This is a genomic window from Paenibacillus sp. Lou8.1, assembly GCF_024213565.1.
Taxonomy (GTDB): Bacteria; Bacillota; Bacilli; order Paenibacillales; family Paenibacillaceae; genus Paenibacillus; species Paenibacillus polymyxa_B.
The window spans coordinates 1-57,671 of the sequence record NZ_JANAVN010000010.1 but is presented as its reverse complement, the minus strand read 5'-3'; the positions used below and the strand labels follow the sequence as shown (position 1 = coordinate 57,671).

At 49.8% G+C, this 57,671-nt stretch carries 42 protein-coding genes (1 of these 42 running past the window's edge); 5 read left to right on the top strand and 37 right to left on the bottom strand.

The window, feature by feature from the left end:
- The 33 genes from NLX78_RS15480 to NLX78_RS15320 form a co-directional block, all read right to left on the bottom strand.
- Window positions 1-831 carry the 5' portion of an MFS transporter gene (locus tag NLX78_RS15480; RefSeq protein ID WP_254350894.1) on the bottom strand. Its footprint begins 369 nt before the window's first position, so only the first 831 of its 1,200 coding nucleotides appear in the window; its start codon is at window positions 829-831; its stop codon lies beyond the left edge, outside the window.
- A 106-nt stretch (window positions 832-937) separates the two neighbouring features.
- Window positions 938-1,594 (bottom strand): DJ-1/PfpI family protein, encoded by a 657-nt coding sequence (locus NLX78_RS15475; protein ID WP_254350893.1) that lies wholly within the window; start codon window positions 1,592-1,594, stop codon window positions 938-940.
- Window positions 1,595-1,783: 189 nt separating this feature from the next.
- Window positions 1,784-3,622, bottom strand: a complete 1,839-nt coding sequence (locus tag NLX78_RS15470; RefSeq protein ID WP_254350892.1) for an ABC transporter ATP-binding protein — start codon at window positions 3,620-3,622, stop codon at window positions 1,784-1,786.
- Window positions 3,615-5,339 (bottom strand): ABC transporter ATP-binding protein, encoded by a 1,725-nt coding sequence (locus NLX78_RS15465; RefSeq protein ID WP_254350988.1) that lies wholly within the window; start codon window positions 5,337-5,339, stop codon window positions 3,615-3,617. The genes NLX78_RS15470 and NLX78_RS15465 overlap by 8 nt, the downstream gene beginning before the upstream one ends.
- 244 nt (window positions 5,340-5,583) lie before the next feature.
- Window positions 5,584-6,720 (bottom strand): homocitrate synthase/isopropylmalate synthase family protein, encoded by a 1,137-nt coding sequence (locus tag NLX78_RS15460; RefSeq protein WP_254350891.1) that lies wholly within the window; start codon window positions 6,718-6,720, stop codon window positions 5,584-5,586.
- Window positions 6,698-7,462 carry a HesA/MoeB/ThiF family protein gene (locus NLX78_RS15455; protein WP_069291238.1) on the bottom strand — a complete coding sequence of 255 codons (765 nt, stop codon included), beginning with the start codon at window positions 7,460-7,462 and terminating at the stop codon, window positions 6,698-6,700. Before NLX78_RS15455 ends, NLX78_RS15460 begins: the two co-directional genes overlap by 23 nt.
- Before the next feature lie 103 nt (window positions 7,463-7,565).
- Window positions 7,566-8,006: a NifB/NifX family molybdenum-iron cluster-binding protein gene (locus NLX78_RS15450; RefSeq protein WP_254350890.1), complete on the bottom strand. Its 441-nt coding sequence runs from the start codon at window positions 8,004-8,006 to the stop codon at window positions 7,566-7,568.
- A complete protein-coding gene (gene nifN / locus NLX78_RS15445; protein ID WP_254350889.1) occupies window positions 7,952-9,259 on the bottom strand; it encodes a nitrogenase iron-molybdenum cofactor biosynthesis protein NifN in 1,308 nt (435 codons plus the stop codon). The genes NLX78_RS15450 and nifN overlap by 55 nt, the downstream gene beginning before the upstream one ends.
- Window positions 9,249-10,610, bottom strand: a complete 1,362-nt coding sequence (gene nifE / locus NLX78_RS15440) for a nitrogenase iron-molybdenum cofactor biosynthesis protein NifE (RefSeq protein WP_254350888.1) — start codon at window positions 10,608-10,610, stop codon at window positions 9,249-9,251. Before nifE ends, nifN begins: the two co-directional genes overlap by 11 nt.
- Before the next feature lie 79 nt (window positions 10,611-10,689).
- On the bottom strand, window positions 10,690-12,219 hold the full coding sequence (gene nifK, locus NLX78_RS15435; RefSeq protein ID WP_254350887.1) for a nitrogenase molybdenum-iron protein subunit beta: 1,530 nt from the start codon (window positions 12,217-12,219) through the stop codon (window positions 10,690-10,692).
- Complete coding sequence (gene nifD, locus NLX78_RS15430) at window positions 12,216-13,664, bottom strand: nitrogenase molybdenum-iron protein alpha chain (protein WP_254350886.1); 1,449 nt, start codon at window positions 13,662-13,664, stop codon at window positions 12,216-12,218. The genes nifK and nifD overlap by 4 nt, the downstream gene beginning before the upstream one ends.
- Window positions 13,665-13,752: 88 nt before the next feature.
- Window positions 13,753-14,619, bottom strand: coding sequence for a nitrogenase iron protein (gene nifH, locus NLX78_RS15425; protein ID WP_061831012.1), 867 nt, complete (start codon window positions 14,617-14,619; stop codon window positions 13,753-13,755).
- Between the two features lie 6 nt (window positions 14,620-14,625).
- The gene (gene nifB, locus NLX78_RS15420; RefSeq protein WP_254350885.1) at window positions 14,626-16,125 is read right to left on the bottom strand and encodes a nitrogenase cofactor biosynthesis protein NifB; all 1,500 of its coding nucleotides are present in this window, start codon (window positions 16,123-16,125) and stop codon (window positions 14,626-14,628) included.
- Between the two features lie 302 nt (window positions 16,126-16,427).
- Window positions 16,428-18,902, bottom strand: a complete 2,475-nt coding sequence (locus NLX78_RS15415; protein WP_254350884.1) for a rhamnogalacturonan lyase — start codon at window positions 18,900-18,902, stop codon at window positions 16,428-16,430.
- 350 nt (window positions 18,903-19,252) lie between these two features.
- Window positions 19,253-22,534: a DUF5704 domain-containing protein gene (locus NLX78_RS15410; protein ID WP_254350883.1), complete on the bottom strand. Its 3,282-nt coding sequence runs from the start codon at window positions 22,532-22,534 to the stop codon at window positions 19,253-19,255.
- 4 nt (window positions 22,535-22,538) lie between these two features.
- A complete protein-coding gene (locus NLX78_RS15405; protein WP_254350882.1) occupies window positions 22,539-23,483 on the bottom strand; it encodes a copper amine oxidase N-terminal domain-containing protein in 945 nt (314 codons plus the stop codon).
- A gap of 438 nt (window positions 23,484-23,921) precedes the next feature.
- A complete protein-coding gene (locus NLX78_RS15400; RefSeq protein WP_254350987.1) occupies window positions 23,922-26,222 on the bottom strand; it encodes a glycoside hydrolase family 127 protein in 2,301 nt (766 codons plus the stop codon).
- 85 nt (window positions 26,223-26,307) lie between these two features.
- A complete protein-coding gene (locus NLX78_RS15395) occupies window positions 26,308-27,531 on the bottom strand; it encodes an NAD(P)/FAD-dependent oxidoreductase (protein ID WP_254350881.1) in 1,224 nt (407 codons plus the stop codon).
- The gene (locus NLX78_RS15390; protein WP_254350880.1) at window positions 27,528-27,863 is read right to left on the bottom strand and encodes a (2Fe-2S)-binding protein; all 336 of its coding nucleotides are present in this window, start codon (window positions 27,861-27,863) and stop codon (window positions 27,528-27,530) included. Before NLX78_RS15390 ends, NLX78_RS15395 begins: the two co-directional genes overlap by 4 nt.
- Entirely contained in the window at window positions 27,860-28,174 is a 315-nt protein-coding gene (locus NLX78_RS15385) for a (2Fe-2S)-binding protein (RefSeq protein WP_254350879.1), read from the bottom strand. Before NLX78_RS15385 ends, NLX78_RS15390 begins: the two co-directional genes overlap by 4 nt.
- Entirely contained in the window at window positions 28,167-29,603 is a 1,437-nt protein-coding gene (locus tag NLX78_RS15380) for an aldehyde dehydrogenase family protein (RefSeq protein ID WP_254350878.1), read from the bottom strand. Before NLX78_RS15380 ends, NLX78_RS15385 begins: the two co-directional genes overlap by 8 nt.
- 15 nt (window positions 29,604-29,618) lie before the next feature.
- Entirely contained in the window at window positions 29,619-30,506 is an 888-nt protein-coding gene (locus NLX78_RS15375; RefSeq protein ID WP_254350877.1) for a dihydrodipicolinate synthase family protein, read from the bottom strand.
- Window positions 30,507-30,569: 63 nt separating this feature from the next.
- Window positions 30,570-31,571, bottom strand: coding sequence for a proline racemase family protein (locus tag NLX78_RS15370; RefSeq protein ID WP_254350876.1), 1,002 nt, complete (start codon window positions 31,569-31,571; stop codon window positions 30,570-30,572).
- Window positions 31,568-32,776 (bottom strand): NAD(P)/FAD-dependent oxidoreductase, encoded by a 1,209-nt coding sequence (locus NLX78_RS15365; RefSeq protein ID WP_254350875.1) that lies wholly within the window; start codon window positions 32,774-32,776, stop codon window positions 31,568-31,570. The genes NLX78_RS15370 and NLX78_RS15365 overlap by 4 nt, the downstream gene beginning before the upstream one ends.
- A gap of 47 nt (window positions 32,777-32,823) precedes the next feature.
- Complete coding sequence (locus NLX78_RS15360; RefSeq protein WP_254350874.1) at window positions 32,824-34,350, bottom strand: Ig domain-containing protein; 1,527 nt, start codon at window positions 34,348-34,350, stop codon at window positions 32,824-32,826.
- 68 nt (window positions 34,351-34,418) lie between these two features.
- Window positions 34,419-35,528 carry a M24 family metallopeptidase gene (locus NLX78_RS15355; protein WP_254350873.1) on the bottom strand — a complete coding sequence of 370 codons (1,110 nt, stop codon included), beginning with the start codon at window positions 35,526-35,528 and terminating at the stop codon, window positions 34,419-34,421.
- Window positions 35,529-35,695: 167 nt separating this feature from the next.
- A complete protein-coding gene (locus NLX78_RS15350) occupies window positions 35,696-36,622 on the bottom strand; it encodes a carbohydrate ABC transporter permease (RefSeq protein ID WP_254350872.1) in 927 nt (308 codons plus the stop codon).
- A complete protein-coding gene (locus NLX78_RS15345; protein WP_250267564.1) occupies window positions 36,619-37,524 on the bottom strand; it encodes a carbohydrate ABC transporter permease in 906 nt (301 codons plus the stop codon). The genes NLX78_RS15350 and NLX78_RS15345 overlap by 4 nt, the downstream gene beginning before the upstream one ends.
- A 33-nt stretch (window positions 37,525-37,557) precedes the next feature.
- Entirely contained in the window at window positions 37,558-38,913 is a 1,356-nt protein-coding gene (locus tag NLX78_RS15340; protein ID WP_254350871.1) for an ABC transporter substrate-binding protein, read from the bottom strand.
- Window positions 38,914-39,036: 123 nt separating this feature from the next.
- On the bottom strand, window positions 39,037-40,629 hold the full coding sequence (locus NLX78_RS15335; RefSeq protein ID WP_254350870.1) for a response regulator: 1,593 nt from the start codon (window positions 40,627-40,629) through the stop codon (window positions 39,037-39,039).
- A gap of 16 nt (window positions 40,630-40,645) precedes the next feature.
- Entirely contained in the window at window positions 40,646-42,472 is a 1,827-nt protein-coding gene (locus tag NLX78_RS15330) for a cache domain-containing sensor histidine kinase (protein WP_254350869.1), read from the bottom strand.
- Between the two features lie 13 nt (window positions 42,473-42,485).
- Entirely contained in the window at window positions 42,486-43,784 is a 1,299-nt protein-coding gene (gene melA, locus NLX78_RS15325; RefSeq protein WP_254350868.1) for an alpha-glucosidase/alpha-galactosidase, read from the bottom strand.
- Window positions 43,785-43,918: 134 nt separating this feature from the next.
- A complete protein-coding gene (locus NLX78_RS15320; protein WP_254350867.1) occupies window positions 43,919-47,947 on the bottom strand; it encodes a DUF5695 domain-containing protein in 4,029 nt (1,342 codons plus the stop codon).
- 723 nt (window positions 47,948-48,670) lie between these two features.
- Here NLX78_RS15320 and NLX78_RS15315 point away from each other — a divergent pair.
- Window positions 48,671-49,522: an aldo/keto reductase gene (locus tag NLX78_RS15315; protein WP_254350866.1), complete on the top strand. Its 852-nt coding sequence runs from the start codon at window positions 48,671-48,673 to the stop codon at window positions 49,520-49,522.
- A gap of 244 nt (window positions 49,523-49,766) precedes the next feature.
- On the opposite strand, the gene NLX78_RS15310 is transcribed toward NLX78_RS15315, so the two are convergent.
- Window positions 49,767-50,834, bottom strand: coding sequence for a collagen-like protein (locus NLX78_RS15310; RefSeq protein WP_254350865.1), 1,068 nt, complete (start codon window positions 50,832-50,834; stop codon window positions 49,767-49,769).
- 591 nt (window positions 50,835-51,425) lie between these two features.
- Entirely contained in the window at window positions 51,426-52,082 is a 657-nt protein-coding gene (locus NLX78_RS15305) for a TetR/AcrR family transcriptional regulator (protein ID WP_235307440.1), read from the bottom strand.
- Window positions 52,083-52,249: 167 nt separating this feature from the next.
- Here NLX78_RS15305 and NLX78_RS15300 point away from each other — a divergent pair, with 167 nt between their 5' ends.
- Window positions 52,250-53,002, top strand: coding sequence for an SDR family oxidoreductase (locus NLX78_RS15300; protein ID WP_254350864.1), 753 nt, complete (start codon window positions 52,250-52,252; stop codon window positions 53,000-53,002).
- A 46-nt stretch (window positions 53,003-53,048) separates the two neighbouring features.
- A complete protein-coding gene (locus tag NLX78_RS15295) occupies window positions 53,049-53,879 on the top strand; it encodes an SDR family oxidoreductase (protein ID WP_254350986.1) in 831 nt (276 codons plus the stop codon).
- Between the two features lie 454 nt (window positions 53,880-54,333).
- On the opposite strand, the gene NLX78_RS15290 is transcribed toward NLX78_RS15295, so the two are convergent.
- The gene (locus NLX78_RS15290; RefSeq protein ID WP_254350863.1) at window positions 54,334-54,798 is read right to left on the bottom strand and encodes a phage tail protein; all 465 of its coding nucleotides are present in this window, start codon (window positions 54,796-54,798) and stop codon (window positions 54,334-54,336) included.
- A 641-nt stretch (window positions 54,799-55,439) separates the two neighbouring features.
- Between NLX78_RS15290 and NLX78_RS15285 the strand changes: the two genes are divergently transcribed.
- On the top strand, window positions 55,440-55,691 hold the full coding sequence (locus NLX78_RS15285) for a hypothetical protein (protein ID WP_254350862.1): 252 nt from the start codon (window positions 55,440-55,442) through the stop codon (window positions 55,689-55,691).
- A gap of 560 nt (window positions 55,692-56,251) precedes the next feature.
- A complete protein-coding gene (locus NLX78_RS15275) occupies window positions 56,252-56,428 on the top strand; it encodes a hypothetical protein (RefSeq protein ID WP_196765492.1) in 177 nt (58 codons plus the stop codon).
- A 195-nt stretch (window positions 56,429-56,623) separates the two neighbouring features.
- Here the strand turns inward: NLX78_RS15275 and NLX78_RS15270 are convergent, their stop codons facing one another.
- Complete coding sequence (locus NLX78_RS15270) at window positions 56,624-56,887, bottom strand: hypothetical protein (protein ID WP_231109524.1); 264 nt, start codon at window positions 56,885-56,887, stop codon at window positions 56,624-56,626.
- Between the last annotated feature and the right edge of the window lie 784 nt (window positions 56,888-57,671).

The following is a 57,671-nucleotide window of genomic DNA, read 5'->3' as shown; positions in this document are numbered from 1 at the left end:
TCTCTTGATGAGATAATCGAGCAGCCATATCTGCACAACGATGCCTATAATTGCACCAACCGTAATGATCATTGAGATTTTAGTGGCATCAAAACCGTATTTTCGTTCTACAAAAAGAGCATACACTGTTTCGTAATTCATCAAACCTAATGTCATGATCAGAATGAGGAGGAGATAGCGAAAATAGGATGTCCGAAATGAATTTAGGATTTGGTTGCGAATTGGCTCCCGGCGGACCCATTGGCTAGCGGGTTTTCGTTTTTCCTTGGGTAGTGTCTCTGGCATATACAAGCTAAGCAACGTAGCTACAAGTCCAAGTCCACCAGCAAAAAAATAGGGCACCCTGATACCAAACTCAGCGATCATACCGCCTAACCCCGGACCAAGCACCATACCTAAATTCATGGAGGCACCCAAGTATCCCATTCCTTTAGCACGGGTTTCAGAAGTGGTAATGTCAGCGACGTAGGCCATATTGGAAGGAACCATTAGTCCAATACCTATCCCCCCGATAAATCGGGCGATATATAGAAGAGGCAATGTCGTAGAAACAGCAAACATGAGATCCGAGATGACGGTTAAAAACAGCCCCGTTATGATCATGGATTTTCGACCCCATCTATCCGAAAGCTGCCCACCTAGGGGCGAAAAAATAAACTGTGCTGCTCCAAAAGCGGCAATAAGATACCCCGCAGCAGCTCCTGCCGCATTAAATTGTTTCAAATATTCAGGCAGAATGGGAATCACCATACCTTGACCCAATAAAGCAATAAACAAATTCAGCATCAGAATGAAAAGTGGAAATGTAGCAGACTTAGGTAAGCTGCTCATGTTTGTAACCCCCTCCAACCATTTACACTATGTAACCCTTTACTATGTGTAAACTATACTAGTTGAAATAGGGGCCCTTGTAAATAAAAATACAAACCTATTAAGCCTAGCTATTGGGCTCCTGTTTTGCAAACTCCTGTAACATGCCTCTTATTTGTTCTACCAATTTAGCAGGAGCTTTCTTGGGTGAACCCGTGTCAAACGGAGGCTGAGGATCGTATTCCAAAATCAGCTGGACTCCTTTACTCATGTCTTCTCCCAATTCCCAAGCTATTAACTGGAGTGCCATATCAATACCAGAGGAGACACCGGCTGCTGTAACCATTTTGCCCTGACGAACCACTCTCTCATCTGTTGGAATGGCTCCAAGAGATTGGAGCAGGCCTAAGGAACCCCAATGACTGGTGGCTACGGTTCCATTTAACAAGCCTGCTGCGCTCAAAATCAAAGAGCCGTTACAAACCGACGTGGTCCATTTCGTAGTTTCATGTATTTGGCGAATCCAATTTAACGTTTCTTCGTCATTCATTGGGGTTTTATAATTTGGCGGACTGCATCCAGGAACAACAAGAATATCAGCTGAAATAACTTCAGAAAAACTGTAATCGGCATGCAAATAACCCATATTTGAGTCCAGCTTGATTAACCCTTTTTGCTTAGCGACAAACTTCACTTCACATTTCAGTGTAGCAGCAAACACATCGTATGGACCTATTGCATCTAACGCTGTAATTCCATCGAAAAGCATGATTGCGATTTGCATGATGCTCTCTCTCCTTTGAAGTGGGATTTTATTCTTGCACACCCATACTAACATACATATACGGGGTATAGGTATATTTGATGATGTAAACCTTTAATAGTACGTACCTGTAAAAAGGCATACTTAAAAAGGACCACCCCGGGGTAGTCCTTTTTAAGTATACCTGCAAAGCTGTTAATCGCGAGCCGCTTAAGAGCTTTGCTTTCTCAACTGACCATAATATAAATCACTGTAAAAGCCTTTGTGAGCCAGCAGTTCATCATGAGAACCCTGCTCCTCCAGACGGCCATCCTTCAAGACCAGAATCCGGTCAGCCTGACGAATGGTATTCAGCCGATGCGCGATGACGAAACTTGTTCGACCCTGCATAAGCCGCTCCAGTCCTTCTTGTATCTTCATCTCTGTAATGGTGTCAATGCTGCTGGTTGCCTCGTCGAGTACAAGGATAGAAGGGTTGGCCAAAATAGCACGGGCAATAGCCAGCAGCTGTTTTTGCCCTTGACTGATGCCGCTGCCGTTCACTTCCAGCACCTTGTCGTATCCGTCCTTCATCCGCATGATAAAGGAATGGGCGTTGGCCAGTTTCGATGCTTGTTCAACCTCCTCATCGGTGGCGTCCAGTCTGCCGAAGCGGATATTTTCACGAATCGTCCCCTGAAACAGGAAGGAGTCCTGTAGCACAAATGCCATGCGGGAACGCAAGCTTTCACGCCGGATGGTAATAATATCGCGCCCGTCCAGCGTAATCGTTCCCTTGTCGGGGCTATAGAATCTGGAAAGGAGCTGGATCAGTGTCGTTTTCCCTGCCCCGGTCGGGCCGACTAGTGCGATCATTTCACCAGGTTTGGCTTCAAAGGAAATACCTTCCAGCGTAGCGCTTCCCTCATCATAACCGAAGGAAACATTCGTAAACCGCACCGCCCCCTCTACATGCCCTACTTCCACTGCGCCGCGTTCATCCTTGGACTCTTCATCTTCATCCAATATTTCAAATACACGCTCAGCTCCGGCAATGGCAGACAGCAGGGTGTTCCACTGGTTAGCCAAATCGTTCAGCGGTCTGGTGAACTGGCGGGCATATTCTACGAATACAATAATTGTACCTATAGTAATGGAGCCGCGAATGGCCAAAATCCCACCGATCCCCGCTACAATAGCAAAGCTGAGATTATTCAGTCCGTTCATCAGCTTCGGTATGAAGCCTGAAATCGTTTGGGCCCAGAAGCCCGACAGCCGAATACGGTCATTACGCTCGCCAAAACCATGGATGACTCTCTTTTCCTGCGAAAATGCTTTAATAATCTGCTGCCCGGACAGCGTTTCTTCGATGTATCCGTTCAGTTCGCCCACATTCTTCTGGCGTTCCTTATATAAGGGCCCGGTACGACGTGTGATCCAGCGCATCCCGGCAGCCATTAACGGCACCACGATAAAGGTCAGCAGGGTCATCAGCGGGCTTAACCACAGCATCACCGTGAGTGTACCGATTAGCGTCAATATGCTCGAAAAAATCTGAATGGCGGAGCTGTTCAGCGTAGAACTGACATTTTCGATATCATTGGTCAAACGGCTCATGATCTCTCCCTGCTGACGTTTGCCGTAGAAAGGAATCGGTAGTCGATGCAAATGTGAAAACAGATCGAAACGCATGCGGTACACCGTCTCTTGGGCAATCTCGATCATCCAGATATTTTGCAGCCAGGAGGTCAGCGAGTTGAGCAGATATACAGTTCCTAATCCGATAAGAAAATAAATCCACGTGCGTCCACCTGGACCTTCGAGAAAATCATCCACCGCTACGCCGACCAGATATGGACCCAGCAGAGCTAGCCCGGAGCTGAGCAGGACCATGAACAGTACCAGCATCAGTTTGGCCTTACGGCGAGCCAGATAAGCCCATATCCGTCCTAAGGTGCCAAACCAGTTCTTCGCTTTGGCCTTGTGGCGTCCTTCAGCTCCCGCTGGATTTCGCAGCACACCGGACGGCGGTGTAGGCTGACGGAACGGTTCAATGAGTTCCTTAAACATGCGACTCCTCCTTTCCATATTGTGATTCATAGATGCGCCGATACAGATCCGAGCTACCCATGAGATGCTCATGGCTTCCACTTGCCATCAGGCGACCCTCATCCAGCAATAAAATCTGATTTGCCGATGCGGTCGAGCTGATCTTCTGCGTAATGAGAAATGTCGTGCAGGACAGACCATCGAGTGCATTCAGTAGTGCTGCTTCTGTCCCTACATCCAGCGCACTTGTGCTGTCGTCCAAAATCAGCACTGCCGGCTGGCGCACCAGTGCGCGGGCAATCGAAAGCCGCTGTTTCTGTCCGCCAGACAGATTGACGCCACGTTGCCCGAGCATCGTGTCATAGCCTTGCGGCAAGCGTTCAATCATATTATGGATTTGCGCCATGCGTGCGGCTTCCTGAATTTGCTCCAGGCTGGCATTCTCCAGCCCCCAAGCAATATTATCCCGAATCGAGCCGGTGAATAGCAGCACCTCCTGAGGGACATAGCCAATCGCCTCTCGTAATATGGACGCATCCAGTTCACGAGCGTCCTTTCCGTCAAAGCGCACATGACCTTCATCTTCTTCATACAGACGTGTAATCAACTGCACAAGTGAGGATTTTCCCGAGCCAGTGGCCCCCATAATAGCTATCCGCTCGCCCTGTCGCGCTCTAAAAGAGATATCCTTTAGTACAGCCAAATCACTGCCCGGATAATGAAAGCTCACCCGGTCCATTTCCACCTGTCCCTTAATCCGTGTATGATGTGTTGAAACAGACTCCATCTCTGACCCATCTTCATTAGATGTGTCCAATATCTCTCGAATCCGCCCGGTAGATGCAGTAGCTCGGGAAAATACAACAACGATACCTGATAAGGCAGACAAGGCTCCTATCGTCCGCAGTGAATAATTGACGACTGCGACCACCTGTCCTACACTGGCATCCCCAGTGGAAATTTGGCCGCGTCCAAACCAAAGTACTGCAATAATCCCTGCATTCATCGTAAACAAAATGAACGGCATCGTCGTTTCTGTCCAGCGTAGAGCGGACACCGTCCCTTTCATCAATTCGCCTCCGTAATGGGCAAAACGTTCGATTTCATGCCGCATCCGCACAAAAACCCGGATGAGTCGGATGCCTGTCAGATTCTCCTGAATCACTCCGTTAACGTCATCCAGGCGACGCTGGACACCCTTAAATAAAGTGACCGTTCGCCGCATCATCACCAGCACAAACACGAACAGCACCGGGGCCATAACCGCCAATAGCAGCCCAAGCCTGAAATGTACAACCAGTGCCATCACAATACTGCCGATGACTACAAGCGGAACCCGTGTCATAAACCGCAGGCTCATAAACACCGTATCCTGTACTTGCGTGACATCCCCAGTCAGACGCGTAATCAGCGACGAAGTGGCAAAACGTTTAAACACAGGATACGAAAAAGATTGCACTTTACGGTACAACTTTTCCCGCAAATCATAGCCGAAGCCTTGACTTGCATGTGAAGCAAAAAAAGAGCTGGATATCCCCGCCATAAAAGCGATAACGGCACTCCCCACCAGTACACTGCCCCATAACCAGACGACGGACAAATCCTGCTGTCGGATGCCCTCATCAATGATTTTAGAGATCAAATATGGCTGCGATAGCTCTACCGTCAATTCCAGCAACATCATCACGAGCGCTGCGATGGCTGGAACCCGATATTTTTTTAGAAAAGAAAACATCATTCCCACAAGCATTCCTCCAATTGCCCATAGCCGTCCTTCCAGATCAGCGTGTCATGGTTATAAGATTCGAACCTGTCTGCTGTAAAACCATATATACGCACTTTATACAGCACTATATTTTATTATACCCTTCTGAACGGCTTCGTTTAACCAGCAAATTGGAGACTCCGGTTGTGAAATTAAAAGATATACAAGAAAGCGTTCCAGTCACGGTCACACTTACCGGACGGGAACGCCTTTTCGGTTATTTCGGCAGCTCTGCCGGATAATACTGCAGCCAGCGCCTTAAATCCGCGCTATGGATGACACGCTTGGGATCTTCACCGACTAGGCGAAGTCGCTCCAGCACAAACTTGATTTCACCGGAGCCCGCCTCGATTCCTTCCTGCTCCAGCATATATTGAACTGCACTTCTGCCCGAATGCTTGCCGAGTACGAACGAATGGTCAGTGCCCAGCTCGGTTGGATCAAGGGTCTGATAGGCGGCACGCTCCTTTAGCAGACCGTTGATATGTATGCCGGATTCATGGGCGAATACCATGTCTCCCACAATTGGCTTGCCTTCAGGAATGATTCGGTTGGAGGCTTTGGACACCAGTGCAGCCAGCGGGTTCAGCAGTTCGGGACGGACGCCGCAGGTTCCTTGATATAGATCCCTCCACGACATCACCACCTCCTCCAGCGCCGTATTGCCTGCCCTTTCCCCAAGGCCCGACACTGTGGTACTGGCCCAGACAGCTCCCGCCTGCAAAGCTGCCAAAGTATTGGCAAGCGCCAGACCATAATCATTATGACAGTGAATCTCAAGCTCCACATCCTGCGGCACGCGCGATACAAGCCTGTCTATACGGGCAGCTATCGCAGCGGGATGATGAACAGACAGCGTATCGGCATATCTGAAGCGCCGGATGCCATCCCTGTAGAGCTGATTCGCCAACTGCTCAAGGAACAGGTCATCTGCCCTTGAAGCATCCTCAAAGCCTACGGAAACAATCAATCCTTTACACTGACCGTAATCGACAGACTTGCGGATCAGCTCTGTCACCTGCTCAGGATTCATACCCAGCTTGGACTTCATCTGCACCGTCGACACGGGAACCGAAATATGGGCCCAGCCGACGCCTGTCGATTCAGTTGCATCAATATCCGTGAACACCGCGCGATTCCAGGTCATTAGCTTCATCTGAAGTCCGAGAGCAGCAATCCTGGCAATAGACCTGCACTCCGCCTTTCCCATTGCCGGAATTCCGATCTCAGCCTGCTCCACCCCCGCCGAGTCCAGCATGATGGCAATTTCAGTTTTCTCCTCGGCCGAAAAGGCAACGCCCGGAGCCTGTTCTCCGTCACGAAGTGTCGTATCACAAATATGCAACTGACTCATCTATATCCCCTCCCGTTCCGCAGCAAGGACAACGCGGGTTGCGTTTGACCGCTATGGTGCAGCTGCTCATATCCAGCACATTCATACGGTACATACGGTCAGTGAACAAATTGCCCGCATCTGTAATCCATTTGACCGCTTCCAGTGCAGCCATACAGCCAATCAAACCCGATGTAGCTCCCAGAACCGGGAATCCCAGAGGCTCCCAAGGCTGTCCGCCTTCCGGGTAGAGACATTCCAGGCATGCCGTCCTACCGGGATCAATGGTCATCAATGATACTTCATAGGCGTACATGGCCGCTTCTATCATCGGTCTGCCATGTCGAACACATAGTCTGTTCAGCGCATATCTTTCCGGAAAGTCATACCGTGCATCAATCACGATATCCGCCGCTTCTACCCATGGTCCAGAGGATTCTTCCGTGATTCTGTGGGCGTGGCCCTCAAGCTCGGTCTCCGGATTGATACGCTGTAAATGCTGCAATGCCGTCTCCATCCGTTCCTCCCCGATTCGTCTGCTGTCCATCAGCACCTGACGGTTCATATCGGGCAGATGGATTACGCCCTCATGGGCCAATATCAGCTTCCCCACTCCAGCAGCGGCCAGGTACATGGCCGCTGTCCCTCCCAATCCTCCGATGCCTGCGACCATAACAGTAGCTTGCTTTAGCCTGTTCTGACCTCCCACTCCCAGCAGCTTCAACTGGCGTCCGTATCTACCGTCTTCCAGCAGCTGTACCATTCGTCCACCCCTCCATGTGCGGCTCCCGCCTTTAAGATATTCGGTCCGCAGGATCTTGACACCATATCTGGTTGTTCTTCGGTTGCTCTTCCTTACTGAAGGCTCATGATTCGGCTTTGCCGCTGCCCTCCTCAGCGTGCAGGATTTTGGCAAGCCACATGGGCGGATTGCGAGCCAGCATATTCTGGAGACGCTGGATCTGCTCCTCAATGGTGCTGCCGAAGGCCACCTTCACAGGCATAATGGTCCGTTTGGTAACCTGTGCGGCGGCCGAAGCGCCGATCTGTACCAGAAAGATCAAGGCACAATCCTCGATCAGGCCAATTCGGCTGGCGATCTTGCCCGCCTCGTTCTCATCGCTCCCCAGGGCTATCCGCCGATGCTCCAGGAACTGGACGCCTGAGTGCCGGATTTCGAATACAGTGAACATGGGACTCTGTCCAAAATGAGCATTCACAAGCACACCGTCTTCCGTCGCAAATGCAACCTTCATCCTCCCCTCCCCCTCTCGGCAAGTAATACATTGCCCACCTTGTTCACCCATTCCATGGTTCCACGGTATCCGACGCTTACAGATGTGTGGGCGCCCAGCTCGTCATACACCGGCAAGCCTGCCGGCACGAATGAGGCGCCAGCCCGTGCCGCTCCCTTTCTTCCATGCGAATTGCTGATCCACAAATCAACGCCCTGCGCGCTCTCCTCTGCATCATCCAGATCACCGATCCAGACTTCCCGTTCTGTCTTTTGCAGTGCAGGCGTGCTGCAGGGTGTAATTAGCCGCTTCAGTTCCACTCCCATCTCCTCCAGCCAGGCTGCGGTCGACAGCATATGATCCGGTTCTAGCGCCACTACAGCCGAAGCCCCGGAATAATAGAAATGGGCATCCAGCATGCTGTCCAACAGATTTTCACGCTGCCAGCGGAAGCGAACAGGGGCTGGCTCGCGGCTGATTTTCTGCAGAAAATGTATGAACGCATCGCTCGCGGCCAAGCCAGACAGACCCGTGAACAAGTGGTAGGGAATGCCTGCGGCATGAGTCAGCCTGCGCGCCGGACGCTCCATGCTCGCGCCAATGGCAATGGTGCAGGAAGACTCCAGCATCTGGCAGGCTGAATCCAGCGGAGTCCCCCCTCTCGTCAAAGGGGAAAAACCTGTCAGCAGATGACCGGACAAGGAAGTGGAGATATCGGGGAGTGTAATAACCTCCAGGCCGAAGGAAGCAATAATATCCTTGATTTCCATGACATCTCCGGCAGTCAGATAAGAAGCCGGCAGCAGATTGACCTGCGTCCGGCGCTGTTTTTTGGGGGACTTGCCTCCGGCTAACCCGAGTACGGCATCCATTAGCGACTCTACTGTACTGCTGTAGCCCGTCTCCAGAGAACCGTGAAAATCAGGCAGCGATACAGAAAACAGCAGACTGTCCTTCAATGCCCATTCTCGCTTGAACGCCTTTACCCTAGACTGAAAATCAACGCCTGCCACCTCAGTGAGGGCCGTGCTGATAACGCCGATGACATCTGGATGGTGTTTGGACCAGATATGATCCAGCGCCTCCTCCAGATTCCGGTCTGCATCAAATATAACGTCCATCTCTTGCAGCGCAGAGGTCTGAACGGCAATCGGCTCTCGAAAATGGCGAGTCAGCAGCGCCTTGGAGAAGGCCGAGCAGCCCTGAGCGCCGTGCAGCAAAGGCATTGAGCGATACATCCCCTGCAGAGCCAGCACGCCACCCAAAGGCTGTCCTACCTTGAGCGGGTTGACACTGACAGGCTTCGTGGCGGATTTAATCGGCAAATTCCGTCTCCTCCTCCCATGGAGCCAATTTGGCGGTCAGTTCCCATACCGGATGCTGTAGCGTATGCACAAGCTGTTTCGCCAGAGATAACAGCCCGTCATAGCCCGCATAGGCTTTGTGCCGTTCTTGATTGATGTCCACAAAAGGAATTTGTTCCTTCAGCGCCATATACATGTTCCGGCCCCCGGCAATGACCATGTCTGCCTTGCGGCTCCGTACGGTCTTGAGAATCTGCCGGGCGCCGCCTTCCGGGATGTATTCCGCATCATCTCCGATACGGTCAGCAATCCGGGATACATCCTCGGCAGTGCTTTTGTTCGTGCCTACACCAACCACCTTAATGCCCAGCTCCTGCAAAGCCGTAATGACAGACCAGCTCTTTACACCCCCGGTATAGAGCACTGCCCGCTTTCCTTTCAGTTGCTTGCGGTAGGGCTCCAGCTCCAGCGATAGCCTCATTTCCTCCCGTGCGGTCAGCTTATCCACCCGTCGCTCCACATCACGATCTCCGGTCAGGTAAGCCATCTGTCGCAAGGAATAACTCGTCTCCTTTGCTCCATAAAATGAACCTTCAAAATAAGGAATGCCGTATTTACGCTCCATTTGGACTGCCAGACCCAGCAAAGCACGGCTGCATACGACCATATTGGCCTTGGCACGATGCGCCCATCCCACCTCACGGAACCGACCGTCTCCGGTAATTCGGGACAGGATACTCATTCCCGCCTGCTGCATCAGCCGCTCGATATGCCACATCTCGCCGGCAATATTGTATTCCCCAATGAGATTGATATCATGGGAGGTTGTCTGTTCCGGCTCGGTGCTGCCGATAATATGCTGGAACAGCACGTCTCCGGCCAGCCGGGTCCCGAGATTCTTGCTGCCCACAAATCCCGGGCTGTTCACCGGAATGATCGGCGTTCCCAGCTGCTCTGATTCAGCCTTGCAAACTCCCTCGATATCTTCACCCGTGAGGGCTGTGACGCATGTGGTATAGACGAATACAGCGGGAGGAGCAAAGCGGCTGACAATGTAGCGGATCGATTCATGCAGCTTTTGTTCACTACCAAAAATGATGTCCTGTTCTCCAAGATCAGTAGTGAAGCCATACGCCGACAGCTCCGGGCCGCTGGACAGGCTACCTCTGCTCTCCCAGCTATTGCCGAGACACGCAATCGGCCCGTGCACCAGATGAGCCGCATCTGCAATGGGGATCAGTGTAATCTGGGCCCCGTCAAAGGAGCAGCCACCCGAAGCCTCCCCCGGCACTGGCCGGGGACAGGGCGTGCTTTTGGGAATTTTGTTGCCGCAGGATACCTCCAGCCTTCCGTTAGACACAGCAGGCTCCATCCGAACCCCCCCTTATTTCAGATAGAATCCATTGAAATCACAAGCCAAGTTGTCAACTTCCATCTACGCGATACAGCAATTAGCGCACTAGATCAAAGCTATGATCTGGAGCCTGCTCCTCCATAACATCCAGTATGGTATTCACGAATTGGGTAAGCAGATTCAGTGCACCCTGGTAGCCGATAATCGGATAACGATGCAGATGATGCCTGTCGAAGATCGGAAAGCCCACACGGAGCAATGGAATTTTCGCTTCTTTCGCCGCGAACTTCAGGTGGGAGCTACCAATAGCCAGGTCTACTGGGTCCTGGAACAGCAGCGAACGCATATGCCACAAATCCTGACCGGAATGAACCGTGGCTTCTGCACCGTAAGGGCTGGACTTCAGCAGAAGCTCTGCTTCCTTCTCAAATTTCCGGTCCCCATTGGAGCAAACAATATGCACCGGCTCCATTCCCAGCTCCAGACAAAAGCCAATCAGGCCGATGAGCATATCCGGGTCTCCCGCCATAGCCACTCGTTTGCCGTGCAGATAAGCATGCGAATCCATCATGGCATCCACAATTCGGGCGCGCTCCTGCTTCAATGCCTCGGGAATTTCTCTTCCAGACAGGCGGCTAATCTCCTCAAGCAACCGATCTGTAGCCCGGATGCCCAGAGGTGTGGAGATGGAGGACACCTGCTGCCCCCAGGTTTGCTTCATATAACCTAATGTTTTACGAAGAGAGTACTGCTGGATCGCCAACGTGCCTGCAGCATCTGCGGCCTTGGGCACATCCTCAAGCGGCGTTCCCCCGTAATAGTAGCTGTACTCTCCAGTAGCCCCTGAATCAAAATTACTGCTGTGGTCACCCAGAATGGTATACGTAGCGCCGAACATCCCCAGCAAGCGCCGCATTTCCGCAAAATTGCCTGTATACCCGTCAAACCCGAGCAGTACATTCAGCTTCAATTCATGACCAGGCTGCGGCGTCTGGCCTGACTTGTTATACAGCGTCTCCAGCACAGAGCGCAGCATCGCGTCATAGCCTGTAATATGTGAACCGGAGAAGCTGGGGGTATTGGCAAAAGGAACCGGCATATCCTCGGGAAGGGCTCCCTCCTGACGGGCATTGGCCAGGAAGGCAGACAGATCATCCCCGATCACCTCTGCCATACAGGTCGTGCATACCGCAATCATCTCCGGCTGATACAAGGCAATGCAGTTCTCTATACCGTCAATGAGGTTGCGCATGCCGCCGAATACGGCGGCATCCTCGGTCATCGAGGTGGAGACGGCAGGAACAGGCTCTTTGAAATGGCGGGCAAGATGGCTGCGGAAATAAGCCGTACAGCCCTGTGAGCCATGAATGAACGGGAGCGTTTTTTCGAAGCCCAGCGCAGCCATGACCGCTCCCAGCGGCTGACAAGCCTTGGCCGGGTTCACAACTACGGCTGTACGAGCGAAATTCTTATCCTTGTATTCCTTGGTCTTGGTATACTCCAGGGTGGCGGTAACCTCCTCTGGCGAGCAAGGGGCCTCAAAGGCCCGTTTCTCCTCACGCTGGCGCACATATTTATCCTGCCGAAACAACTGATTGTGATCGACAATGTTCAGACGCTCGCTCATACCGACACCTCCGCAATCTGCCGTGATGGCAGCAGGCTCCATACTGGACTGTTTATGGTCATATCCATATCACGCGCAAAAATCTTGAAGCCGTCAAAACCATGATAAGGCCCGCTGTAATCCCACGAGTGCATTTGACGGAAGGGAATGCCCATTTTGTGATACACGTATTTCTCCTTGACTCCGGCGCCCATTAAGTCAATATTCAGCCGCTGGGCCAATTCTTCCAGTTCATATGCCGTTGGATCATCGTACAAAACAGTGCCTTCCTTTACATCGGGAAACGTCTTTTCGTAATCATCCTTATGGGCAAATTCATAGCCTGTAGCCACAATTTCCATACCCAGATCCTCATAGGCACCAATGGTATGCCTTGCCCGCAGTCCGCCAATCAGAAGCATCACCTTTTTGCCTTCCAGACGTGGGCGGTATTTACGGATAACCGCCTCCATCTGCGGCATATATTGGGCGATAACCTGCTCACATTTTTCCTGAATCGTCTCGTCAAAGCGGGCAGCAATCGCTCTGAGGCTCTCCATTGTCTTGGTCGGGCCAAAGAAGTTATATTCCATCCAGGGAATTCCGTATTCCTGCTCCATCGTTGTGCACATATAATTCATGGAACGATGACAATGGATCAGATTGAGCTTGGATTTATGGGCAATTCCCAGCTCATTGATCGTACCGTCACCCGACCACTGCGCTATGACCCGCAGTCCCATTTCCTCCAGCAAAATGCGCGAGGCCCAGGCATCACCGCCGATATTGTAGTCCCCAATAATGGAGACATCATAAGGCCCGCACTCCTTTAGCTCCCGGCGCCCCATCAGAAAATCGCGGATAGCATCATTAGCAATGTGATGCCCCAGAGACTGACTCACTCCGCGAAAACCCTCACAGCGTACAGGAATGACCGGAATGCCCAGCTCCTCTGTCATCTTTTTGGCCACAGCCCCGATATCATCACCAATCAGTCCGACCGGACATTCAGATTGTACGGAGATGCCTTTGGCCAGCGGGAACATCTCCTTAATTTCCCTGCAGATCACCTCCAGCTTCTTATCTCCGCCGAACACGATATCCTTTTCCTGAAAATTGCTGGTAATCTGCATGGCGGTAAAATTATCGATGCCCAATACCCCATTCGCATAATTGCGTCGGGTACCCCAACTGTATTGTCCGCAGCCGATGGGACCATGGCTAATGTGCACCATGTCTTTAATCGGGCCCCATACCACACCCTTGGAGCCTGCATAAGCACAGCCCCTTGCTGTCATAACGCCGGGCCGTGATTTCATGTTGGACTTAATGGAACAGGTTCCGCAGTTCACAAGTTCCTCATCCGCGATCTCAAAATGCTTGGTCCGGTCCTTCTTGGCCTTCTTGGGATATACCTCCAGTATCTCCTCTACGATCTGCTTTCCCTTATCCACAATACTGCTCATTTGGCCTATTCCTCCCTCCTGCGAGCTGTGCATTCAGCTCCCCCCACCATCACACGATGATTCCGTCATTAAGCCTTCTGGCTACAGCCTACTGCCCAGACGCCTCAGCTTTGTTAATTGCGGTTTCTTCATCCTCAATAATGCCGAATTCCATCAATAGCTCCTCTAGCTCTTCCATGGAAATAGGAGTAGGAACCGTCAGCATATCGTTATTCAAAATCTTACCTGCCAGCTCTTCATACTCCGCAGCCTGCTTATGTTCCGGGTTATATTGGGTAACAGTCATACGGCGCAGCTCAGCGTGCTGCACAACATTGTCACGCGGCAAAAAGTGGATCATCTGCGTGTTCAGTCTTCTTGCAAGCTCTGTAATCAATTCCGCTTCCAGGTCCGTATTCCGGCTGTTGCAGATTAAGCCGCCCAAACGCACCCCGCCGCTGTTGGCATACTTCAATATTCCGCGCGCAATATTGTTGGCAGCGTACATAGCCATCATCTCGCCTGAGCATACAATGTAGATTTCCTGCGCCTTCTTCTCCCGGATCGGCATGGCGAAGCCCCCGCACACGACGTCCCCTAGTACATCGTAGGAAACAAAATCCAGCCCTTCGTAGGCCCCCTCTTCCTCCAGAAAATTAATGGCTGTGATGATGCCGCGTCCTGCACAGCCGACACCAGGCTCTGGCCCGCCGCATTCCACGTTCAGAATGTCACCGAAGCCCTTCTGGACAACATCCTCCAGCTCCAAATCCTCTACCGTGCCCCTTTCAGCAGCCAGATGTAGCACGGTCTGTTGGGCCTTCGTATTCAGAATAAGACGGGTGGAGTCTGCCTTGGGATCACAGCCTACGATCATAATTTTTTGTTTGAATTTGGTCGCGAGCTGGGCCAGTGTATTCTGCGAGGTTGTCGATTTGCCGATACCGCCTTTACCGTAAAACGCAATTTGTCTCATATTTTCTCAGCCTCCAAAATGTTCAATGGGTAAATCCGAATGATTGCCCTTAACTCCCTTATTGCGCTTACTTCCCTTATTGCTCTGCACAGGATACATATAACGCAGAAATTTTACATACTCCAGAACGGATTCCTCAATATCCTCGCCGCATACAATAGGTAGCACGCCAGCTTCCTGCAATGCCTCTTTGGGGGCTTCGCCTATGCCGGACGACAGCAGCAATGCACAGTCATGCACCATGGAAAGGATCTCCTTCATCGTCTCGACCTTGTCTCCATTGCAATCGGCTTTCCCATGGCAGTAGGATTGCACCTTACGAATGCCTATGAAATTTACAATAGTCCCGTCGCTTTCATAGATCATGAATTCCTTGGCACGACCGAAATGCTGATTCACCTTCCCTCCGCCACGACTGGCCACAGCGATTAGGACTGGCTTTGAGGTAAAGCTTGCTTCAGGCTTATCCTCCGATAACGGGCAGCTACATCCAAACCCGGTTGACGGTTGTTTGTGGTGCGATTGTCCCTCCTTGCGTTCCATTCTCACTCTCACCTTCTCATCCAGTTCTTTCTGAAATTGTGCCCTTGCCTCTTCATCCATGGGAGGAGCAGCCGCAATGTTCTCCCATGTAAAATCCTGATTGCGATCCTCGCCCAGCAGTCCAATCGCATCCGCCCTGCACTGACGGCAATGGCGCATAATGACAGCTCCCGCCTCAGCACATTGCTCCTGCAGCTGCCGGACCAGACGGGGACGGGGGGCCCGCATCCCTTCCTGCTCATACCGACTGCCGGGTGCGATGATGAGCGGCATAATGTTGTGCAGTACCGCGCCGTGCTCCTTGACCACCCTGGCTACCTCTGGCAGATGGGCATCATTGACTTCTGGAATCAGCACCGAGTTCACCTTGCACAATACGCCTCTCGAAGCCAGCATCTTCAAGCCTGCCAGCTGGCGATCAATCAACAGCCGCGCGGCCTCCTCTCCTGCATAGCGTTTTCCTTCATCGTAGACCCATCCATAAATGCGGCTCCCCACCACTGGATCTACAGCATTGATCGTGATCGTGACATGCGAAATACCCAACTCTACAATCCTGTCGATATGCCTGATCAAGGTAAGGCCATTCGTGCTGAGACAGAATATGACATCCTTAACTGTCTCACGGACCCGGCGGAAGGTATCGAAGGTTGCCTCCGCATTGGCCAGCGGATCTCCAGGTCCCGCAATGCCGACAACGGACAGTTGCATCAGCTGTGCCGCTACGCCATAGGTCTTGCTCGCCGCCTGCTCCGGCGTGAGCAGTTCACTAACAACGCCGGGACGGCTTTCATTGACGCAATCGAATTTGCGGTTGCAATAATGGCACTGAATATTGCATGCCGGGGCTACTGGAAGATGAATGCGCGCAAAATAGCGATGTGCCTCTTCGTTATAACAGGGATGTCGTCTGAGGGTGTCCAATGCTAAGGGGGTTTCCGAGAGATCAGCTAAAGAGTCCATTCATTCCCTCCTCTCTACGTTATATTCCCTTACACAATTCTCTGTTTTTGTCTGGAATATAATTACATCTTAGAGACAGGGACAAATACAGTCAATTCGCTTCTCCATGAAATCCCTGATATTTATCCTCATTTCACATATGTGTCAAATTTTACGTCAAGTAATATATCATACCCTTTACATGTGCGCGGTTACATTTCATATTCTCAATAACATCAAGACGTAAAAAAAGAGAGTCCGTAAATACGGCTCTCCTTTTGAGACAAGAAATTTCATTATATATTTTGGGAAATAGTCTCTGCTTATCTTTCTTTCACATCTATTTCCGTCCCATCGACTTTCGTTCCATCGACTTCTTTTTCATCTACCTCTGCTGCCTTTGCCTCATCCACCTCTGCTGCCTCTACTTCATCCGCTTCGTCACTGCTCTCTTCCTCCATCAAGGCTTTTGGCGTGTAAAGCTTGGGAATCGGCACATTCGCCCAATCCATATCGGACGCAAAGTAAAAGCTCGTATAGGAAGGTTGATTATACCCGGTATTTTGACGTGCCACATCCGCGCGATACTGCGGATCATGCATCAACGTGTACAATTTATGCGTCGTAGGTTCTGTGCTCAGATAGATACGGATTGCTGAGCTATCCGCTGTACGGACGAGCATTTCCTCGCGCCAATCTCCGAAAATGTCGGCTACCAGCGATGGCGTTCCTTTCGTATAGTTGTTCGTTTTGGTTCCAGTGGCGGTCAACAATGTACCTCGTTTCCAATCCTCAATGGTTGGGGTTACATCAATTGCGCCGTTTACGATTTGTGTGGTCATATCAGCTGCCCATTTGATACTTATATTGGTACCCGGCATCTTTGTATCCAGCTGTTTACCCGCTGCGGTCCACAGGCCTATGGCCCAGGTCTCCAGACCTCGCTGATCCGGGTCGATGTCACCGACCATTCCCCGACCTGTATCCTTGCCGGAATATGCGCCGTAAATGATTTCACCTGTTTTGGCATCCCGCAAAGAATAGCCATATGGAGCGTAAGTGCCGCCTTCATGTACCATAAAGATTTCTTTGCCGGGGCGATCCGGGTCAATATCGGTGACATGCAGCGCATCGCCATGTCCCAATCTGGCGGTTTGACCCGGAGTTGCGCTTTCAGGAGGCATGACATCAAATGAGCTGTACAACAGGCTGCCATCATGGTCAATCGTGGCGGAACCGTATACGATTTCGTCCTTGCCGTCACCGTCCACATCCACCACGCTCAAAGAATGCGCTCCTTGTGTGGTCAAGGTGCCAAATTTCGGGTCCGTTCCATCACGCCCATGCGGACTATCGTTAAATGGATTGGTCATTGGTGCCCAGCCACTGTCTACCATCCAATGTTTTTGGAGATGGCGACCATCCCATGTGTAGGTAGCCAAGGTGGAACGCGTATAATAGCCGCGTGCAAATACAGCGTACGGCTTGCGCCCATCCAGGTAAGCTACGCCTGCTAGGAAGCGATCCACGCGGTTGGCAGGTTCAATCCGGGCCATAGCATAGTCACCCCACATGAGGCCATCGTCATGACGCTCCGGCTCATAGCGGATGGTATCCAGCTCAGCTCCCGTTTTCCCCTTGAAAATCGTCAAATACTCCGGTCCATCGACAATGAAGCCCTCGAACTCTCTCAGCTTGTTTTTGTCGCTCCGTGATGGTGCATATACATCCATAAAGTAGTCTGTCAGGCTTTCCGCATCCTTTCGGGATAACGGATAACTGTACTTCGGAGCAATGCCAAAGCATTCCTCCAGCGTAGCAGGCCATTGTCCCTTGACCACTTCTTCATGCTTCGTCCAGTTCATGAACATGTTCACCACATGCTCATAATAATCCGAGCGACTCAAACGGTAATCGTCCTCATGTGTAATCCCTGCTTTGCGATCCTCACGTGGCATAGTAATATACTTTTCTTTTTTCGGCTTGCCCTTCTTATCAAAAGAAATCGTTTTGGTCCCTGGAGCCGTTTTGAACATCAGCTCGGCTTTACCATCGCCGTCAAAATCGTACACCATCATCTGGGTATAATGTGCACCTGATCGAATATTCACGCCCAAGTCGATCCGATACAACAGCTTGCCTTCGGCCGTATACGCATCGACATACGTATTTCCGGTATACCCCTTCTGAGATACATCCTTGGAGTTCGACGGGTCCCATTTTACAAAAAATTCATATTGCCCGTCTCCATCCACATCCCCCACACTCATATCGTTGGCCGAATAAGTATAGGATTCACCTGCGGGTGTTACGCCATCGGCAGGCTTTTGGAGAGGAAGTTCATAGTAACCCTGCTGCCATGGCTTCACTTTGGCGCTACGATCCTTTTCTTTGCCTTTTACGACTGAAGCTACTCTGTACACCGTATTTCCGGTTCCTTCCTTATCCACATAGTTGGTGCTGTCGGTCACCGTCGCGATCTTTTTACCGTCACGGTATACGTTAAAGTCCGCTCCTGTCAGCCCCGTTGAACCGTAACCGTTCACTTCTTGAGCCAATAACCGCCAGCTTAAAAATACCCCCTCCTGCGTCACCGCAGCTACCAGTCCGCGATCCAGCTTTTCCAGCTGAATGCTGCCGCTACGGTTCTGTTCTACTGCGATTACTGATTCCGCCTGCAGTGTGGGTTCGGATAAGTCTTCCGCAGCCACTCCTCCAGTCGTCCCCGTCATCGCCAGCATCGCTGCCAACGCGGCGGTCAAGCTTCCCTTTCGCCACACGCCTTTCCCTCGAGCCATTCAGGTCGTCCTCCTCAATTGTATTGTGATGACAAGCTAATACCTGAAATGATTGCGCTTACATAAATTAAATTTCCTTACTATTATAGTTTTGCCGTTCCCCCAAACGCGTTTAAATATCCGAGGATTTATCTACACAAATCCGTGTTGTTTACTCATTCCAAATAAAACATCTCTCACCAAGCCTGTATGAAAACGGCATGTTAAGGGCTGAACACCGCCAAACTCCCCATGAAGGCAGAGGACTGCAAAAACACAAAAGGAAATATAAAAAAACGGACAGTGGATTGTTCACATTGTCCGTTTTCGTACTTTTCGCGCTAGCTATGGATCGTCTTGATTACTACAAGCTAGTGAGGGACAAATGAACTGAAATCGTCCCTGCTCGACTGATTCGCATGATAAAATACTACATCCCCGTCCTGTAAATGAAAGGTATGCCCGTACGGGTCTTTTATCTCTCGGCGGTAACCCTCCAGTTGCCACTGGTTCAATAGCGGGCCATTTATATACTGTAAATGCGGATGCTCGGTGTCACCCTGACGCAGTGACTCCAAATTAAAGCGAACGACGATAAAGCCTGTTTTCTTGAATATATCCGTATGCTCGTTTAGCTCCTGACGGCGACTGACCTCGCGCAAATCCGTACCTTTGGTAACTGTGTACACATCAGCAGGCAGGCTATATTCACCATACCAGCGCTGAATTGACGCATTAGCGCGGTCCACGTTGACCCCATCTGGCAGGTCTGTCTTTGGACCAATCAAGGTACGCACAGCCGCAGGCAGCACCAGCCAGTCGTAGCGTCCAATCCAGGTCTTGCTGCGTGCAACACGGTGGGCATACAGAGAAACATAGCGTTCCAGTGTCAACTGGCTTTGCTGTGCTTCACTCAGCTCATGCTTGTATTGGTAGGCTGCCGTGTCCTGCATTTCCTCCATCGGCACATTGCGTAGCCGTTCATTCAAAATAACATATCGCTTTTCCCGGTCCTCCGCCGATCCCAAACGGATAAATTTTCGACTGCCGGAATGTGTATACAGATCCACCTCTTCCCGCTGTCGCCCATCTTTGCTCACCCAATAGAACGATGGCGTGATGCGAATACCGTCCTTGGCGCTAAACATATTCCCTTTGGTTTTGAGGTCAAACTTGAAATGATAGCCTGTCTTGACCGCCACATTTGCATAACCTTCATATGGGTGACTACCGGGGCGAACGGGCAAGGTGAATGGCTCCGGGTTCCCTCTAGGCAACCCGTCAATATTGCCAAGCCCCGTCCAATAGGACAGGCCGCTATGCATTGGGCTTCCTTTTCGCTGCCGAAATACCCGCTCCCAATGGTAATCAGCAATATCCGTGATATGAAAATCATACATCCGTCCGATGACCTCAATATTCACCACATCATTGGCTACATGATGGGCGATATCCGTGTTGGCATGGCGCTGTTCGGTGAATCCGTCCGGTGCATTTTCGGCAATGGTACGGAACTCTACTGTATAGTTGCCTTCATCCACCCATACGGGCAAATAAAAGTCTGTGTCGAGCTGCAGCACCGGAATGTCGATCCAGGTACCTCGTGGATAAAATAGTGTCTTTCCTTTGTCGTACACATCGAACGGAAATCGCACCTGCTTGGTTCGTACATATTTGGCATACTCCCGATCACCATAGCCAGGAATGTTCAAATGCGGACCTGCTGTCGAGATCGTCACCCGGAAAGGGCGCTCCAAAATAAGCGCGGATCGTCCCTTCGTAGGTTGGGTTTTCTGATTATGAGCAGCATCGTCCGACACACTAGACAGATTCACTACGGGAGTGTGGACAGTCACTGTATTGATTCCCTGTATCGGGAACGTTTTATCCGCACCTCCATTGATATTTCCCTTGAGAATAGCGTAAGTGATTTCACCGCTGCTGGGCGTATTGGACTTATTTATCTTATGCTTATCAATCACATGATTCGGACTGTACAGCACATCCGGCCCAATCGCTCCGGAAGAGGGTATAACGCCTGGCTTAGGGCCATTCACCTTGACGCGCTCCGGATTCATAATGATTTTATTTTCAAAGGTCAGAGTATCGTTCTCCACTTCGATTTCCTTTACGGCCCCTTCTGCCTTGGATTTCAGTGCACTGCGGTCATCAGGCACACTTGGCTTGCTGCTGCCACCGTTTTTGCTACGGCTGCCGCCATCCACTGTCCCGGGTGCAGGGGGCGGATAAAAATTGCCCTGAGTCGCTGCAACATAGGAAGGGGGTGTATAGGATTGCGGACGCAGGGTGATTGTTTCATTAGGTAACGCATAATTTCGGAGCGTAGCCTCCTTGATGCCATACACCTCCAAATTGTCTATCGCCCAATATGAATACGGACGAACGATTTGGTAAGTGTAGGTTCGCTTCACCGTCTCATTCCGCCGAGATTTTTTCTTAGGCCGCCAGGTCAATCGATATTCTCGTTTTACGTTAACCGTATATGTACACTGGCCTGTCATGTTCACAAACTTATGTTGAAAAAGGTATCTCTTCGCTTGCACATGACCGTATAGGCTTTCAGATGTAGGAATACCTTTGGATACGTCAAATTGTTCGCTACCACGCTGATCTGCTTTGATAACGGCAGATACTGTCGGGTCCAGTTCAGTAGTTTCCAAGCGCAGACCTGGAACGGGGCGGGAGCAGACAACACCTTTTGTTGGCTGTTCATTATCTTGGCAATCTGAGGGTGCTCCCTCTTGGCTTTCTCCAGGCTTCGGACAGCCCTGAGTTTCTTTGTAATACAAATAAGCGGTAAACTGCTCAAAAGAACCGTCATAGGTAAACCCAGGTACAATTCCTGGCAATATATCTCCGCTTGGCGGTTTACCTGTCGTGCTTTTCTTATAACCCACATACTCATATTTCGGGTTGGTTGGCGGGGTAAAATCATACAGTTGATCAGCTTTCAGTTCATCTTCTATTGGTGTAAATACGTTGTTAAGAGATTTTCCATCAGTGGTAAAATGCTTGACGATTAGACCACTCTCCAGTTCAATTTTGAACAGGATGGGCTGGTAGATTCGATACGCTTCAACTTCTTTGGCACAAGTAGGACATAACTCATCTTTTATATTCTCAGGCCTATCAGCATTCAACATCATGTTAACAGTGATTGGAATGACCGTAGTATCAGAACCAATACCTTGATTTTGAAACGGTCGGATATCTGAATTGAGAGTGCCTTGACTAATATGTGCAAAATAACGGGAGTATTTATCTGGCCTAGATTTCTCAAAATATTCGATATAATCCCCGTTTTGCCCATTTTTTATAGGATCGTATAAAAAAGCTTCGACTTTTTTTATTTTTCTACCTGGGAACTGGAACTTATATGTGAAATTAGCTTCCCCATGCAGTCCCTTGTTCGGCTCTTTCTTTTGAGTTACCCAGTCACCATTAGTGCTTCGCCACATGTCAAAGTACATCATGCCAACAAAGTAACGGTCATTCTTAACTGCAAAATAGGACAGCGGCGTAATTTCCGTTTCGGCTACCGCCTTGTTTGTGGGAAAAGAAAAAGGTGGGAGCTGCAAAAGTAGCAGTACCCCCACCAGCAATACGGCCAGAATGCGTTGTGTCTTCCTCATGTATTTAATTACCCTTCCACGGATTGACCATTATCGGAATATAGTTATCCGCAGCGTAAGCAAATCCAATGTATTGGATATCTTGAAGTTTCAAGGATCTGTAATTCTTCACACCTTGAAACGTCTCATCTGACGTAGAATAAATCGGGTAATACAGCATTTTCGTTCCGTCTCCATTATCTGTCGCCAATTGACTGACTTCATTACGAAAGCGGGTGTTGTTAAACTTTGTGATGTAGAATATATCACCTACTGTTGATTTAGTTTTAGCTCTTACCTTTAGATAAGGCGTACCTTTTGCGTTGGTGTACGGTTCGATTGAATATATGTCCTCAAGAAGCTTAACTGGTAGGTCTGAATGTTTAAAAATCATTACCTTATCGTAAGCTCCACCATAAGGTTTTTTGAGGATGTAGGGATTAGATGCAATCGCCTTCTTATAAGGCTCAATACTTACCGCCTTATGCCCCGTATCCTCCAGCGCAGCAATTTCCTTCTTCCCAATCCAGACCCAGCGGCTGACCTTATCCCACTCTACCGTTTGCCCCAGACCCTCACTTACCAACCGCAGCGGCACAAAAGTACGGTTTTGCTTTAAAATAATCTTTGTCTCATACGTTTTGGTCTGCCCATCCACGGTAGCGGTATTTTGACCCACTGTCATGTTAACGGCATGTGCATCATTTTTAATCGACACAGCCAATTGACCGCCTGTTTTCTCCCAGCCCACCTTGGCCCCCAAGGCTTCAGATACAAAACGAATCGGAACCATCACATAATCGTTACTATCCTGAAAAGGTTTGGCATCTGGAAACTGTATTTTTTTCGCGTTTAACAAAACTTCAATGGGTTTGGTGCTGCTTGCAGCCTCCGTCGTTGGAATCGTACTTGTCGCCCCCCATAGCAACGTGACTGCGGTCAAACTCAACATCCATTTTTTCATACTCATCTCTCTATCCCCTTTGTCAGCTTAAACTTTAAACTATGTATATCATCTCTAATCTCATAAATTTATCGCATCCCCACTTTCGGAAAATACTGGATACAACTTATATATTATAGGGTTTCCCTATTACAAAATCTATAAGAAAAACTTCTAATACAAAGCATTCCAAACAAATAGACTCTATTGAGCACCCCCTCCCCCCTAAATCATAGAACTGACTCTTTAAAAAAGTTATATTTCCGCAAAATATCAACAAAAAAGGGCTGCCTCTCCCCTATGAAGGAAGAAACAGCCCGTGTGCTTCACGCGCAACAAAACTATGAATATATCAGATCATACCACCATATGGATTATTCCAGCATCATCCAATATTTCTTACATCATAAATCATACCGGACTAAAAATCAAACGTTACTTTTCTCTCACGAAACATTTCAAAGATCATTCATGTATACCTGAACTTCCAGCTTGATAGAGTTGCTCATACACGTCCTTGTTGACCATCCTCAGCCCAAACAATCTGCGAATACGCTGTCCCGGCTTGGCCTTGAAGGTCACTGTCGCTTGATCCTTCCCCTTCAGATATGCAGCCGGAATAGCGACATTAATATTGTAAAACTTATCGGCCTCATCAAAACCTTCACTAAAATGCTCAAGCAGATGACCGTTAATCAAAATATCAAAACCGCAGTTAGGCATTTCCAGCGTAGCTGTGTAGGTAATGACCAACAGCATCGGAGCAGATGGATCTGTATTTAAATCAAAAGAAAACCAGCCATCAATTCCCGCATTCCGGTAAGGTCGGTTATTCACATATCCGGTGCGAGTCGAAGCATCTCCCTGGAAGTTATGATCCCGCTCTGGCTGCATTTCTCCGGGTTGAGCAAAATCAATCGTGCACTGCTCCAGAATCGCCAGCTTTTCGCGTGCCGCTGTGTATTCCTGTTCCGCCTCCTGCCAAGCTTCCTTCGTAAAAATGTCCCAGTATACGGAATACGTACGGTCATGCATTTTATACAGAGGAGACAATTCCACATCCCGGGGATGCCCTGCATTCAAGGTACAAAACGTATTCGTCTTGCCTTCCACGGGCTGTATCCAGGCATCTAGCTCCTCCGTTAGAGGAATGAATACGGGTGTGTACAGGAAATCCTTGGCTTTAGGATCTTCTAAGGGTCCTAAGTCGCCTGCCAGCACCAGCGGTCCATACATGACAGCCGCCCGACCCGGGTTATCCGGCATCTGCTCCAGCCTCAGCGACATCGGAATCGTCACCTCTACAGCATCACCGTCAATCCATGTTCTGGCGATAGAGACAAAGCTGCCCGGTTCCGATACGACCGATTGTTCCTTGCCATTTACACGAATGATAATTCCTTGTTCAGCCCAATATGGATAGCGGATGAGTAGCGTAAATGGAGCTGGTTGATCGCATTGAATCTCCAGCGTCGTATGATCCGTATCTGGATAGGAAGTGTTTTGTTTTAGCGTAACGCCTCTGTCCTTCCATTCCAGCGTGGAGGCAATGAACTGATTGACATACAGCTTATCGTGATCGTGAAAATAAATACCGCTGCCGTAGCTCGCATGGTTTTCCATCCCTGTGCCGACACAGCACGTAAAATCATCAAATTTGCTTTCAAAATGCTTGTGCCCGCCCATCGCCAGCGACAGAAAATACGTTACGCCCCCGTGAACCGGGTCCTGCGAAGCCAAAATATGATTGAATAGACCTCGCTCATAAAAGTCCGCTTCCTTGGCGGAAGCATTCCATTGAAATAGATGATTGGTCAGCTTAAGCATGTTATAGGTGTTGCATGTCTCCGTCGTATGAGGCCCGATGCGATCATTCAAGCCATCTGGCGCTCCAAAATATTCTCCAAAGCTATTCCCCCCAATGACATACGAATGATGATCCACCACCCGCTCCCAAAAAAACTCCACCGTTGCCCGGCGTTTCGTATCATTGGTCAGCTCATATTCCTTGGCAAGCCCGATCAGCTTCGGAATCTGTGTATTGGCGTGAATGCCCTGCAAACAGTCTTCCTGCGAGCTAAGCGGGTCCAGCACCAGCTTGTGCCAGAAGCACTCAGCCAGCCACAAGTAGCGCTCTTCCCCGGTATCCGCATACAAATCGGCCAATACCTCATTCATGCCTCCATATTCGCAAAACATCATCTGCTGCATCTGCTCATCGCTCATCGGCTTCATAATTCCTTCGAGCCAGTCTGCCAGCTTACGCTCCACATCTAATGCCTTATCACAGCCTGTCAAATGGTACGCATCCCGCAGGCCAGCGAATAACTTGTGCAGTGTATACAAGGGGGCCCAGGCACCGTTCAGGTCAAAGCCCTTCGAGCGAATATTTCCAGCAGACACCTCTTCAAAAAGTTCCTTCCCCCCTGGAATACCGGATACATATCCGTCACCATGCGCCGCCTGACAAACGGCTAGTTCATCCGTAATGTAATGTGCAATTTCTTTAAAACGCTCATCGCCCGTTGAAGCATACATCATGGAGCAAGCGGACAAATAATGTCCCAGTGTATGACCGGAAATAGTCATCGCTTCCCAGCCTTCATATGGAGGCGCTTTGGGCGCAAGTCCGGCATATTCCTGAAAACGCGCCAGCAGGCGGTCTGGTTGAAGCTCCAACAGATAAGATCGGTTCAGCTCCATCGCTTGTTTGAAGGGACCTTCAGCCAATACCACCTCGTTCAGTGCGAACGGCCTTGCTTTCATATGGGCTTTTGTTTTAAGAGTCACTTTCCGTTCCTCCTTTAAGGCGAATTTGGGATAAAAAACGCATATCAGACACAACGAGCCGTTACGCGCCACTGCCAGAGGTTTGCCCCCACTGCTGGTACAGCTGCGTTCTCGCCTCTGTAATGCCGGGATGAAACTGAATCAGCGCATGCTTCCGTGCAAAATGGACCCCACGGATCGCCTCCTGCACCCGCTGTTCTCCGCCTGTTCCGCCGAGTCCAGCGGCATGGAGCATAGAAGCGGCGGCTAATCGACCCTGGGCCATCGCGACCAGCCCGCTTTCGATGCCGGTAATATTGCCGGCAACATACAACCCTTTGAGCGAGGTTTCCATTCGCTCACCATGCAGTGGAACATGCCCGCCTAGCTCAGGGCTGTACACGAATTTGCACCCGGCTACCGCCGCCAGCTCAGCGAGCGGGTACAAGCCGCCGCTCAGCGCCACGAAGTCGGCGGGTTCGACGCGCTCGCTGCCGGGAATAGGCGAGCCGTCCGGTTTAACGTGGACCAGGGTCACGGATTCGACCCGGTGCTGTCCGTTGACGGACAGCACCGCCGTCCGCAACCGGATCGGGATACCCCACAGACGGAAGCCTCTGTGGGGATAACAGCACGCAATGAGTTTCTCCATCCGCATCGCAGCTGCCAGCTTGCCGCCGACGCGCATCCAGGCGGCCGGGGCCAGCCCCGACAGCTGAAGCAGCAGCTTCGCGGAGGCTGTCGGATCTGCGGCTGCACCAGCCAACGGATTGGCGCACGGCAGTGTAATCGCCGCCACCTTCACTCCGGCAACGGACAGCTCGCGGGCAATCGCCATCGACAATACGTTCATGCCCACTATGATGCCGCGTTCTCCCGGCTTGACGTAATGAACATTGGTCATCACCTGCGCAGCCCCGATGGACATTACTCCTGGCAATGTCCAGCCATCCAGCGGAACGGGAATTTCGGCAGCTCCAGTTGCCAGCAATACGTAATCCGCAGTGAACAATCCACAGGAAGTGGAAATTTCCCACGTCGTTGTATATTCCATACCATGTACGGAAACGCCGCAGCGAATGTCCACCCTAAGTTCCCCGCAACGGGTAATCAACTCATCCGAAACGTGTTTTCCAACCCACCAGCCTTGACTGCCTTCCTCATGATATTGCCCGGGCATACGTCCACCCGGCTCTGTAAACTCATCCAGTACCGTGACTGGCAATCCTTGCTCAGCAGCCGATACCGCTGCGGACAATCCGGCGGGACCTGCACCAATGACGATGAGATGTGCCATTTCATTCATGTCACAATTCTCCCTGTGATTTCATTCGAAAGCTGCCGTCCGGTTTCCACCACCATACCTTCCTCCAGCTTGGTCAGGCAGGAACGGACGGTACCGAACGGATGAACCGTCAGGCGGCATTCGTTACAATGCCCAATGGCGCAATATACACCTCTGGCCGCACCGGATTCCTCATGCCTTCTCAGCAGACGGACGCCGCTGGCCAGCAGCGCTGCTGCCAATGGCTCTCCAGCCAATCCCTGCATGGGACGACCGTCAAAAATAAAAGATACCTGCCGCCGCTCCGGCTTTGGTCCCAAAATAGGATGATTTACAATACGCATATGGCTCATAAAGAATCTCCCTCTGCCAGCTGCCCAAACGTTACGGGACGCACCGGAGGCCTTTGGGATAACAGCTCCGCCTCCCGGCGGGCAGCAGGAACCTGATTGTAAAACCATGACTCCACCAACTGTCGGCATACCCTGCCCTGACATGCCCCCATCGTCACTCGTGTAGTCATTTTAAGCTGGCGCACGGTGTCCGCGCCCATGCGGCAGGCCTGCTCCATCTGTGCTATACTCACTTCTTCGCAGCGACATACGAGCAAATGACCTGATGCACTCCCAATCGTCTCACTTCGTCCCGTCGCCCGTTTACTCATAGCTAATCGCGCAGGTTTTAATCGCTGAATAAAAGTCCAGCGCCGTCTGGCCCTGCTCCCGAGTATGTGAGCTGGATTGCTTCAGACCGCCGAACGGAGCCTGGTATTCAACACCAGCCGTCTCCTGATTAACCCGGACCATACCAGCGTTCGCCTCATCCAGAAACCGATGAGCCAGCCGCAAATCGCGGGTGAATAGAGAGGCGCTTAACCCGTAAATAGAATCATTGCACAATCGAATCGCATCCTCGAAGTCGACTGCCTGCACCACACCCAGCATGGGTCCAAAAATCTCCTCCTGAATCAATGGATGGGACGAATCAAGTCCAGTCACCACCAGTGGGCGCACATAATACCCGTTCTCCGTCCCGGCGGTGGCTCCGCCTTCAGCCAAAATATCGGCTTCCCGGCGGGCGAGTGATACATAGGACATGACCTTCTCATACTGACCTGCGGATGCCACAGGTCCAAGATACGCACTGGGGTCAAGCGCCGGAGCGAGCTGAATTTTTTCCACCGCTTGGCGTAAGGCTTCCGTGAACGTCTCATAGACAGACTGTTCCACAATCACCCGACTGGTGGCCGTGCATTTTTGCCCGGCTGAACGGAAAGCTCCGCTGGCAATCATCGCCACCGCCTGTGCTACATCCGCGTCCTTCAGCACCACAGCGGCATTTTTACCGCCCATTTCGGTCTGGTACTTGATATTACGGCGTGCACATCGTCCCGCAATGCCCAAACCTGTAGCAGTAGAACCCGTGAAGCTGACCGCATCCAGTACCGGATGCTCCAGTAAGGCATCGCCGATGCGGTTACCTTGCCCAATGACTAAGTTCAGTACGCCGGGCGGAAGCTGCACCGCCTCGAATAGCTCGGCGACCCGTACTGCAGTTAATGAAGCATGTTCGGCAGGCTTCCAGATGACCGTGTTTCCGCACAAAAGTGCAGGGGCGATTTTCCATAGCGGAATAGCTACCGGAAAATTCCACGGCGTAATGACAGCCGTTACCCCCAGCGGAATGCGCTTCGTGTATTGGAGCACTCCCGGCTCATTCGAAGGAATGACTGTACCGATGGAACGTACGCCCTCTGCCGCATAGTACCGGAGCAGATGGACACCTCGCATGACCTCTCCGCTCATCTCGGTAATCGGCTTGCCCATCTCTCGGCTAGCCAGTTCAGCCAATTCAGGTAATGCTGCCTCTAGTAACCCGGCCGCTTTGAACAAATAAGCTCCCCGCGCTGCGGGACTTAGCGCGGCCCAGCCCGTCTGAGCCAGCCGTGCCGCATCCCCGGCCTGTGTAATATCGCCCGTCTCTGAAAAATGGACGACTCCCACCTCCTCCTTCAAGACCGAAGGATTGTGAACCACCATTTCCTCGCCGGAAGGGCTCAGCCACTCACCGCCGATCCAATTTCGGCTCTCCATCGTCTTCACCTCCATTCAGGATGATACTTCGCTTGGACGAACCGCCACCTCAAATGCTTCGCGAATGCGGTCATAATCCGCCTGCGGCAGCGCAAGTCTGGGCGGACGTGTCGGGCCGACCGGAAATCCAGCCAGCTCCATCATATATTTGATGGACTGTACCAATTGCGGGCTGGCATCATAGTGGAACAGCGGCAGCAGCCTGCGATACAACGCGGACGCTTCCGCCATATTTCCCGCCTGCGCAAGTCGGAACAGCTCTACCCCTTCCTTCGGCAGCGCATTCGGTACCCCCGAAATCCAGCCTGTCGCGCCGAATAATGCCCCCTCCATCGCCAGATTATCCACTCCGACCATGACCTCCAGCTCTGTCTGATCCAAAATAGCGTGAATACGCCGTACATCACCGGAAAATTCCTTGACTGCTACGATATTTTCAATTCGCGACAAGTCCGCAAGAATATCTGGAGTCAAGTCAACCTTGTAATCATGGGGGTTGTTATACGCAATGATCGGCAAGCCCACCTCCGACAATGCTTCATAGTGGGCCGTTACCTCGTGAGGCAGTGGATTGTAATTAATGGGCGGCAGTGCCATGACACCCGCTGCCCCGGCATCCTTCGCATGCTGAATCCAATGCACCGCCTGTTTGGTGGACGGAGCCGCCGAGCCGACAACAACCGGGACACGCCCTGCCGCAGCGTCAATTACGGTATGCACAACCTGCGACCGTTCCTCCGGGGACAAAGCCGCATATTCTCCCAGCGATCCCGTAGGAACCAGTCCGCTAATGCCGTTTGCAATCAGATGCTCGCATAGCTCGGTCAGACGCTTATGGTCTACCTCCAGCTCTGCCGTGAACGGTGTAACCAAGGCCACATATACACCTTCAAAACGTGCCATATGCTTACCCACCCTTTCCCTTCTTTATTTTCATATTCAGCATTCGGGAATGATGTAAAATGCTCACATCAGCAAAAAACCTTCTTTAAGCGGGTCCTCGGGGTCCAACACAAATTGATGATGTCCCGTCACCCAAGCCGAACCTGTAATTTGTGGAATGACTGCCGGATAAGGACCTATCTGCGTCTCGCCCACGATTTCAGCCCGAAACATGGAACCTGTGATGCTTTCATGTACAAACGGCTCATTGAAGCCCAGTTTTCCCTTGGCGTGCAGCACCGCTACTTTGGCCGAGGTTCCTGTACCACAAGGGGAACGATCGATCCCTCCCGGTGGGATGACGACGACATTGCGGCAATCGGCCTGTGGAGCCACAGGCTCCCCGTAAAATTCAATATGTGTCAATCCTTGAATAACCGGATTTTCAGGATGTACTACCTCAACAACAGCATTTACTGCCTCCCGAATCTGTACCGCTGTTCGTACAATTTCGGCCCCATTGCTCTGCTCCAGTGCAAGACCGATGGAAGCCGCCTCTACAATGCCGTAAAAGTTGCCTCCATACGCAATATCCAGCGTGACTTGCCCGATACCCTCTACCTGGACCTTCACCTCACGGCGGTACACAAAAGAAGGGATGTTCGTGAACGTCACTTGTCGCACCTTGCCCGCATCCACATCCAGCCGCACTTGAACCGGGCCTGCTGGAGTGTCCAGCAATATCGATTTTTTATCCGCAGCAATCAGCCCGCCTTCCATCAGTGCTGTACATACTCCAATCGTATCGTGACCGCACATCGGTAAGTAGCCGCCAGTCTCTATAAAGACCACACCCATATCTGCACCTGGATGACAAGGTTCTGTTAAAATGCAGCCAGACATCACCTCATGCCCTCGCGGCTCGAACATCAGCAAACGGCGAAAATCATCATGATGTGCCGCCATATAAGTCATTTTTTCCAGCATCGTATGACCTACCAGCTTAGGCGCGCCGTGAATGACCGTCCGCGTCGGATTGCCTCCGGTATGGGTATCAATGGTAGTAATTCTGCCCGGTACACTCATCCGGTTACCTCCCCGTGAACCTCGTGGCTGGTAAAAGCCTCGCCAAATCGGTCATATCGCAACGGCTCCACCGGAATGCAAGTGGATTCACCCCGTACCATTTCAGTCACCAGCTTGCCCGTCACCGCCGCAAGACTAATGCCATCCCCCTCATGACCAGAAGCGATATACAGCCCCGGTACTTCGTCCACTGCCGATACAATTGGCAAATGATCAGGTGTCCATGGACGCAAGCCGGTATACGCCCGCATCAGCGGTATATTGGCTAAAGCAGGGAAAAAGCGAATGGCTCTGCGGGCGATTAAGCGAATCACTTGCTGATCGACACGTGTGTCCATACCGACAAACTGACGGCTGCTGCCGATCAGAATATTTTGGGATGCGGTTGGCTCGAATACTAGCGCTACACCGTATTTTTCATAAAGCTCATCCACACTCCGCTGACCGCCAAACTTGCTCATCAGATAGCCGAACTCCATTACCTTGCGGTTCCCAATGGAAGGCATTCGGGCAGACACCAGTATATGTCCTTTGCGCGGCATGATCGGAAGGTCCAAACCGAGTGAATGACCGATGCTGTGTGTCCACACACCTGCCGCCAATACCACTGCACCTGCATGGATAGCGCCATTGGGCGTCTCTACCCCGCGGACGTTTCCCCCTTCGTCCTTAAGGACAGATTGTATCGGTGTGCGGGGCATTAGCCTCGCTCCCATAAGACGCGCGGCCCCGGCCAGCGCATACGTCATCAACACCGGATTCACAGTGGAATCTGTCGCACACTCCAGTCCGCCCGGCAAATCTTTGGCTAAATGCGGCCATTCCTCTCGCAAATCCTGCTGATCCAGCATGCGAAACGGAAGTCCTTCCTGCTGCTGACGGGATACCCATTGCTCAGCTGCTTGCATCTCCTGATCGTTTTCACAGACCAGAATACTGCCAGGCGCACGATACTCAAACTCATCCTCCAGTTCCCTAGCCAGCTCTGCCACCAGCTCCTGCGATACCATCGACATTCGACTGTCAAACCCGGGCTCTTTATCGATTGCCAATATATTTCCATCACAACGGGACGAAGTGCCTCCAGCAATCTCCCCTCGCTCAGCCAGCACGACCTTCAACCCGGTTTTAGCCGCATAATAAGCGATGGCTGTACCGATGATTCCACCGCCTACAATGACCAGATCCGCGGCATCATGTTTCATTCGCTTCCCCTCCCTTCGACCGTTTTAATCTGTTTGAGAGGTATTTTTTACAGCTTAAGCGTAAAGCTTTGTGTCACAGGCTTGCTCAGCTCATCATAATCCCGCAGCTGTACGGTAAACGTATACGTCTTGTTGCCTGCTCCGCTGCCTGCTGTTCCGCTAATCGTTCCTGTAAAACGGTCCAGTGTGAAGCCTGCGGGCAGTTGACCGCCTGTCACCGTCCAATCGTAAAACGGTACGCCTCCTTTGGCCTCCAGCTTGGCCGTGTACGTTTTGCCTTTGACGGGTGCTGGCAATTCCTTCGTCATGATTTCTGGCGCGAGGAAAGGAGTCAGGTCCTTACGCAGCGGCCAGCCTGCTTTTTCTGCTACCAGTAGCGAAAGCTTCGTGTTCATCCAACGCCGGGTCGGAAACAGATGGCGCCAGCCTCCATTTTGACCGCTCAATCTGTCGACTTCTGCAAGCTCTCCAGAGAGATGATAGCTGTCGTCCAGCGCGGCTGGTCTGTGCTGATAAGCCATAATATCCGGGTCATTGCCCGCCGCTTCCTTCAGCGCTTTGACACCCGGGAATGTGTCGCTGAATACAATCGCATGACCGAATTCATGCATGATCAGCCCATGCACATCCGTCACTTTGGACAGATTGGATTGATACCATTCTTCATCGTCCACGGATGTGAATGGAATCGCATCATCATAGAAATCCAGAATCAAACTATAGGAACGGTTCAGGTTCCCCGGGACGGTCACACCGTTACGTGTATGATAATTGCCGTTCGTGGCCGGAAAGCCCGTAGAATAAGGCCCGTTCAGCCCTCTCATGAATACCCACATGCCTTTATAGGGTTTGTCATTTGTCACCTGTATTTCATTTTGCCAATCGTCTCCTGGCAGATGGTTTACCTCCGCGTTGGCAGGAACCTCATCGAAAGGAGCCAGATCAAAGAAATAGAACCAGTCCTTTACCGCCAGCTCTGCGGCTTTTTTGGTAGCTGCATCATTGAAATAAGGCCTGATCGTATCGAATCTATAGTCAAAATGGAGGGGAACGGTGGGCTCTTTATTATCATCCTGATCCAGCACGCGAATCGGAATGGACTGAGTAGTCGTGTGACCATCATTTCCAGCAACGGACATAGACAGCGTATAGTTCTCTATTTCACCGTTTCCTCCAATCCGGTCAGGATGGATGGCTAGCCGAAAATCTTTTTCCTCCTGTGCATTGGCAAAAGTCAGCGTTTTGCTTGCACCTTGCGCCGACAACGTACTTGGCAGATCCATCATCAGCCGGGACGTGCCCTGCGCATTTAACGTAACCGTTAACGGAAAAGCAGCATCCGCTGGCGGCATCACTTTTAGCTTCACATACGGGTTGGCCAGATACCCTTGCCAATCAACTAGATCTATACCATAATCGTTCACCGTCCGACTAAAGATGTCGATGACTTTTACATCCGACTCCGCTTCGGCATAAGCCGTCTGTTGCCCAGGAATAGCTGGTGTCAAAGCCACTATGAGAGAAGCTGCCAGCGCAGTCAGCCATATTTTGGTGCATCTTTTATACGTGTTCATTCGATCCCTCCATCTCGTTTTTGGATGACTTACAAACTATGGATAGTTACCTGTAGCGCCACTGCGTTTTATAACAAAAGTAGCTCCTTGGGCGAGGAGGTCAGAACCTTGACACCGTCATCTGTGATCAGCACATCGTCCTCAATCCGAACCCCGCCGAAGCCTGGAATATATATGCCCGGTTCCACAGTAAGGACATGACCTGGTACGAGCACAGATTTACTTTCGCGGGACAGCCGTACCTGCTCATGAATTTCGAGACCAAAGCCGTGACCCAGACCGTGACCAAACTGCTCCCCATAGCCGTAAGAGGCAATCACATCCCGCCCCAGACTGTCTCCCTCCCGACCGCTTATGCCGGGGCGAAGCCCTGCAATCGTCTTCATATTTGCTTCCAGCACAATGGCATACAATTTCTCATGTTGTTCTGAGGGCTGGCCTACGAATACGGTACGCGTGATATCGGATAGATAACCACGCACATTTGCGCCAAAATCTATTGTGACAAACTCGTTCTGACCAATTTCCTTGTCACTGGCCAGTCCGTGCGGCAGCGCCGAGCGCTCACCTGAAGCGACAATGAACGCAAAACCACCCGATTCCGCACCTGCGAGCCGGAGCTGATATTCCAGTTCCGCCGCAATCCTCCGCTCTGTAACCCCAGGCTGAATATAATTCAGCACCTCCGTGAAGGCAGCATCGGTAATACGCGCAGCTTCGCTAATGGTGCGAATCTCTTCTTCGTCCTTCACATCGCGCAGCCGTTCAATGACATCCTCCGTTTGTACGTACTCCAACGAGCCCAGCGCGGCTTGTAGCTGTCCCGACTGTTGAAGTGTGACATGTCGGCTCTCCAAACCCAGTCTGTGGACACCCAATTTACTTGTGAGATCAGCCACGGTGTGGAAGATTTGCGCCTCATGCCGAATCACTGAATATTCCACTGCCTGATCTGTTGCCTGCATCATATAGCGGAAATCCGTCACTAAAAAAGCCTCTTCCTGCGTAACAAGCGCGATTCCAGCGGAGCCTGTAAATCCGGTCATATATCTTCGATTAGGCCCATGTGTAATAAGCAGTGCATCTATCCCTAGAGCCGGGAATTCCGAGCGTAACCGGGCCAGTCTGCCTGGGACACCCTGTAACGGTTTTGTCTTTTGACTCTCTTCCTCTTTCACTCGTACGCCTCCTTATTCCACATCTCTTTTCAGGGCATATGCCTTAGAACACACTCTCCCACTTGCTTTTGAACACATGTATACTCTTCTCGCTGCCGCTTTCCCGTAAGTCCTGCGCCCAATTCTCCGTCTCTTTTTCAAGCACATCAGCGCGTCCCAGCTTCCTTTTAGCCTTTAATCCCTGTCAATGTGATGCCTTCGATAAAATAGCGTTGTCCGATAAAAAATATCAGGACGATGGGAGCCAAAATCGTGCTGGAAGCCGCCATCAGGTAAGGCCAATTGGTATTGTTTAATCCCCGGAAAGTCGCCAGCCCCAGCGCTAACGTAAAATGCTTTTCGTCACTTAAGTAAATAATCGGACCCAAAAAATCGTTCCACACATCAATAAATGTAAATATTCCGATCACGATCAATGCAGGTGAAGATAAAGGAATAATGACGCGCCATAGTACAGTCAGAGGCGTACCTCCGTCCATATAAGCCGCTTCGTCCAAATCGCGTGGAATCGTCAGCATGAATTGTCGCATCAAGAAGATGTTAAACGCCCCTCCACCGAACCATGCAGGAACAATCAGCGGCAGAAATGTATTCAGCCCGCCCAGCTCACGCCACATGACGAAAGTGGGTATTAGCGTCACCGCGTAAGGCAGCATCATCGACCCGATCAGCAGGGAAAAAATCAGATTACGTCCAGGCCAGCGCAGGCGAGCAAAGGTAAACGCCGATATAATCGAGGTCAACATCACTCCTGCCAGCACACACACCTCAATCATGAACGTATTCAAAAAATACTTGCCGAACGGTACCGAAGTCAGCGCTTCCGGGTAATTGCTCCATTGAAAAGGAGAGGGTATCCACTCTGGCGGGAACACGAAAATTTGGGATGTCCCCATCAGAGAACTGCGAATGAGCCATGCAAATGGCAACAGCATTAAAACACTACCTATAATTAAAACGACATATAGTACAACACGGCTGATTGGGAATGGTTTGGAACGGGTGGCGGTAGCAGGACTTCGGGAGCGTTCAGGCTGTGGCAACGGATGTTGTGGTGTTTCTGAAGGATTGACAGAAGAAGTGACCTGATTCATGAACGTTCCCCTCCTTCATAGTGAACCCACTTTTTGGAAGTGGAAAAAATCAGAACCGTTAGCACCATGATGACGAAAAATAAGATCCAGGCCAGCGCTGAGGCGTAGCCGATTTTAGTCTCCGTAAAGGCCGTACGCCACAAGTAGAACACATAGAACAGGGTTGAATTGTTAGGTCCCCCGTTAGTCATAACATACGCCTGATTGAATACCTGAAAGGTGCTGATTAAAGACATGACCAGATTGAAAAAGATGGTCGGTGTCATCGAAGGAATGGTAATGTGAAAAAATTTATGCCACCTATTGCCGCCGTCTACCTCAGCTGCTTCATACAGATGGGTGGGAACCGACTGAAGTCCCGCCAAAAAGATAATGACCGTGTTCCCGATCCCCCAGGTGCTCATCATAATCAGCGAGGGTATTGCAGTGCTCTCGTCATAAATCCATTTGCTCCCTGGCAGTCCAACGCCCTCCAGCAGCGAATTTAACAGACCAAAATCCGGGTTGAACATCCATAGCCACAGCATCGTGTTGGCAATACTCGGCACAATGGTAGGTAAATAATAAATCGTACGGAACACCGACAAACCCTTCACCTTTTGATTTAATAACAGCGCAATGATAAAAGCTGCCGCCAAGCCTAGAGGTACGCTGCCCAGTGCATAATATGTGGTCACGAACATGGATTGGGAAAAGGTAGCATCCTCGGTCAAAATGGTTCGGTAATTGTCCAATCCGATAAAGGTCATCTGTCCACCAATCGTCCAATCGGTTAAGCTGAATACGAACGAGGCCGCGATCGGTCCAATTGTAAATATCATTAATCCGAGGATGGCAGGAAGCGCGAATAGCAGACCCCAGTTTCGCTCCATGCGCATCATTCCTGATTTTGGTCGCTTCATGGGCTGTTCTCCTTTCGCAGCTGTCCCGCCGCATTATTCATCCGGGTATACCCCTTGAAGCAATGGCTGAATGATGGGCTCCAGTTCATCCAGCGCCTGCTGCGGCGTCTTCTTGTTCGTCCAAATCAGATCCAGCCCTGGGGTCAGCTTGGAACCGATATCAGGCCAGTTGCGAAGGGTCGAAGTGGACGGCTTGATCGCATAATCTCTGGCATACTCAATGCCAGCCTTTTGAAATTCCGGTGGATGTGCGGCATTATTGGTCCATGACTGGATGGCCTGCTCATCGGTATAATATTTTTCCTCGATAGGCATCCACAGACCGGACTTGAACAAATCAACCTTTTCGGGATTATTATGGTACAAATAAAATTCGAGCGCTTCCTTCGGGTGCTTGGTGCTCTGGAAAATGACCGTGGCTCCCGCAACGATCATCGTTTTGGGCTCTTTTAGCTTCGGCAGAACGCCGATACTCCATTGCAGTTGCTTGTTGTTCGAAAAATCGAGCAGGGACCATGTCCCGTCCACCACCATGGCGACCTTTCTTGTCTGAAGCCGAATCGTATTGGACGGCATGTCCTGCTGCTGGATCAAATCAGGAGAAACATACTCCTTGAAAACCAGATCCTGCAACTTCTGAAAAACCTCCACCGACTCAGGACTGTTCAGGGTGTACTTCTTGCCTGTTTTGTCAGTCAAACCTCCACCGTTGCTCGCTAAAAGCGGCCCCCAGGAGCTGCGGTCATTGCCGAAGGCAAAGCCGTATTGCACAATATTTTTCGGATCAAATCCACTGTCTCCCGGATGCTTGCCGTTCTGATCCTTGGTCAGCTTTTTGGCAATTTTCAGAAATTCATCCCATGTCCACGCTTTTTGAGGATCAGCCGGAGGGACGGGTACCCCTGCTTCTGTAAACAACTCCTTGTTGTAAAATAACTGCATCACTTCCAATGCGGTGTAATTTCCGATAGACTTGCCAGGTTCGCTGTAGAGATAGGAGGATTTGAGCTTGTTTTTTAAATTGGGATATTCGTCATAATAGGAGGATAAATCCAGGAGTCTGCCTTCACTTGCCCATTTCATCGTGAGCGAATCGCCCAGGTAGGCGATATCAGGAAGCTGATTGGCAGCCATTAACGTGTTAATTTTCGTCGTGTAGTCACCAGGGACATGCTCGCCCTTCACCCGGATGTTCGGATGGGATGCGTTAAAGCTTTGAATCATTTTTTCCATCGCCTGCTTCTCGTCATTGCTTCCCCAGTACATGAACTTGAGTTCGACCGCATTGGGAATAGCCGGTTCGCCAGCGTTACCACTGCAAGCCGTCAGCCCTGTCAACATCGCCGTCATCACGAGAGCCATCCATGTCCGTAACCTTCGTTTCAGCAAATCAACCGGCCCCTTCCTGAACTGGTTTCTCCTTACAAGCCTATTATGCGCCGAGAGCCCAGAGCCGACCACCCAACGACTCCAGACTCTCTTTGTTTTGGTATGATTTTTTTAACAGCGCGTTTACAAAAATGTTTTACGAAACTCCGTCGGGGTCAGTCCGGTATGCTTTTTAAAGGCAATACTAAAATAGTTCGTATCTGTGAATCCCACTACCTCCGCTACCTCCGCCACCTTGCGATTCGGGTCCAGCAGCAGTTCTCGGGCTCGCTCAAAGCGAACACGCGTCTGGTAGTCGGCGAAGCTTTCACCTGTAACTTGCTTGAAACGGGCACTCAAATACTTGGGGCTCATATTCATGTACTCTGCCAGACGGTTCAGCCCGCCATCCTCCTGAAGATGCTCGCGAATCCATTCCTTGGCCTGTTGGAATTTGCGCGGAATGCCCTTCTCGCGTGATTCTCGGACATGACGACCCACCCGAACAAAATAGCGCGATACATAATCAATCATCTCGGGCCCATGCCGTAATCGGGACAGCTCCAACAACGGGTCCTGCTCCTGCATGGATGTTTGTCCTACAGATGCATCACTCTGGACGATCCGCATGACGAACAGGACGAGCTGAGTGACGATCATTTTCACCTGCTTGACAGGCAAGCCCGCCAATTGTCCTGACCATTCCTGTAAAATCGCATGTACGGCAGCATCATTGCCCGCTCGAATTTCCGTAATCATCAGCAGTTCCTTCTCCAGTAGTTGACTGCTGTTCGGCTCGGCCGCCTGAATGCTCTCATAGGGAATGATCTGGCTATAGCCCACCCACCCCCGATGCTCCGCCGCTTGCACAGCTTCCTCATACGCTTCGGGAAGTTGCTCCATCCGTTGTACGGGACGGCTAATCCCGATGGACACGCCCTGGCTCAATCGTTCCTGCACGGCCTGCCGAATCTGCTGTGCCGTCCGCTCCGCGGCCCTGCAAGATGCCGTCGCCAGCAGCACAACACGCCGATCGCGGGAAACCGCCGCACCATGCGCCTTCGCCCCGGCTGCTGCCGCAGCCTCCCCCGCCAGTCCGGCGAATACATGGCTGCTTTTATGCATGGAACCGTATGGCTTGCTAGTGTTGGCTGCTTCCTGCTGCGACGCCTCCTCCAGCTCGCAGCACAGCACAGTATAAGGCGGCCCACTCGTCTCGCCGAAAAATCCCAGCCCGTCCATCTCTCGAATGACCTCGGCTGCAGGACGCCGCTGCTGGAGCAAATCCAGCAGTAGATGCTCCCTGTACAATGGCTCCAATGAACGATGGCGGTGAATGGCTTCCTCCTCGCTTCTTCGCCATTGCGCAATGCGATCCTCAGCCCGGCTCAATGCCGCTTCAAAATCCCCGCTGGTCACCGGCTTGAGCAAATAATCGACCGCTTGAAGCGAAACTGCCTGACGAATATACGTCATAGATTCATACCCTGTCAGGAATAATAACGGGGTCTGCTGATCCTTTTCCCGAATGGTTTTTGCTACGTCCAGTCCACTCATATCCGGTAAATTAATATCCAGTAAAATCATGTCCGGTCGCTGCTCCGTATACAAACGTAATGCCGTTGCGCCGTCCTCCGCCACATCACTGACTTCCACTGACAGACTACTTTCCGCCACCATCAGCTTCAGTCCTTCCCGAATATGATATTCGTCGTCCACAATCAGCAGCCGGTACATGCCATCCTCCCCTTTCTTATTCGGTTCGAATGGGTGCCTGTAAGGTAACCGAGGTGTACTGACCCGGCTCGCTTGTCACGGACAGTCCATATTGCGGACCATAATGCCGAAGACGTTCATGCACATTGCGCAACCCAAAGCCAATAGCATTCCCCCGTTCCGCATCCAGCGACTTCCGGATATCGTTCAGACGCTCGGCTCCAATACCGCCCCCATCATCACTGACCGTCAAACGCAACATATCCCCTTCCCTTGTACCGGATAACATGATATATCCACGGTCGGTACGCCCTTTTAAGCCGTGGTAAATAGCATTTTCGACGAGTGGCTGGAGGATCAGTTTGGGTACATAAAATCCGCAAATATCCTCCTCGACCTCGCAAATCCACTCGAACGAATTCCTAAATCTGAACTGCTGCACCTTCACATAGGCGCTTACATGCTCAACTTCCTGTCCCAAACTGATTTGCTCTCGGCCATAACTTAGCGAAATGCGAAAACATTTACCAAAGGCACCGATTACCTCTGCCATATCCCGTTGCCCATTCGCCAATGCCATTCCCTTCAGTGATTCTAGCGTGTTGTACAAAAAATGCGGATTAATCTGCGCCTGAAGCGCGCGAAACTCAGCCTGCTTACGCGACAGCAATGCTTCGTAGACCTGACCGTACAGTTCATGATTTTTTTGCATCATATGAAGAAAACGCTGCCCGATCTGCCCTACCTCATCCTTAGGATTAAAAACAACGGAATTAGGAGCTTCGAAAGCTTGGGCTGAGCCTGTAGCGCTCACACTCCCATCGACCGCCATCAATCGGCTCAATTGAAGCAGGGGGCGACGAATCGTGTCACTTAACCGATAAGACAGCATCCAGCCCAGCATCAATGCAATCAAAAAAGTCCAGATGGTCCAGGCACCAATTTTCCGCGCATCCTCAAACAGCACGGACTGATCGACTTTTTGCAGCAACGTCCATTGTCCTTCATTTAACGGGCCGTAAGAGATCATCGTCTGGCGGCCGTTCCATGTTCTCCAGTCCTTCGTAAGCACAGGCCTATCCACAGCCGATTTGGCAATCTGCCGCAATAGCGCTTGGTCCGCAACACCCTGCTCCGGCAATCGGTATACAGGCTCGCCCTCCTGATCCAGCACCCACATCTGGGTATTACCGTCTGTTTCATGAAAAGCAAGCCCCCGAAACAGACTGGCCTTGTCGATTTCCAGCAGCAAAAATCCGAGGGGCGCATAATCTCCAGTCGTTTTTCGAAGCAGCTTCCCCACATAGATGCGATCCTCCGCCATCCCGCGTCCGGATTCAAACGGCGAATGAGCCATCCACATCATGGGTCGCTCAGCGAGCAGGCGGCGATAGTACACACGTGCTTCCTCTAATGTAGGAAGGCCGCCAAAACGGACCGAAACATTCCCTTGATAGAGAGAATGCTTGAGCCCGCCATTGGCGGCATATATGAGAGAGGACGTGATATACGGCTTGGTCTGGGTTTGCGTACGGACCACCATACTGAGTGTTTCATCGTTCCGTAAATATTCATAATCATCTTCCGGCTTGGTCTCTAGCGTAGACTGCACATCAGGATTGCTGAGAATGGAATTGGTCAGATCATTCAAATCGGAGAGCGTCGCATTGACGTAATTTTCACTCATTTGCCGGGACTGCATAGCCAGTGCCTCCGACTTCTCACCAAGGGAATGGGCCGCGATCCGGTAAAAGGTAAAGGTCAGTACCACCATCGGAATGACGGTGAGTACCAGCGTCAGTACAATGAATTTCCCACGGATTGTAGGAATCCCGGCGAACTTTTGACGACCCCGGCCTCCCATTCATCTGCCTCCCTTACACATAGGCTGGGAGCCATGTCCCGTGGGCTGCAATCAGGTCATCACACAGAGAAACAATATCATCCATGGACAGCTCTGCGGACGTGTGCGGGTCCAGCATAGCAGCGTGATAAATGTGCTCCTTTTTCCCGGTGATTGCAGCTTCAATCGTTAACAGCTGGGTATTAATATTCGTCCGGTTCAGCGCAGCGCATTGGGGTGGCAAATCCCCGACAAAGGTTGGCGTAACCCCGTTACGATTCACCAGACAAGGTACCTCCACACAGGCTTCCTTCGGCAGATTGGTAATTAAGCCTGTGTTCATCACATTGCCGCCAATGGCAAAAGGCTGATTCGTTTCGATCGCCTCAAATATATAAGAGGCATACTCATTTGACCGTTCATGACGCAGATCCTGATTGCCCAAAAGCTCCTCACGCATCGTTTCCCATCGTTCAATTTGACTCACACAGCGGCGCGGGTATTCATCCAAAGGAATATTGAAGCGCTCGATCAGCTCAGGATATGCCCGTTTGATAAAATACGGATGATATTCCGCATTATGCTCGGACGATTCCGTAATGTAATAGCCGAATTTTAGCATCATTTCAAAGCGCACCATATCCTGATGCTTTTCCTGCTGCTTAGCGGCGGCTCGTTTTTTAATCTCAGGATATAAATCCACACCGTCCTTGCTCACTTCGAGCAACCACGCCATATGATTGATGCCTGCGATTTTTGCCTTTACACCTTCCTGCTCCAGCCCGAGGCTTTTAAACAGTTCCGGTATACACGCCTGCACGCTATGACACAGCCCTACCGTACGGACACCTCCATGAACGTTCATCACATTCGTCAGCACAGCCATCGGATTCGTGTAGTTGAGAAACCATGCATCCGGGCACACCTCGCGCACATCTGCCGCAAAATCGAGCATCACCGGAATTGTACGTAAATTGCGGAAAATACCGCCAATACCGACCGTATCGGCAATCGTTTGGCGCAGGCCGTATTTTTTTGGAATTTCAAAATCCGTAATCGTACACGGATCATAGCCGCCTACCTGGATGGCGTTTACCACATAGGTCGCTCCGCGCAGCGCTTCCTTACGGTCAGTGTAAGAGCGAATCACACAGGTGCTCCCTGTTGTTTTTTTCAAATTGGATAAAATATTTTCCGAATCTTTCAGCCTTATGGGATCAATATCGAACAACGCCAGTTCAAAGCCCTGCAATGCAGGCGTCAACATACAATCGCCAAGCACATTTTTAGCAAATACCGTACTACCTGCACCCAGAAATGTAATCTTGCTCATACTTTTCCCCCATTCACATTTTTGTTCGCAGCTTTGCACTCCAAATGCAAGGATACCCACCGCCACTCTCCCCTTTACAGGAGGAAAGTGACGATGGGAAAGGTTACTCATAACTATGCGTTGTTGCCTCCCATTCAGGATACCTCCGCTGATTTAGCGGAGCTAACAGGCCGAGGCGGTAAGGCAGATGTTACCGAGGGTGTCGTAGTTGGTGGGGTTACTAAAGTCTCCGGGCTAACCGGAGTTACCGCTGGAGCCGCAGCCCCTCCTGCCTCAATCACGGTTACCTTCGCAATTGCCTTCAATTCTGTTCCCTCTACTTTGCCCTTCAATTCAAACGAACCTGGAGCAGCATATTGTGCAGGGTCTATATCCTCCCATTCCACAGCCGCCCATTTGGTGGAGCCTTCTCCATACGTAGCTTCCACTACGCTTGGCAGTTCCGGTTTTTCACCGACATGTGTCGTTACATTTACTTCTTTTAACGCGGTAATTTTCTCAGTTGCCGCCAGATTCTGTGCTGTACCGGAGGCCAGACCTGCCACCTCGGTTGCATTCAAAGCACGGCTGTAGATACGGAATTCATCCACCAGACCATCGAAGTACGGATCAGGGTACTGAGATTTGCCGATAAAATTATTTTTGGTCTGACCCAGACTGATAGGATTTAAGGTCAAGTTGGTATTGCGTCCCACTTCTTTTCCATCCACGTACAAAATACCTGTTGACCCCGAAAGCGTGACCGCAACATGCTTCCATACGCCTGTCGGCAGTACAGGGCCTTCAATCGTCTGCTCCTGTCCCTGCCCGTTGCCTTGGTTGGTAATGGCAAACAGCATGGTATTTCCTGCTTTAGGCGTCAGGAACATATATTCATTCGTCCCGGAGCCAAAGTCAAAAATCCGCACATAATCGCTCAGGGTGTTCGCTTTAACCCAACCGGATACGGTCAATTGCTGTGCCCGACTGACAATACCCGCCGGAAGCTGCACATAGCTGTCCTTGCCGTTCAGACTGACAGCGTTGCCTGTTTTACCCGCAGCCCATGCAGCCGTCCCCTTCACGGCAGCATCATTGCCGCTATCTGATGAATCCGCAACTACAGAACCGCTTGTTTCATCAAACTTGTAAACTGCGAGCTGTTCAAGTAACGGAGCCGCCGGTTCAGCTACCACCGTTACTTTAGCCTCCGCTGACAACTGAGAATCGCTGGCTGTCAGCTTGAACACATACGTTCCCGGCTCGGAAACGTCCACCTTCGTGCGCAGCGATGTTTTGTTACTGAATGTGACCTTCGCGTCCTGTGGTCCTTCAACCAGACTCCACTCGTTTGTCACCTTTCCTTGCGGAAGCCCATCATCCGTAGACGTACCTTTCAGAATGATCTGATCCGGCAGCTTTACCTTCGAATCTTTGCCAGCATCCACGACAGGTGCTTTGTTCGGATCAGGTGTGGTCGATGTCAGCTCTACCGTGTAAGAGGATGCTGTACCCATCTCCAATTTAAGCTTGTTGGAAGGCGCATACGCATTAAACTTCCCTTGTGATTGACCGCCTACTTTAACCAAATACGTTCCTTTTTTCAAACCGTCAAATGTAACGTACGTGGAATGGGCTTGACCCGGTGTTTGATTTTTCAGTTGGAGCCATACGTAATCCTTGGATGTTGCCAGCTTGGCTTCTGTATATTGGTCCTTTTCCAGCTCGATATACAGCTTTTCCGTGATCAGATTAATGCGCTTGAACAGGCCGTCCAGCGGCTTGATCGTATACACGTTGCCGTTTTTGCTCACCTCTGCACCGTAGCCCGTCAATCCGAAAATAGGATCAATCGCGATATCAGCACTTAACGTTTTGAGCGCACCGAACAATCCGAGATCAGCCTCACCGCTCATGCCGCGCCAGCCGTTAAAGAGCGGAACATTTTTACCGCCGCCAGTGCCGTTCGTGCCGTTATTGCCTTTTTCCGCTTGATACGTCCATGCGACCGCCCCGATGTTCTCAGGGTCCGAGCTGATTTGCCCGGAGTTAATCGCTCCCACATTGGCAATTTTAGCTGCATAAGACAACCGTTGTTGTTCCTCACGATGATTGTCCTCATGATGGCGAATCCAGTCATCCATCGCATATCCAGCAAGCGAAGTCGTGTACTGGAAGTTAAACCAGTTCTCCCCGGTAATCGTCACCGGATCGGTGTAGTAGTACCATACGGGCATATGACCGCGTGCCGCACGGGTTTTGGCATTAATTTTACTCATCATTTCCAGGGCCTTATTTTGCTCGCCCTCCGTATCTATATTCTGCTTGGCTAACGTATATACAGCCTCTTCCCCTGTATTGTCATAGCTATATTCAGAACCGTAAGGATACTTTGTATTTTTAAAATTGTTATATTTGCGATCCATTTTTTCCTTGAGATCATTCGCTTCATCATCATAGCCTTCATCATGAAGTGCCTGAATAATATCCGGTGTGGTCAGCTCGCCCATCAAACCTGTTTCCCAGTTGTACGCGACTGGCCCTTCATACAATGCTTTGAAAATGTTATAAGCCCGCAGCAAATAGGTTTCCTTTGGATGCTTGTAAGTGACAAGATCCGGGTATTCCTTGGCAATCTTGTACATGCTGAAATACGTGTTGTATACGTGCGGATAAGCATACCCTCGATAGGTCGGTGTATCGTTAGGCTCTGGCATCAAGAAATCATGAATTAAATAATCCTCATGATGTCCGTTCATCAGATTCGTCCAGATCGCTGTCTCCAAATAATCGTCTACTGCCCGCACCTCTTTGGCGACTGGAGACAGTGTGTTTTTCTCAGCCAGGAACTGTCCGTGGGTCAGACCCCAATCATCCCCCCAGCCCCAATAGCCGTTAAAAATGTTGCGTTTGGATTTGGTATGCATCATCCAATCGTCAAATACCTTGTCGCGCAGATCACCCGGTACATTCCATTGGGTTTTGTCGACCATAAATGTAGCATGCCGTTGCAGCGCTTGATCAATCGGCTCGATGGCATAGAACTGTAACACCGTTTTGTTGCCGTTGCCGTATTCTACCGTTATGAAGTTCGGGCCCAGCTTAGTAAATTTCAGTTCATAAATGTAATGTCCTCCGGCCTTGCTATCCGTCTGCGGAATAGCGGTTCCGTCTGGATAGGTTACTTTGCTGATCGCCTGCTTGGAGCGCAGGTCCACCTTCGCCTTTTGATTCGTAGGCACGATCATACCCGGTACGACTGTTGTATCCACCAAGTTTTCTTGGTACAACGTATCTTTTACATCATGCTCGTCCTTCACCGCCAGAAACTTGAAACCATAGTTTTTGCTTTGACCGGGATTCAGGATTAGGCTTGTATTGGGCAAATACCCCCGGTTGGTGGACTTGATGACATTGGAATGAATATAAAATACATTGAGTCCTTCCAGCCATTTGCCTTCGTTAGCCGGGTTCCACGCCCATTTACTGCCCGGATGCTCCTCATCCCGCCAGTGATCCTGATACTCAAAGCCCGCACCCGTTGTGGAATCAGGAATCAGCAGCAGGGAAGAACCAATGCCGCTGGGACGCCCAGCTGTGATGTAGGAGCTGTTATTGCCGACAAAGGAATGCGTCACCACTCTAGTTTCGTAGATCGCATCACCATTGGTCCACTGCTCATTAAAAGGCAGAGGCAAACCGAAATCGCCAATCTCCAATTTTTTCCCACTTGTATTCTGCACCTGTATATTCCACAACACCGAACCATTCGACTCTGCCGAATACGTTTCGATGACTTTAAAATTGCGTATGCCTTCTGCATGAGTAGAATTCTCGTACGTGACAGTGACACGGTTCCCACTGGTTGTGATCTTACGTGCATCTGCCGACTTGTTCGTCCATGCCTTCGTCCAGCTGCCTCCATCCAATCGGTACGTGAACATCAGCTCTCCTAGCCACTGATGATCTGCGGTGTTCTGTTCAGGTGTTACCGTTGCGTTCATGACATACTCTGTCGGGAAAGCATCTCCCTTGATACGTATGGATGAAATTTCGCCATGCTCGCCTGTCTGAATCGTCAGCTTGTCATTGGATAGTTCATGGGCCTCTGCCGTATGCGTCCCAAACAACACAGACGCTGTGGTTAAAAACAAAAATGCCGCCAATATTCCCTTAAATTTCATCAACACGGCCTCCTTTTGGATCTCGGGGTCCTGATTTGTTTGCCAATCACCTGAATTCTCTTCATTTCGCCGCAACCTCCTTGGAAATGTAAGCGCTACAACTCTATTGTACAAATCCTTGTCCATTGGTAAAATCAACATTTCCAACCGATTTATATAGGATTTCAACCTAATAGAGGGATACTGTTAGATCGGCAATCAACCAAGCTACGACAGATTTATCTGAATTAAGATTACAGAGGATGGAGAGAAAGAAATTTAGATAGAGAGCAAGGAGGCATTTTTAGATATATCGGGGTGTGATCAGATTATACAAACGGACACCGTGAAATTGAGAAATTTATTTTGAGTTGCTGTAGTGGGGAATCGTTACGTTGGGTTTTCCAGATGCGAAGGTATTTATTTAATAGATTCGCTCCTAAGGTAGAATTTGGAGTCTGCGTATGTAAAGAATTTCTGGGATAGGGTATGGGGTATTTGCTGCTTAGTGATTATTTTCAGACATTTGATCCTCCCCGTGCCGTCATTCTTTAAAGTTCGATTATAGTCCATATTTATCTGTTAAATAGGTGGTAGTGAGAGGATTAGGAAAACATTTGGCACGAACGGGATAACGATCGCTTTGTCATCTGGTGCATAATAAAGATGTGAAGTGGGTGTCTGTTATGAATATGAATTGTAGTTGATTTACACATAATAATTAAAAATACTGGAGGATTTTATATGCAAAAAGTAACTTTGAACAATGGGGTTGAGATGCCTATACTCGGTTTTGGTGTTTATCAGATCCAAGATGCAAATGAATGTGAACAAAGCGTTTATGGCGCTATTATGGCAGGCTATCGGCTGATAGATACCGCTGCCTCTTATTTAAATGAAGAAGCAGTTGGCAGAGCGATCAAACGTAGTGGCGTGACAAGAGAGGAGTTATTTATCACTACGAAACTTTGGGTTCAGGATACGGGTTATGAGCGTACAAAAAAGGCATTTGAAAAATCACTGGATAGATTGCAATTGGATTATTTGGATTTGTATTTAATTCACCAGCCATATGGAGATGTGTTTGGTTCTTGGCGCGCTATGGAGGAATTGTACCGTGAAGGAAAGGTCCGTGCAATCGGCGTTAGTAACTTCCATGAGGATCGCCTGATCGATTTGATTATTCATAATGAAGTAGTTCCTGCCGTAAACCAGGTTGAAACGCACCCATTCAACCAGCAAATTGAAAATGCAAAATTCATGAAAGAGAATAATGTTCAGATCGAATCCTGGGCGCCTTTTGCTGAAGGAAAAAATAACTTGTTCCAGCATGAAATATTGGTATCCATAGCTGAAAAGTATAATAAATCTGTTGCTCAGGTGGTTTTACGCTGGTTGACACAAAGAGAAGTTGTTGTGATTCCAAAGTCTGTTCGTAAAGAAAGAATTATCGAAAACTTCAATATCTTTGACTTTGAGTTAAGCCAGGAGGATATGGAGTCGATTACTACGTTAGATACGAAACAGAGCCTGTTCTTTTCACATCGCGATCCTGACATGGTGAAATGGATCGGTACCCGTAAACTCGATATCTAACCATCTTTTAAAAGATCACCCGTAGGTTTTGATTACGCCAAAAGAACCAACAATTAAAAGTATGGAGTAGATGCCCTAAGGATATCTACTCCTCTTTTTCGTTTGCGGCATCAATGTATTTATTAAGCTAATTTGCTCGTTAATTGAGAAACGACAGCCACTTTATCGTCTGCCGTCTCCTCGTGGTTATTGAACTATCGTTGATATTGGCATTATTATCGAAAAATACTGCATTTCTTTCCCTCTATGCAACCTGCGTAATAACAAGGTGCGCGGAAACTGGTCTTGTTCCTCCAGCTAATGGAGTGATCGTGAGTGCCGCCGCATTGCCAGCAGGGTTTCGCACTGTGAGTACTGAATTAATGACCGTTGTTTGCACAAGAGCCATTCCTACTATTTGAGAAGTACCTGTTGCACGCCCGACCACCGTATAAGCCAGATCAGCGCCGTTGAGTGTTAAAATGAGTTGACCCGGTTCGTTTACACCTACCTGAAACAAAACCTGATAAGTGCCAATTGTAGCCAAGTTAAAAGAGCTCGCATTTATACGGGTAATTGCAGTCCCACTGATTGGACCATCTTGCGGAAAACTTACGTCTGTATCGGGAGCAACAGTTGCTGCATTATCAGGAGGCATCAAGGCAAAGAAATCTGCAAAGCCTAATACTCCACCTGCCGGCCCTGCGGGTCCCGCTGGACCTGTTGCTCCTGCTGCTCCTACTGGTCCCGCTGCTCCTACTGGTCCCGCTGGTCCTACCGGTCCTGCTGGTCCTGCTGCTCCTGCTGGTCCTGCTGGTCCTACTGCTCCTGCTGGTCCTGCTGGTCCTGCTGGTCCTGCTGGTCCTACTGCTCCTGCTGGTCCTGCGGGTCCTGCGGGTCCTGTTGCTCCTGTTGGTCCTGCCAATCCAGCTGCACCAATTGCTCCTGCAATCCCTGCAAGTCCTTGGGGGCCAAGCGCCCCAAGTGCTCCTGCAATCCCTGCCAATCCTTGGGGGCCAAGTGCTCCTGCAAGTCCCTCGGGGCCAAGTGCGCCTATCGCTCCTGCAATCCCTGCCAATCCTTGGGGGCCAAGTGCTCCTGCAAGTCCCTCGGGACCAAGTGCGCCTATCGCTCCTGCGAGCCCTGCCAATCCTTGGGGGCCAAGTGCTCCTGCAAGTCCTTCGGGACCAAGTGCGCCTATCGCTCCTGCAATCCCTGCCAATCCTTGGGGGCCAAGTGCTCCTACAAGTCCTTGAGGTCCAGCTTCTGCAATTGCTCCCGCAAGTCCTTGAAGTAATTGCTGACCTTTAGGTGGAGGACACGGTACCCGCACTATTTTTTTAATAACTAGAAGACGTCGTTTCTTTTTTTTCCTTTTGGATGGCAAACAATTGCGGTTTTCTTTTTGCACGATTTTTTTTTATCCAGAAAACTCAACAGTTTCTTTTTTCTTTTCTTTTGGATGGCAAACAATTGTAGTTTTCTTTTTGCACGTTTTTTTTTATCCGGACAACTCAACAACGACACCTCCCTATAAATATGGTTCAGTGTACGTGAGTTGTTTATTTTAGGCATGGACGAATAGCCGGTTATTCGCTAGACTAAAATCCATTTTTAGAATATTGGGTGTTTAGTAGGGTGATGTTATACCACAAACCACAACAATCTTTCAGTATAATTACATAATTTAAATCGTCCTTCACTGCGGAACCAAAATCACATTTGGTTCTTTTTTTGTACCTCACAGTGGCAGTGTGCTCCCTGTTCTAAATTCAAGTATCGTTCCCGTTAATTGAATCATTTCTGTGATAATACAACAGAGCGTTCGACTCCGTAATATTTTTCTCCTAGGCTCACTATCCTGAAACCAATCCTGCTCACCTCTTGATCCACCTTGTAGATTCTTCTGGTAAGCGCCTGGTCATCATCGGTCCATGATATTTGGAGCTGTTCGCGGGTTTTTGAGTGCAGGCAGTAGAATACCATCGATTAGCGCTGTGAAGAAAGGCTTGTCGAACGGTTTGCGCTGGATGAGTCCGCGAAAAGAAGCCATTGAAGTAATGACCTGGCAAGCCATCTCAATGTCCGCGTGAGCAGGAATTTCACCGCGGACGACGGCTCGGTTCATAAGCTCGCGGTTTACAACAACCCATGGCTCGAAAATCCCGGCTGTTCCTGCTTCGGCAAATTCCGGATGCTGCAAAAAGGAGCCTAGGCCCGCTAGGACTCGAAATTTGCGTTCTTCTTCCGCTATCGATTGCGGTTTCAAAAGCACGAGGAGATCTTCGCGTAAGGTTCCTGTATCAGGCAAGCTTTCGAGCTCAAGATGATTTCGATTCATCCATGCCAAGGCGTCTCGGACTAACTCCGCCTTGGAAGACCAGCGGCGGTAAACCGTCGCCTTCCCAGCCTTTGCGCGAGCCGCGACCATGTCCATTGTCATACCATCGAAACTCGTATCGGCGAGGATGTCGATTGCCGCCTCGAGGATTTTATCATCCCGCGTGTGATCTCTCTTGCGTCCCAATGTTTTCGCAGGCTTTTTTGCCACGACCTCAGTTAATTCGCCCCTCTCAGACATTTCCTTTTTTATTTTACTCATAAACTTAGCTCCTTTTAAAATATATATTCAGAAACTCATTAGTTCCGGAACTTTACAGTTTCGTTTTTGTGTGATTTAATATCATTATCCCACATCCAACGGGAAATATATAGATGGTGCCCCATACCAAAAAGGAGATTACGATCATGCAAGACAAACCCGTAGCCTTGATCACCGGTGCCAATAAAGGAATAGGTTTACAGATTGCGAAGGATCTAGCGGAACACGGCTTCACCGTGCTCGTTGGATCACGCAGCCTCGAGAATGGAGAAACTGCCTCCAAAAGCATCGGTTCGGATGCGCACGCTCTCCAGCTCGACGTTACCGATCAGGACTCCATTGTTGCTGCAGCAGAGTGTATTCGGAACGAATTTGGTCGTCTCGATGTACTTGTGAACAATGCGGGCATATCACACGCAGGTAAACCGGACGATCCGTTTCCGAGCAGTGGCGCGACGAGCGGTCTTTTGACCGTTGCTTCGCTCGAAGACATTCGTTCGGTTTATGAAACTAATGTTTTTGGTGTCATTGCAGTCACCCAGGCCATGTTGCCACTTTTACGTGAGGCTCCGGCAGCACGCATCGTCAACATGGGCAGCACCGGCGGCTCCCTTAGCTGGAACTCCATTCCGGAAAACTCACATCGTGCGATGTTTGGGGCCTATTCGGCATCAAAATCGGCTGTTCATGCGGTGACACTTGCCTTTGCCTTTGCGCTTGAATCGACAAACATCAAGGTCAATGCGGCCTGTCCAGGTTTTACATCGACTGCGCTCAATAATTTTGCTGGCACTCGTAGTGTTGAACAAGGGGCGCGTGAAGCGGTCCGGCTTGCGATGATTGGTGCGGACGGTCCAACAGGAACGTTCTCAGATGAGGATGGACCCATCGCGTGGTAATTATAATTTATACAATAATGGTTAGTAGCTTAAGGGGGATTTCATGATGCGTGTTTTCGTAACAGGAGCAACAGGTTACATCGGTTCCGCTGTCGTCCGTGAACTCATTGATGCGGGTCATCAGGTCGTCGGTCTTGTGCGCTCAGACAATAGCGCTGCGAAACTAAAAGAGGCCGGGGCCGAAGTACACCGCGGTGACATTGACGATCTCGACAGCCTTCGTAGTGGCGCGGCTGCTGCGGATGGCATTATTCATCTGGCATTCAATCACGACTTCTCGAACTTCGCCAGGGCGCTCACAGCAGATCTGCACGCCGTCGAAGCGATGGGGGCGGCGCTGGAAGGGTCCGGGAAGCCGTTCGTGATCACCACGCACGCCAATGGAGTGGCAGCAGAAAACGTAATATTATTGCTGGCTGAGCGCGGAGTGCGGACATCGATCGTAGAGCTTTGTCCTTCGGTACACGGTGAGGGTGACACAGGATTTGTGCCGAGACTGATCAACATTGCCAAAACGAAGGGCTTCTCAGCCTATGTAGAAGAGGGGACCAACCGCTGGCCGGCTGTGCACCGCCTTGACGCCGCACATCTATACCGCCTTGCGTTAGAAAAGGCACCCGCCGGTTCACGACTAAATGGGGTCGCAGATGAAGGCGTTCCATTTCGCGACATCGCAAGTGTTATCGGTAAACACCTGAACGTGCCTATAGTCAGCATTTCACGTGAAGAAGCAGACACCCACTTCGGCTTCCTCAGCACACTTGCAGCGCTCGATATCCCGAGATCAAGCGTTGCAACTCAGGAACTTCTGGGATGGCGGCCTGTGCAACCTGCACTGATCCACGACCTCGAACAGTCTCACTACTTCAACAACTGATTGGAGACGAGACCGAGAATCGATCATGGGCCGCTTAATAAAGCACTTGAGAAAAGCGAAGCAAGACATGGACTAACAACAACATGTATGAAATAGAAGGTTGGATATTAAAACAAGATCAACACGAGTGCATACCACACTAAGTGTTGTTATCTTCATTCGCAGCAAACTATTCTGGCTAATCGTATTGTTAGGTCACTTCCCACAAGAAAATTTTTCATCTTCACTTATGGCATGGTTCACCGCGTTGGCTGAAGGGGCAAGTTTTCAAAAAATAATCTCCTTATCAGAGACTACCCGCGATCTTCCTGTTTGTAATCATACGATAAGCGGTAGCTTTTCATCATTCTTTCAAAAAGGGCCATCCTTTTGCGGGATAGCCCTTGCTTTAATTTCACATTTTTTTGCAAAGAGAATAAGGGGCTGGATTCCTCCATTTGCGCTTTTGCTTACTTTAATATTGTCCTTTAATTACAAAAAACGAACCCCGAATTGTTCCAGCTAGTTTAGACTTCTGCCTAGCAAACTTAAACTTCCCTTCTAGCTCCTTTGGTACCTCCATCCCCTCAGAAAGCTTAAAACCAACGGCCCGCTTCTTAGGGTCATCCACCGTATACATGACGTTGATTGCAAGACCATCCTCATAAAAAACGTAGGTAAATTGGATATTTTCCATTTGAAAACGCGACGTTTCTAAAGGTTTAGCCGCAAACGCAATATCACGTTCTTCTCTCAAAATTCGGTTCACATATTCAAGGCTCTCCTGGCTTTCGCTAGCTGGTACAACCGTAAACTCATGCTTGTATTTGTTCATAAAATAACGGGCTTCATTGGCACGTAAACCAGCAAGCGCTTCTGCTACAGGTGAAGACTCTAAACCAACCGTAGATACATCTTTAAAATCAACGAGATACGACATTTCCATTCCTCCTCTTCTCTCTTTACGCCCTAACAGCTTCCGCATTTCACCAAAATCGATTTTATTTTTCAAGTTGTTGTAGAAACACACTTATAGCCAGACTTCAAAATAATTCTCAATTCTCTTATCTACCACATAGTATACCAAAATTGGTTCAAGAGAAGATTTTCAATGGCGAATTTGTTAGTTTGTTAAATAGTGTTCACATAGACTGGTATTCACAAACACCGCTTTAAATATTCGACCAGCGAGATAATACGATGCTGCCTATAGTTCCTCTAGGTCGGGAAATTAAGGACTCAGAGTATGTCCTAACAAAAAACTCTCGGCCTGTGCCCTCTACTCCATTAAGGAGGTTCAGATTCACAAGCCAAGACATTTTCATTCATGATGGTGGCCGTTAGGCCATGTTTGTTTGGGAAAGACCCTCTGCATGGAAGGGGGCGTACCCGCATATGTAAACCAAATAAGTACGATACCTATCTATCATGAAAATATAGAGGCACGGTTCAAGAATTATATCGTGCCTGTAATTGCGCTAAACTTTGTAACGGTTATACACGAGCGTCAAATGAAAAAAAAACGCCGGCGACGACAAGTTGTTGCGGCAGATGATCGCGGCTATGGACGAAGGCTTTCGCGTGTTAGAGGCCTTACGGTATCCACTAACGCCGGCCGCGCAAGCTTCACTAATCCGCAAACGACCGGCGTTGATGCGCCTTTTTATAAAAATTTATCATAGGATGCCGATCCGCCGGCTGGTTGACGGATTCGTAGGGGAAATCGTAGCTTTGAGCCGCGTGTTTCACCTTTGGAAGGAACGGTCCCGGGTCCCTACACCCAACTGGGACGAGCTGGAAAAGCGTTTTGAAGCCAAGGTCAACCGTTCATAACTTTTACCCGAGGAGTAATCAACCGAAGATGATTCTATTTCTACAAAGAAGACTTTGATCATTATAAAACAAGGGGCGTTCAGTTGCTTGAATCTCCGAAACTTAACGCGACAGCATGACGCGTTTACCGGTCTATATATTCAAATTAAGCTGCAGTCCAAACCGCATTGGATCAGATGTCTCCTGAATACAAGGGTGTTTATCGGGGATCTTCATTCTGCGGTGTCGTTGAAAACCTTATTGGAGTTCCCCACCTCTGATGCCGTTCTGAAAGCCGGTGTCTGATAAAAATATAGTATTAGACTGAATTGAATATAGTAATAGCGGCAGCCTTGGACTAAAAAAGGAGAAAGTCCTAGACTACCGCTGTTCTTTATTTAACTAACGTTCCTCGTTAGTTGAATAAGCACGCTTTCTTTTATTACACAATATCTTCGTACTGTTCAGTATTTCTATCATTCATCTTTTACTTTTATAATGAGAAGTGTTAGACTAATATAGGTTTTATATACTTATTACCGATTACTAAGATGTGTAATCAATGAAAGGATTTGATGAATGTGGAATCGACTAATTTCAAAGTTATACCTGAAAAACTTAAAGGTAGGACGATTGAAGATGTCGCCATCACTACTAATGCTGTGGTTATTAAATTTACTGATGGTACTTATTTAGATATCTATCTCGATGAGGCTGCACAAACATTAAAGACATCAACAAACAAGCTGGATAGTTAACTCAACACTTTACACTTAGCTATCATTTTCCCAGCTTCCTCCTTCACAGTTTGCGTCAAATGCGACATAAAACCTCCACTTATCTTGTTCAACTAAACTGCCCGTTAGCTCAATGAAAAAAAAGCAGCCCCTCATGAACTGCCCTACTGCTACTCACTTCAACAATAGGATGAGTTCATTCAAAGGCTACCTCATTTACCAAGTAATCCAACCACTCGTTCGTTTGTAACTGTGTAGGAGTTCGTATTCTTCACTACGCATCAGTCGTTTCATTTTTGTTCTATACAGACGATAATCATCTTTTCTTGCTATTTTACATTCTTTGTTGTAATGAACACTCTTGATTCCTTTACGGAAATCCTTAAGCTTCTCTTTTCTTGGATCTTTGGGCTTATTATTGATCTCCAGACTTTGCTGTTTCTCATCTTCCCAGAATTGAATCTCTTCCCGTGTAAACATCTTCATCCCCGTTGTGCCGGGTTAGATTTTGGCATTTGAAGCCATGACCTTAGACACAACTAATAGAAGAAGATCTTCGGATTGAACATTAGCTCACCTCTGATTTTATTCTCCCTTATTTTAACATATTTATAACTATCCTGCCCGTTAGTTTAATAAAAAGAGCAGACTTGAAGCGCCTGCTCAACATTGTGTGTTATTTAACTATCGTTCCTCGTTAGTTTTACGCCCTATCCATAGAAAGCTTCGTGTGTACCTGTCATATCTGGCATCGTGATATCCATGGTCACCAGGTCCAGTTGCTTCTCAGACGAAGATGACTCCGGTCAGTGCTTCGCTCAAAGCCCATTAACCGATAGTTAAGCAGATTGAAACTCTGGATCTGGAGCGGTTGCTTCTCTCGCCGATACCAGAGTTAGGTTGCGGGGTGCTGGAGGCGGGGTAATTTCCGATGAAATTTTCTGTCTGCATGCTGATATTGCCTTCAAGAATTGAACTACGAGCTGAAACTTAAGTATATGGAGGAGATTGGCTTGGAGTTTCTACTGCTTGTGATGTCGATAGAAATAGTTTAAAAGTAAAAAAGGAGAGATGGCATAAAAATAAGCCATCTCTCCTTTTTCATTTATATAAAGCGGGTAATGGGAATCGGACCCACGCTACCAGCTTGGAAGGCTGAGTTTTACCATTGAGCTACATCCCGAAAAAGATGCCGGTGAGAGGACTCGAACCTCCACGGTTTCCCTCACGATTTTGAGTCGCGCGCGTCTGCCAATTCCGCCAC

Excerpts from the sequence above, each read along its gene's own strand:
- NLX78_RS15370 (WP_254350876.1), bottom strand. The coding sequence starts at position 31,571 with ATGAGTGTACCGGGCAGAATTACTACCATTGATACCCATACCGGAGGC.
- NLX78_RS15300 (WP_254350864.1), top strand. The coding sequence starts at position 52,250 with ATGCAAGACAAACCCGTAGCCTTGATCACCGGTGCCAATAAAGGAATA.
- NLX78_RS15320 (WP_254350867.1), bottom strand. The coding sequence starts at position 47,947 with ATGAAATTTAAGGGAATATTGGCGGCATTTTTGTTTTTAACCACAGCG.
- nifH (WP_061831012.1), bottom strand. The coding sequence starts at position 14,619 with ATGAGACAAATTGCGTTTTACGGTAAAGGCGGTATCGGCAAATCGACA.
- NLX78_RS15450 (WP_254350890.1), bottom strand. The coding sequence starts at position 8,006 with ATGGGTGAACAAGGTGGGCAATGTATTACTTGCCGAGAGGGGGAGGGG.
- NLX78_RS15305 (WP_235307440.1), bottom strand. The coding sequence starts at position 52,082 with ATGTCTGAGAGGGGCGAATTAACTGAGGTCGTGGCAAAAAAGCCTGCG.
- NLX78_RS15405 (WP_254350882.1), bottom strand. The coding sequence starts at position 23,483 with ATGAGTATGAAAAAATGGATGTTGAGTTTGACCGCAGTCACGTTGCTA.
- nifE (WP_254350888.1), bottom strand. The coding sequence starts at position 10,610 with ATGGAGCCTGCTGTGTCTAACGGAAGGCTGGAGGTATCCTGCGGCAAC.
- NLX78_RS15295 (WP_254350986.1), top strand. The coding sequence starts at position 53,049 with ATGCGTGTTTTCGTAACAGGAGCAACAGGTTACATCGGTTCCGCTGTC.
- NLX78_RS15360 (WP_254350874.1), bottom strand. The coding sequence starts at position 34,350 with ATGAACACGTATAAAAGATGCACCAAAATATGGCTGACTGCGCTGGCA.
- NLX78_RS15375 (WP_254350877.1), bottom strand. The coding sequence starts at position 30,506 with ATGGCACGTTTTGAAGGTGTATATGTGGCCTTGGTTACACCGTTCACG.
- NLX78_RS15290 (WP_254350863.1), bottom strand. The coding sequence starts at position 54,798 with ATGTCGTATCTCGTTGATTTTAAAGATGTATCTACGGTTGGTTTAGAG.
- NLX78_RS15415 (WP_254350884.1), bottom strand. The coding sequence starts at position 18,902 with ATGGCTCGAGGGAAAGGCGTGTGGCGAAAGGGAAGCTTGACCGCCGCG.
- NLX78_RS15475 (WP_254350893.1), bottom strand. The coding sequence starts at position 1,594 with ATGCAAATCGCAATCATGCTTTTCGATGGAATTACAGCGTTAGATGCA.
- nifD (WP_254350886.1), bottom strand. The coding sequence starts at position 13,664 with ATGAGCAGTATTGTGGATAAGGGAAAGCAGATCGTAGAGGAGATACTG.
- NLX78_RS15410 (WP_254350883.1), bottom strand. The coding sequence starts at position 22,534 with ATGAGGAAGACACAACGCATTCTGGCCGTATTGCTGGTGGGGGTACTG.
- NLX78_RS15315 (WP_254350866.1), top strand. The coding sequence starts at position 48,671 with ATGCAAAAAGTAACTTTGAACAATGGGGTTGAGATGCCTATACTCGGT.
- nifK (WP_254350887.1), bottom strand. The coding sequence starts at position 12,219 with ATGAGCGAGCGTCTGAACATTGTCGATCACAATCAGTTGTTTCGGCAG.
- NLX78_RS15400 (WP_254350987.1), bottom strand. The coding sequence starts at position 26,222 with ATGAAAGCAAGGCCGTTCGCACTGAACGAGGTGGTATTGGCTGAAGGT.
- NLX78_RS15350 (WP_254350872.1), bottom strand. The coding sequence starts at position 36,622 with ATGAATCAGGTCACTTCTTCTGTCAATCCTTCAGAAACACCACAACAT.
- NLX78_RS15330 (WP_254350869.1), bottom strand. The coding sequence starts at position 42,472 with ATGGGAGGCCGGGGTCGTCAAAAGTTCGCCGGGATTCCTACAATCCGT.
- NLX78_RS15390 (WP_254350880.1), bottom strand. The coding sequence starts at position 27,863 with ATGAGCCATATGCGTATTGTAAATCATCCTATTTTGGGACCAAAGCCG.
- NLX78_RS15380 (WP_254350878.1), bottom strand. The coding sequence starts at position 29,603 with ATGGAGAGCCGAAATTGGATCGGCGGTGAGTGGCTGAGCCCTTCCGGC.
- nifB (WP_254350885.1), bottom strand. The coding sequence starts at position 16,125 with ATGGACTCTTTAGCTGATCTCTCGGAAACCCCCTTAGCATTGGACACC.
- NLX78_RS15395 (WP_254350881.1), bottom strand. The coding sequence starts at position 27,531 with ATGAATGAAATGGCACATCTCATCGTCATTGGTGCAGGTCCCGCCGGA.
- NLX78_RS15460 (WP_254350891.1), bottom strand. The coding sequence starts at position 6,720 with ATGAGTCAGTTGCATATTTGTGATACGACACTTCGTGACGGAGAACAG.
- NLX78_RS15470 (WP_254350892.1), bottom strand. The coding sequence starts at position 3,622 with ATGTTTAAGGAACTCATTGAACCGTTCCGTCAGCCTACACCGCCGTCC.
- NLX78_RS15365 (WP_254350875.1), bottom strand. The coding sequence starts at position 32,776 with ATGAAACATGATGCCGCGGATCTGGTCATTGTAGGCGGTGGAATCATC.
- NLX78_RS15385 (WP_254350879.1), bottom strand. The coding sequence starts at position 28,174 with ATGAGTAAACGGGCGACGGGACGAAGTGAGACGATTGGGAGTGCATCA.
- NLX78_RS15455 (WP_069291238.1), bottom strand. The coding sequence starts at position 7,462 with ATGGTACAGCTGCTGGAAGACGGTAGATACGGACGCCAGTTGAAGCTG.
- NLX78_RS15465 (WP_254350988.1), bottom strand. The coding sequence starts at position 5,339 with ATGATGTTTTCTTTTCTAAAAAAATATCGGGTTCCAGCCATCGCAGCG.
- NLX78_RS15270 (WP_231109524.1), bottom strand. The coding sequence starts at position 56,887 with ATGTTTACACGGGAAGAGATTCAATTCTGGGAAGATGAGAAACAGCAA.
- melA (WP_254350868.1), bottom strand. The coding sequence starts at position 43,784 with ATGAGCAAGATTACATTTCTGGGTGCAGGTAGTACGGTATTTGCTAAA.
- NLX78_RS15335 (WP_254350870.1), bottom strand. The coding sequence starts at position 40,629 with ATGTACCGGCTGCTGATTGTGGACGACGAATATCATATTCGGGAAGGA.
- NLX78_RS15345 (WP_250267564.1), bottom strand. The coding sequence starts at position 37,524 with ATGAAGCGACCAAAATCAGGAATGATGCGCATGGAGCGAAACTGGGGT.